The sequence below is a fragment of the Kitasatospora sp. NPDC101183 genome (assembly GCF_044767945.1).
Lineage (GTDB): Bacteria > Actinomycetota > Actinomycetes > Streptomycetales > Streptomycetaceae > Kitasatospora.
Genome location: NZ_JBIWOW010000030.1, coordinates 1 through 57222, shown reverse-complemented (window position 1 = coordinate 57222; position 57222 = coordinate 1). Strand labels below are relative to the sequence as shown.

49 protein-coding genes and 1 tRNA gene (1 of these 50 only partly in view) are annotated in these 57222 nt (G+C 73.1%); 27 read left to right on the top strand and 23 right to left on the bottom strand.

The features are described from left to right. Positions 1-405 carry the 3' portion of a phosphoglyceromutase gene (locus tag ACIRRS_RS32150; protein WP_402978348.1) on the top strand. It extends 354 nt beyond the left edge of the window, so the window shows 405 of its 759 coding nt (coding positions 355-759); its start codon lies off the left edge, out of view; it ends in the stop codon at positions 403-405. An 81-nt stretch (positions 406-486) separates the two neighbouring features. Here the strand turns inward: ACIRRS_RS32150 and ACIRRS_RS32145 are convergent, their stop codons facing one another. The 4 genes from ACIRRS_RS32145 to ACIRRS_RS32130 all read right to left on the bottom strand — a co-directional run bounded on the left by ACIRRS_RS32145 (position 487) and on the right by ACIRRS_RS32130 (position 6400). Then, positions 487-1725 carry a tyrosine-type recombinase/integrase gene (locus tag ACIRRS_RS32145; protein ID WP_402978345.1) on the bottom strand — a complete coding sequence of 413 codons (1239 nt, stop codon included), beginning with the start codon at positions 1723-1725 and terminating at the stop codon, positions 487-489. A gap of 312 nt (positions 1726-2037) precedes the next feature. Beyond that, the gene (locus ACIRRS_RS32140; protein ID WP_402978342.1) at positions 2038-2268 is read right to left on the bottom strand and encodes a helix-turn-helix domain-containing protein; all 231 of its coding nucleotides are present in this window, start codon (positions 2266-2268) and stop codon (positions 2038-2040) included. Positions 2269-3551: 1283 nt separating this feature from the next. Then, positions 3552-5183 carry an ATP-binding protein gene (locus tag ACIRRS_RS32135; protein ID WP_402978339.1) on the bottom strand — a complete coding sequence of 544 codons (1632 nt, stop codon included), beginning with the start codon at positions 5181-5183 and terminating at the stop codon, positions 3552-3554. A 788-nt stretch (positions 5184-5971) separates the two neighbouring features. Next, positions 5972-6400, bottom strand: a complete 429-nt coding sequence (locus tag ACIRRS_RS32130; RefSeq protein ID WP_402978336.1) for a hypothetical protein — start codon at positions 6398-6400, stop codon at positions 5972-5974. 225 nt (positions 6401-6625) lie between these two features. Here ACIRRS_RS32130 and ACIRRS_RS32125 point away from each other — a divergent pair, with 225 nt between their 5' ends. The 3 genes from ACIRRS_RS32125 (at position 6626) to ACIRRS_RS32115 (ending at position 10036) form a co-directional block, all read left to right on the top strand. Continuing rightward, a complete protein-coding gene (locus ACIRRS_RS32125) occupies positions 6626-7471 on the top strand; it encodes a sigma-70 family RNA polymerase sigma factor (RefSeq protein ID WP_402978333.1) in 846 nt (281 codons plus the stop codon). A 3-nt stretch (positions 7472-7474) separates the two neighbouring features. Further along, positions 7475-8281, top strand: coding sequence for a protein phosphatase 2C domain-containing protein (locus tag ACIRRS_RS32120; protein WP_402978330.1), 807 nt, complete (start codon positions 7475-7477; stop codon positions 8279-8281). 1158 nt (positions 8282-9439) lie between these two features. Beyond that, positions 9440-10036, top strand: coding sequence for a lytic polysaccharide monooxygenase (locus tag ACIRRS_RS32115; RefSeq protein ID WP_402978328.1), 597 nt, complete (start codon positions 9440-9442; stop codon positions 10034-10036). A gap of 153 nt (positions 10037-10189) precedes the next feature. On the opposite strand, the gene ACIRRS_RS32110 is transcribed toward ACIRRS_RS32115, so the two are convergent. Both ACIRRS_RS32110 and phoU read right to left on the bottom strand, forming a co-directional pair. Further along, positions 10190-10369 carry a hypothetical protein gene (locus tag ACIRRS_RS32110; RefSeq protein ID WP_402978325.1) on the bottom strand — a complete coding sequence of 60 codons (180 nt, stop codon included), beginning with the start codon at positions 10367-10369 and terminating at the stop codon, positions 10190-10192. Between the two features lie 206 nt (positions 10370-10575). After that, entirely contained in the window at positions 10576-11265 is a 690-nt protein-coding gene (phoU, locus tag ACIRRS_RS32105; RefSeq protein WP_402978322.1) for a phosphate signaling complex protein PhoU, read from the bottom strand. 306 nt (positions 11266-11571) lie between these two features. On the opposite strand from phoU, the gene ACIRRS_RS32100 reads away from it, so the two are divergent. Further along, positions 11572-12987, top strand: a complete 1416-nt coding sequence (locus ACIRRS_RS32100) for a sensor histidine kinase (protein ID WP_402978319.1) — start codon at positions 11572-11574, stop codon at positions 12985-12987. A 2-nt stretch (positions 12988-12989) separates the two neighbouring features. Then, complete coding sequence (locus tag ACIRRS_RS32095; protein ID WP_031069385.1) at positions 12990-13685, top strand: response regulator transcription factor; 696 nt, start codon at positions 12990-12992, stop codon at positions 13683-13685. A gap of 112 nt (positions 13686-13797) precedes the next feature. Here ACIRRS_RS32095 and ACIRRS_RS32090 read toward each other — a convergent pair whose 3' ends face one another. Then, positions 13798-14505, bottom strand: a complete 708-nt coding sequence (locus ACIRRS_RS32090; RefSeq protein WP_402978316.1) for a DUF461 domain-containing protein — start codon at positions 14503-14505, stop codon at positions 13798-13800. 464 nt (positions 14506-14969) lie between these two features. Between ACIRRS_RS32090 and ACIRRS_RS32085 the strand changes: the two genes are divergently transcribed. The 7 genes from ACIRRS_RS32085 (at position 14970) to ACIRRS_RS32055 (ending at position 21914) form a co-directional block, all read left to right on the top strand. Beyond that, positions 14970-15452: a CarD family transcriptional regulator gene (locus ACIRRS_RS32085; protein WP_014136563.1), complete on the top strand. Its 483-nt coding sequence runs from the start codon at positions 14970-14972 to the stop codon at positions 15450-15452. A 275-nt stretch (positions 15453-15727) separates the two neighbouring features. Next, positions 15728-16483: a 2-C-methyl-D-erythritol 4-phosphate cytidylyltransferase gene (gene ispD / locus ACIRRS_RS32080; protein ID WP_402978476.1), complete on the top strand. Its 756-nt coding sequence runs from the start codon at positions 15728-15730 to the stop codon at positions 16481-16483. Beyond that, a complete protein-coding gene (gene ispF / locus ACIRRS_RS32075; RefSeq protein ID WP_402978313.1) occupies positions 16473-16973 on the top strand; it encodes a 2-C-methyl-D-erythritol 2,4-cyclodiphosphate synthase in 501 nt (166 codons plus the stop codon). Before ispD ends, ispF begins: the two co-directional genes overlap by 11 nt. Before the next feature lie 137 nt (positions 16974-17110). Continuing rightward, entirely contained in the window at positions 17111-17509 is a 399-nt protein-coding gene (locus ACIRRS_RS32070) for a PPOX class F420-dependent oxidoreductase (RefSeq protein ID WP_402978310.1), read from the top strand. 90 nt (positions 17510-17599) lie between these two features. After that, on the top strand, positions 17600-18994 hold the full coding sequence (cysS, locus tag ACIRRS_RS32065) for a cysteine--tRNA ligase (protein WP_402978307.1): 1395 nt from the start codon (positions 17600-17602) through the stop codon (positions 18992-18994). Positions 18995-19130: 136 nt separating this feature from the next. Beyond that, positions 19131-20123, top strand: a complete 993-nt coding sequence (gene rlmB, locus ACIRRS_RS32060) for a 23S rRNA (guanosine(2251)-2'-O)-methyltransferase RlmB (protein WP_402978305.1) — start codon at positions 19131-19133, stop codon at positions 20121-20123. Positions 20124-20291: 168 nt separating this feature from the next. Continuing rightward, complete coding sequence (locus tag ACIRRS_RS32055; protein ID WP_402978302.1) at positions 20292-21914, top strand: DoxX family membrane protein; 1623 nt, start codon at positions 20292-20294, stop codon at positions 21912-21914. A 72-nt stretch (positions 21915-21986) separates the two neighbouring features. Here the strand turns inward: ACIRRS_RS32055 and ACIRRS_RS32050 are convergent, their stop codons facing one another. The 3 genes from ACIRRS_RS32050 to ACIRRS_RS32040 form a co-directional block, all read right to left on the bottom strand. Beyond that, entirely contained in the window at positions 21987-22769 is a 783-nt protein-coding gene (locus ACIRRS_RS32050; RefSeq protein ID WP_402978299.1) for an NDP-sugar synthase, read from the bottom strand. Between the two features lie 80 nt (positions 22770-22849). After that, the gene (locus ACIRRS_RS32045) at positions 22850-23317 is read right to left on the bottom strand and encodes a hypothetical protein (RefSeq protein WP_402978296.1); all 468 of its coding nucleotides are present in this window, start codon (positions 23315-23317) and stop codon (positions 22850-22852) included. Positions 23318-23482: 165 nt separating this feature from the next. Then, the gene (locus ACIRRS_RS32040) at positions 23483-24580 is read right to left on the bottom strand and encodes an ABC transporter ATP-binding protein (protein WP_402978293.1); all 1098 of its coding nucleotides are present in this window, start codon (positions 24578-24580) and stop codon (positions 23483-23485) included. Between the two features lie 273 nt (positions 24581-24853). On the opposite strand from ACIRRS_RS32040, the gene ACIRRS_RS32035 reads away from it, so the two are divergent. Then, positions 24854-24927 (top strand) — tRNA-Thr (locus tag ACIRRS_RS32035). Between the two features lie 161 nt (positions 24928-25088). On the opposite strand, the gene ACIRRS_RS32030 is transcribed toward ACIRRS_RS32035, so the two are convergent. After that, positions 25089-25859: a hypothetical protein gene (locus ACIRRS_RS32030; protein WP_402978290.1), complete on the bottom strand. Its 771-nt coding sequence runs from the start codon at positions 25857-25859 to the stop codon at positions 25089-25091. A 143-nt stretch (positions 25860-26002) separates the two neighbouring features. On the opposite strand from ACIRRS_RS32030, the gene ACIRRS_RS32025 reads away from it, so the two are divergent. From ACIRRS_RS32025 to ACIRRS_RS32015, 3 genes are all read left to right on the top strand, one after another. Continuing rightward, on the top strand, positions 26003-27997 hold the full coding sequence (locus ACIRRS_RS32025; protein ID WP_402978287.1) for an N-6 DNA methylase: 1995 nt from the start codon (positions 26003-26005) through the stop codon (positions 27995-27997). A gap of 116 nt (positions 27998-28113) precedes the next feature. Further along, positions 28114-28677 carry a hypothetical protein gene (locus tag ACIRRS_RS32020; protein ID WP_402978284.1) on the top strand — a complete coding sequence of 188 codons (564 nt, stop codon included), beginning with the start codon at positions 28114-28116 and terminating at the stop codon, positions 28675-28677. After that, positions 28674-30227 (top strand): protein kinase, encoded by a 1554-nt coding sequence (locus ACIRRS_RS32015; protein WP_402978281.1) that lies wholly within the window; start codon positions 28674-28676, stop codon positions 30225-30227. Before ACIRRS_RS32020 ends, ACIRRS_RS32015 begins: the two co-directional genes overlap by 4 nt. Positions 30228-30243: 16 nt before the next feature. Here the strand turns inward: ACIRRS_RS32015 and ACIRRS_RS32010 are convergent, their stop codons facing one another. From ACIRRS_RS32010 to ACIRRS_RS31985, 6 genes are all read right to left on the bottom strand, one after another. Then, positions 30244-31461 (bottom strand): sensor histidine kinase, encoded by a 1218-nt coding sequence (locus ACIRRS_RS32010; protein WP_402978278.1) that lies wholly within the window; start codon positions 31459-31461, stop codon positions 30244-30246. Continuing rightward, positions 31458-32189 carry a two-component system response regulator CseB gene (cseB, locus tag ACIRRS_RS32005; RefSeq protein ID WP_402978275.1) on the bottom strand — a complete coding sequence of 244 codons (732 nt, stop codon included), beginning with the start codon at positions 32187-32189 and terminating at the stop codon, positions 31458-31460. The genes ACIRRS_RS32010 and cseB overlap by 4 nt, the downstream gene beginning before the upstream one ends. Next, positions 32186-33010, bottom strand: a complete 825-nt coding sequence (locus ACIRRS_RS32000) for a hypothetical protein (protein ID WP_402978272.1) — start codon at positions 33008-33010, stop codon at positions 32186-32188. The genes cseB and ACIRRS_RS32000 overlap by 4 nt, the downstream gene beginning before the upstream one ends. Positions 33011-33141: 131 nt before the next feature. Next, positions 33142-33927, bottom strand: a complete 786-nt coding sequence (locus ACIRRS_RS31995) for a class F sortase (protein WP_402978269.1) — start codon at positions 33925-33927, stop codon at positions 33142-33144. Further along, positions 33914-34336 carry a sortase-dependent protein gene (locus tag ACIRRS_RS31990; protein WP_402978266.1) on the bottom strand — a complete coding sequence of 141 codons (423 nt, stop codon included), beginning with the start codon at positions 34334-34336 and terminating at the stop codon, positions 33914-33916. Before ACIRRS_RS31990 ends, ACIRRS_RS31995 begins: the two co-directional genes overlap by 14 nt. Before the next feature lie 190 nt (positions 34337-34526). Further along, positions 34527-35375, bottom strand: coding sequence for a hypothetical protein (locus tag ACIRRS_RS31985; protein WP_402978263.1), 849 nt, complete (start codon positions 35373-35375; stop codon positions 34527-34529). Between the two features lie 205 nt (positions 35376-35580). Here ACIRRS_RS31985 and ACIRRS_RS31980 point away from each other — a divergent pair, with 205 nt between their 5' ends. The 5 genes from ACIRRS_RS31980 (at position 35581) to ACIRRS_RS31960 (ending at position 40790) form a co-directional block, all read left to right on the top strand. Next, on the top strand, positions 35581-36846 hold the full coding sequence (locus ACIRRS_RS31980) for an MFS transporter (protein WP_402978260.1): 1266 nt from the start codon (positions 35581-35583) through the stop codon (positions 36844-36846). Between the two features lie 92 nt (positions 36847-36938). Beyond that, on the top strand, positions 36939-37172 hold the full coding sequence (locus tag ACIRRS_RS31975) for a hypothetical protein (protein ID WP_402978257.1): 234 nt from the start codon (positions 36939-36941) through the stop codon (positions 37170-37172). 76 nt (positions 37173-37248) lie between these two features. Further along, on the top strand, positions 37249-37794 hold the full coding sequence (locus ACIRRS_RS31970) for a methylated-DNA--[protein]-cysteine S-methyltransferase (protein ID WP_402978254.1): 546 nt from the start codon (positions 37249-37251) through the stop codon (positions 37792-37794). Between the two features lie 301 nt (positions 37795-38095). After that, positions 38096-39517 (top strand): family 2B encapsulin nanocompartment shell protein, encoded by a 1422-nt coding sequence (locus ACIRRS_RS31965; RefSeq protein ID WP_402978251.1) that lies wholly within the window; start codon positions 38096-38098, stop codon positions 39515-39517. A 205-nt stretch (positions 39518-39722) separates the two neighbouring features. Further along, positions 39723-40790 carry a family 2 encapsulin nanocompartment cargo protein polyprenyl transferase gene (locus tag ACIRRS_RS31960; protein WP_402978248.1) on the top strand — a complete coding sequence of 356 codons (1068 nt, stop codon included), beginning with the start codon at positions 39723-39725 and terminating at the stop codon, positions 40788-40790. 70 nt (positions 40791-40860) lie between these two features. Here the strand turns inward: ACIRRS_RS31960 and ACIRRS_RS31955 are convergent, their stop codons facing one another. Beyond that, a complete protein-coding gene (locus ACIRRS_RS31955; protein ID WP_402978245.1) occupies positions 40861-41901 on the bottom strand; it encodes an NAD-dependent epimerase/dehydratase family protein in 1041 nt (346 codons plus the stop codon). 178 nt (positions 41902-42079) lie between these two features. Between ACIRRS_RS31955 and ACIRRS_RS31950 the strand changes: the two genes are divergently transcribed. Further along, complete coding sequence (locus ACIRRS_RS31950; RefSeq protein WP_402978242.1) at positions 42080-43414, top strand: DUF1254 domain-containing protein; 1335 nt, start codon at positions 42080-42082, stop codon at positions 43412-43414. Positions 43415-43739: 325 nt separating this feature from the next. Here ACIRRS_RS31950 and ACIRRS_RS31945 read toward each other — a convergent pair whose 3' ends face one another. Then, the gene (locus ACIRRS_RS31945) at positions 43740-45569 is read right to left on the bottom strand and encodes a sigma-70 family RNA polymerase sigma factor (RefSeq protein WP_402978239.1); all 1830 of its coding nucleotides are present in this window, start codon (positions 45567-45569) and stop codon (positions 43740-43742) included. A gap of 150 nt (positions 45570-45719) precedes the next feature. On the opposite strand from ACIRRS_RS31945, the gene radA reads away from it, so the two are divergent. Further along, positions 45720-47231: a DNA repair protein RadA gene (radA, locus tag ACIRRS_RS31940; RefSeq protein ID WP_402978236.1), complete on the top strand. Its 1512-nt coding sequence runs from the start codon at positions 45720-45722 to the stop codon at positions 47229-47231. A gap of 201 nt (positions 47232-47432) precedes the next feature. Continuing rightward, positions 47433-48491, top strand: coding sequence for a DNA integrity scanning diadenylate cyclase DisA (gene disA / locus ACIRRS_RS31935; RefSeq protein ID WP_391551439.1), 1059 nt, complete (start codon positions 47433-47435; stop codon positions 48489-48491). Positions 48492-48563: 72 nt separating this feature from the next. Here the strand turns inward: disA and ACIRRS_RS31930 are convergent, their stop codons facing one another. Continuing rightward, on the bottom strand, positions 48564-49400 hold the full coding sequence (locus ACIRRS_RS31930) for a hypothetical protein (RefSeq protein ID WP_402978233.1): 837 nt from the start codon (positions 49398-49400) through the stop codon (positions 48564-48566). A gap of 214 nt (positions 49401-49614) precedes the next feature. Here ACIRRS_RS31930 and ACIRRS_RS31925 point away from each other — a divergent pair, with 214 nt between their 5' ends. Next, positions 49615-50544 (top strand): A/G-specific adenine glycosylase, encoded by a 930-nt coding sequence (locus ACIRRS_RS31925; protein ID WP_402978230.1) that lies wholly within the window; start codon positions 49615-49617, stop codon positions 50542-50544. Between the two features lie 138 nt (positions 50545-50682). On the opposite strand, the gene ACIRRS_RS31920 is transcribed toward ACIRRS_RS31925, so the two are convergent. Beyond that, the gene (locus ACIRRS_RS31920; protein ID WP_402978227.1) at positions 50683-52278 is read right to left on the bottom strand and encodes an MDR family MFS transporter; all 1596 of its coding nucleotides are present in this window, start codon (positions 52276-52278) and stop codon (positions 50683-50685) included. Between the two features lie 214 nt (positions 52279-52492). Between ACIRRS_RS31920 and ACIRRS_RS31915 the strand changes: the two genes are divergently transcribed. Continuing rightward, positions 52493-53146 carry a TetR/AcrR family transcriptional regulator gene (locus tag ACIRRS_RS31915; RefSeq protein ID WP_402978224.1) on the top strand — a complete coding sequence of 218 codons (654 nt, stop codon included), beginning with the start codon at positions 52493-52495 and terminating at the stop codon, positions 53144-53146. A 4-nt stretch (positions 53147-53150) separates the two neighbouring features. Here the strand turns inward: ACIRRS_RS31915 and ACIRRS_RS31910 are convergent, their stop codons facing one another. Beyond that, positions 53151-54113, bottom strand: coding sequence for a M23 family metallopeptidase (locus ACIRRS_RS31910; protein ID WP_402978222.1), 963 nt, complete (start codon positions 54111-54113; stop codon positions 53151-53153). A gap of 413 nt (positions 54114-54526) precedes the next feature. After that, complete coding sequence (locus ACIRRS_RS31905) at positions 54527-56890, bottom strand: immune inhibitor A domain-containing protein (RefSeq protein ID WP_402978219.1); 2364 nt, start codon at positions 56888-56890, stop codon at positions 54527-54529. Between the last annotated feature and the right edge of the window lie 332 nt (positions 56891-57222).

Sequence of the window (57222 nt, the reverse complement as noted above, 5' to 3'; positions counted from 1 at the left end):
CGCTCCTACGACACCCCGCCGCCGGTCCTGGCCGACGACTCCGAGTACTCCCAGGCCCACGACGCGCGCTACGCCGAGATCCCGAGCGAGCTGCGCCCGCGCACCGAGTGCCTCAAGGACGTCGTCGAGCGGATGCTCCCGTACTGGTACGACGCCATCGTCCCCGACCTCGCCGCCGGCAAGACCGTCCTGGTCACCGCCCACGGCAACAGCCTGCGCGCCCTGGTCAAGCACCTCGACGGCGTCTCCGACGAGGCCATCGCCGGCCTGAACATCCCCACCGGCATCCCCCTCGTCTACGAACTCGACGCCGACTTCAAGCCCCTCACCCCGGGCGGCCGCTACCTCGACCCGGAGGCCGCCGCCTCCGCCATCGAGGCGGTCAAGAACCAGGGCAAGAAGTAGACCACTTGCCGTTACGGCCCCTCACCTGCGCTTTAGGCGCTGGTGAGGGGCCGTCGTCATTCCCGGGCCGTCTGTGGGCCGTCAGTCGTCGTGATCTTGAACCCCGAAGACGCCCTCCATGGCCCTCCTCGCCCGGTGCCGACTGTCCGGCATCAGGTGGGCGTACACCCGCAGCGTCAGCCCCGGATCGGCGTGGCCCAGGTACTCGCTGACGGCCTTGATGCTCTCCCCGGCGTCCAGCAGCACCGACGCGAAGAAGTGCCGGAGCGCGTGCATGCCGTGCTCCCGGGCGGACGCGTAGCCCTCGCCCTTGCCCGGCTTCGGGATGACCCCGGCAGTGGCTAGGGCGGGCTTCCAGTGGTCCTCGTTGAGCATGCCGCGCCAGACGATGTGGTCCGACAGGCTGGTGAAGAGCAGTCCCTTGGTGACGGGCGGCCCGCCCACCCTCATCCACGGCAGCGTGATCTCCACCGGCGGGAACCGCTCCATGTGCGCCTTGAGCGCGTCGGCCACCGGCCGGGGGAGCGGCACGCTCCGCAGCGTCCCGCCCTTCGGCGGCGCGAACACCGGCTTGCTCCGGCTCAGCTTGAGCTGCTGGGTGACGTGCATCGTGCTGGCGTCGAAGTCCAGCGCGTCCACGGCCAGGCCCAGGATCTCCCCCTGCCGCAGCCCGCAGCCAGCGCCCACGTCCACCGTTGTCCGGTATCGCTCCGTCATGGCCGCCCGAACGGCGAACACCCGCTCCGGCTCCCACGGGACGACCCGCCGGGTACCGACGACCGGCGGGCGCACGGTCTGCGCGGCGCACGGGTTCCGGAGCAGGATGCCGTCGTCCACGGCCGCGCTCAGCACGGCCCGCACGTTGGAGAAGATGACCCGGGCGTACGACCCCGACATGCCGGACGTCTCCAGCTCGGCGACGAACTCCCGGATGTGGCTGGGCTGGAACGACGAGAGCGGCCGGGCCCCGATCCGGGGGAAGGCGTGCCGCCGGAGCTGCGACTGCATCGAGGCCTGCGTGTTGGGGTCGCTGGTCTGGCTCCTCAGCCAGTGCTCGGCGAACTCCTGGAAGGTCGTCTTCGCCGTCGTCGGGTCGAGGTACTGCCCGCGCGACATGTCGGCCTCGATCCGTGCCAGCCACTCCTCCGCCTGCCGCTTCTGGCGGTCGGGGAAGCTCTTGCTCTTCTTGGTCCCGTCCGGCGCGACGTACCGGGCCCGGTAGCGCTTGCCGGTGCCGTAGCGGTCGGTGCGGATCCGGCGGGGCTTGCCGTCCGGGCCGGTCTCGGTCTTGTACCAGCGGTCTTGGATGTGTCCGGCCATGGGGCCGCTCCTTGGGGTGGTGGGTGAGGTGTGGCTGTGCGGGGCCGGTAGGGCGGTAGGTAGGGCGCCGGTAGGCCGGGCGGTAGGCGCGCTCCGACCTGCGGTTCCTACCGGCCTACCGCCGCCCGAGAGGGGGTGGGGGAGGCCCGGTGGGGGAGGGGCCGGGGCCCGCCCGTGGTGCCGCCGAAGCGGAGGCCCGGCGGCAGGTTGGGGAAGCGGCAGGGAGGGAGGCGGTCGGGCGCCGCCGGAGGGTGGTTTCAGGGCCGCCGGCGGGGGCGCCGGGGGTGCCTCCCTGGCCGCCTCCCTGGTGGTTCAGGCGGCCTGCTGGGTCTGGTCGGTGACCCATTGGGCGACGGCGTCGGGGTGGTACCGGAGGTGTCGGCCGACGCGGAAGGCGGGCGGGCCGGTGCGCTTGCGGCGCCACTGGTAGACGGTTTCCAGGGGGACGCCGAAGAGGGCGGCGACGTCTTCGGGGGTGAGGAAGCGAGTGGGGAGGGCGACGACGGTGGGTCGCGGGTCGGCCGGGGTGCGGCGGTCGGTCACGGGCGTCTCCGGGCGGGTCGGGCCTGTCGCCTCACCTGTCGTGTCGCCTGTCTGTCACCTGTCGCCTGTCACCTGTCTGTCGCCTGTCGGCGCGCAGGTCAGGGGGTGGTTTCGGGCCTGTGGGGCCCGTTTCGGGGTGGGGACGACAGGTGACAGGCGACAGGTGACAGGTGGGCCGGACGGGCGGTGGTCGGGCCGGGCGGGGTGGTTGCGGTGGGTGAGGGCGTCAGGCGTGTCAGGGCGGGGTGTCAGGGGCGTCAGGACCGTCAGGACGGGCCTGCGCGTGTCGGTCCGGGGGTGTCAGGGGCGTCAGAAGCGGTGCCGGAGGGGGTGTCAGGACCGTCAGGGCGGGGTGTCAGGGGCGTCAGAGCGGGGTGTCAGGCGGGGGTTTCTCGCGTGCGCGTGCGCGTTGGTCTAGGGATCTGGCCGTCAGAGGCGTCAGACGGTTTCTGACACCTGCGGCCTGACGGCCTTCGTCCGGGGCTCTCGTGACGGAGGGTGATCTCCCACCCACCTCCCACCCACCCGGGAAAGCTCCCCCCGCCCGCTCAGGGGCCCGGGAGGGCGCTCTCGGGCTGGGTGGGGGGTGGGTGGGAGATTGCGGGCAGTCACGGGGCGCCGTGCGGCCCTAGCGGCCGGCGGAGGGGTGCGGGGCCCGGTTCGGGCGGGTCGCGGGGTTCGGCCGGCGGCGGGCGCTAGGCGCTAGTCGGCCGGTCGGAGCGGGTTGTGGGCGCTAGCGGGGGTGCTAGGTCTAGCGGCCGGTGCTGCTAGCGGCGCGGCGGCCCGGGGGCGGCCGGGGCTTGGTGGGGAGCGGGCGCGGGGCGTCGTGGCGGCCGGTGGACCGTTCGTGCGGGTCGGTCGGACATCGAGTGCGGTGGGTGTGCGGGGCATCGTGGGGCTCCGTTCTGCGGGTGCCAGAGGGTCAAGATCAGGTGCCAGCGGGGGTGACAGTCGGGGTGACAGGCGCCGACTGTCGGCTTTGCGGGCGCGCGTTACCTGGGGAAATCGGGCCCGGGTGACAGTCACCGACTGGCGCCTGTCACCTGACAGTCGGCTCCGGCCGGTCGGCGTGGGGTGTCCGGTTCGGAGAGTTGGTGCGGTGCAGCGTCCGCAGTGCCCGCAGCGTCCGCAGGTGCGGTATCCGTGCTGGTCGGTCGGGGTGCGGGGGTGTGGACGCTGGCGGGGGTGCAGCGTCCACTCAGGGGGTGCCAGCGTCCGCAGCACGGGTGGTTGCGGACGCTGGAGGGGGGTTTGCGGACGCTGCGCGGACGCTGGCGGGTCGGCTAGTGTCCGGGAAGTTCGGGCTGGTCAGGGGGCCTGCGCACGGGCGGCCAGGACGCTGCGGGCGCTGCGGACGCTGCGTTCATCGAACTCTCCGGATCGGCCAGGGAGACGGTGATGAGGCGGCGGCGGTGGCGGTCGGCGGAGCGCTGGGTGTCGTCGACCAGGACGCCGACCGTGCGCAGGACCGGGGCGAGGCGTTTGAGCTGTCCGCTGGCGCGGGTGGCGTCCTTGGGCCACTTCGGGTGGAAGGTCTCGCCGGTCAGGGACAGGCGGGCGAGGAGTTCCCCGGCGGTGCCGTTCCAGTGGCCGGTGTCGTCCACCAGGGTCAGAACGGCGGAGCCGAACGGGTCGCCTTCCAGGGCGTCGGCGTTGGTGTTGGCGGAGGCGGACAGGTAGGCGTCCAGGGTGGTCCACTCGCGGATCTGGTCGAGGGCGGCGAGCACGCGGGCGAAGTCGGCCATGCGGGGCAGGGTGTCGAGGCGGACCGTGGGCAGCAGGGCCAGGGCTTCGGCGAGGAGGTCGAGGAGGGCGGCCAGGATCGCGGGGCGGTGCTCGGCGAACGCGGCGTCCAGCTCCTGTTCGGTGCGGCGCTGGGAGGGGTCGATGAGCTGGAGGTCCAGGGTCATCAGCCGCTCGGCGAGGTCTCCGGCCAGGGCCCCGGCGTCGATGGTCGTCATGGCCAGCACCCGGCGGAAGGTGAGGACGACAACGTCGTCGTCGGTGTAGAGGGCGCGGTCCACGATGCCGTCACCGGTCACGGCCTTGCACAGGGTGTCGGAGAGCCACGGCGCGATGGTGGAGACGTTGTCCAGGCACAGCGCCCAGGAGTTGAACGCCTGGGTGGCCCACGCCTTGATGTCCCGGGGCTGGGAGCGCTTGGTGGCCGGGGACGGGTCGATCAGGTTGACCACGGTCTGCGCGGCCTTGGACTTGCCGGTGCCCTGCTCGCCCTTGAAGGTCAGGATCGGGTGGGGGATGTGCGGAATCCACGCGGCGACCAGCCAGCCGACCAACTGGCGGAAGGCGGTGTCGTCCATGTTCACCAGCGAGCGCAGCCGGTCCAGGCCGGTGGCGGCCTGGTCGCGGTCGGGGGTGGGCATGACGGCCATCGCGCCGGAGCGCCGGAAGTAGACCGGGGAGCGGTCGGCGAGCAGCCAGGAACCGGGGGTGACGATGACACACCGGCCGTCGGCGGTGCCCAGGTCCAGCACGATCCGCTCCGGGCCTCCGGCCACCCGCAGGTGGACCGGTACCGGGTCGGTGGCGGCGCACTGGCCCTCCAGCACGGTCATGGCGTCGGCCAGGGAGCCCTGGGAGGGTACGGAGCCGCCGTTGGCGTCGGTGTAGGCGCGGGCCAGGGCCGAGCGCAGACCGGCCTTGCCCCGCAGCGGCAGCACGATCCTCGGGCCGTCCACGGCGACGGCGTAGGGGCGGCCGTCCTCGGAGACGATGAAGTCGTAGCGGGCGCGGGCCAGGGCGACGAGCTGGGTGGCCTGGTTCGGCTTGCCGTCCTCCGCCTTCCCGGCGGCGGCGCGGGCGACCGGCCGGGCGGGCCTGGTGTCCGCCGGGCGGGTCTCGCTGCGGGGGTTGGTCGGCGGAGCGGTCGGAGTTGGTCGGGTCGTCTCGGGCACCGTCGGGTGTCCTTCCGTCGTGTCGTCAGTCGGGTGGAGAAGTCGGGCCGGTCGCCGACCGCGCGCCCTGCCGCCGCCCCTTAAGAGCGCTTCTCCTCGGGGGAGTTGGCGGTGTTCGGGCGGGCACGCTCGCCCTCGGTCCGCCGAGGAGAAGCGCTCTTAAGGAGGGGGTGTTCACCGGCGGCCGGTCGGGTGCTCACCGGTGCTCATCGGGCGGGCCTGAAGAGGCCACCGCCGCGCCTGAAACGGGTGCGGGGCGGGTGCCGCCGGGCTGGTGGACGGGCTGGAGAAGCGCTTTTCCGGCCGGGGTGTTCACCCGTCCTGAGCCGGGTGCTCACTGGTGTTCACGGGTTCTGACCAGGGGTTTCAGGGGCACGGCCGGGGGTTTCAGCCGCACCCGGGGCCGCTTCAGGAGCGGGTCCGGGCGCTTCAGCCCCGGCCGGTGAGCGGGTCGTGAGCGGCGGTGAACACTCCGGCGTTCACCGGTGAGCACCCACCCGGACCGGGCACCGTTTCAGGCGCGGGGGTGGCCTCTTCAAGTCCGCCCGCCCGGGCTTCAAGGGCACCCGGTGAGCGGCCCGTGAGCGGGCGGTGAGTGGAGGTGAACGCCGGTGAGCGTTCACCCGTTCCGGCCGCCGTTTCAGGTCCACCGGCGGCCGTTTCAGGCCCGGCGGTTCGGGCTTCAGGGGCGCCCGGTGAGCGGGTGGTGAGCGAGGGTGAGCACCCGTGAGTGTTCACCCGCACCGCAAGAGGAGCACCCCCTCGCCCCCGGTGCTCTTCTTGCTTGTTCAGGCAGCCGGGGCCAGCAGCGACAGGACCGGCGCGGCCGGGGTCGGCGGGTGCGGGGCGCTCATGCCGAACGTCCGGGTCACGGCCTGGGCCACCAGCTTGGTGTAGGCGTGGAGCGGCCGACGCGGGTGCGACAGCGCGGCACGGGCCAGCTCCGAGTACTCCTCGATCTGGGAGGTGTCGGAGGCGATGATCGTGAAGCGCAGGGCCTCCGCCAGTTCCTCGGACTTCAGCAGGTCCGAGGCGGTGAGCATCATCGAGGGGTGGAAGGCCAGCAGGCCCACCATGTCGTAGAACCGCAGCGACACCGACACCCGCACCGACAGCCGGGCCTCGTCCTGCCCCGGCTCCGTCTCGCCGAACAGCGAGACGTTCTCCTCCACCGCGTCGGTGGTCAGGGACGGCTGAGTGCTGAGCGAAGCGTGCATGATGGAACTCCCTTCACCGGGGCACGAAGCGGCGTACTGACTTGGCGGTTGGGGCGCCGCTTCGCTGCATGTTTGGGCAGGTCAGAGAAGCGCTAAGCCTGTTCCCTTGTTGCTTAGGGGGGCTTTCGCTCTCTCGCGATACCCAAGGTAGGCAGTGCCCGTCTGTGCGTCAAGTCCCTCTAGCGGTAGGCTTGCTTTGCCCCCCTAGGCAGTGAAGGGATCACGATGCACGAGGAGCTTGAGCGGGTGGCCGACGTGGCCGTCCCGATCGACCGGGCCAAAGCCGCGATTGCCCTGATGGCGGACTACCAGAACCGGGTGGTCGAGCTGTCCCGAGTCCGCCGGGAGGCGATCGAAGAAGCGTCGGCGGCGGGCATGTCGCAGACCGAGATTGCTGCTCTGCTCGGCGTAAGCCGTGGGCGCGTCGGTCAGCTCGCGTCGACCGGCCCCGCGCCGGAGCGGGCCTTCTTCGGGCTCGGCCCGATGACCGTGGCGGTCGGAGGCAAGTACGAGGCGGGGAAGTCTCTGGACGAGAACCCAAGCCAGGTCGTGACCAGGGAAGACCTGAACAACTACGAGCACCTGCGGAAGCTGTTCACGGGCCTGAAGCTCGACTCCGAGTACGAGGTCATCCCGCCCTCCGGCATTGTGAATCTGAACCGCGAACACCTGGTCGTCATCTGCGGCCCTCGCCTGTCCCCGATCGTGGCCCAGGTGCTCGAAGGTGACGACCATCTGCGGTTCCGCAAGGACACGGCCTGGCACCTGGTAGATCTCCAGACCGAGACGGAGTACCGGTCACCGCTCGACGTGGACGGCACGGCCGGGGACGTCGGCTACCTCGCTCGGCTTCCCCGTCTCGACGGCAAGGGCACGTTCCTCTACATCGCGGGCATCCACGCGATCGGCGCGAACGGCGTCGTGCACTACCTGGAGAACCACCTTGGCGAGCTGTACCGCGAGGTTCGGACGAAGCGTTTCTCCACGCTGATCTCCTGCCGTTACGACCCGGAGACTCTGGAAGTTCTGGAGAGCAGCAGGGTTACCCCGATCTACCGACACGAGGGCTGACAGATGCGCGTCTCCATCGCCACCGCTCCGGGCGGCACCAACCCCAACGAGGACTGGGTGGCGGCCACGCCCACGCTCGCCGTCGTCCTCGACGGTCTGAGCACGGCCGGGCTAGACACCGGCTGTCGTCACGGAGTCCCTTGGTACGTGGCCCAGTTGGGCGGCCACCTGGTGGCCGCGCTGGCAGAGCCCGGCCGGCCGCTCGCCGACGGGCTGGAGCAGGCCCTCGACCAGGTGGCCGCGCTCCACCCCGGTTGCGACCTCGCCAACCCTGGTACGCCGTCGGCAACAGTCTCGATCCTGCGGGCCGGAACCGACCGCTTCGACTACCTTGTCCTCGCCGACTCGCCGATTGTCTTCGAGCGGGCTGACGGCTATCAGGTGGTGACCGACCTCCGGGTGGACACCGTGGTGCCCGAACTCCGCGCCGAGACAGAACGGTTCGCCACCGGGACGCCCGAGCACACAAAGGCTGTTCGCCGGATGGTCGAGGCCCAGCGGCTCACCCGGAACACCGTGGACGGCTACTGGGTGGCTGCTTCCAGCGGCGAAGCGGCGCACTATGCGATCACAGGTGCGGTGCCCCTGGAGGGTGTCCAATCGGTGGCGGTCATGTCGGACGGAGTATCGCGACTTGTCACTGAGTACGAAGAGGCGTCATGGGCTGTTGTCTTCGCAATGCTTCGAAGTGCTGGGACGGAAGGACTGATCGGGGCAGTTCGCGCAGTCGAGGCCACTGATCCGGAAGGTCTCCGTTGGCCCCGATATAAAGCAGGTGACGATGCATCGGTGGCGTTCTATACGGTATAGCGCAGAGGTTCGATGAACCCAGCGTTGCGCGACGGTCGGGTCCCGGCGAAGTTACTGATACGAGACCGCTCGTAAGGCATGGGCCAGCCGTGCGTTCCGGCAGAATGAACAGCCATGGCGGATGGAGGACTTTGGGTTGCCCTGATAGGCGTCGGCGGCACGCTTGCGGCCGGAGCTACGACTGGAGCGCTCGGGAATCGGGCGCAACGTCGCGGGGAGGAAGCACGAGAGCGAGAACAGCACCGTCAATTGGAGGCAGCAAAGGAGGAACGAGAGCACGGCGTGCATGCCGAGCACCAGATTTGGTTGCGTGAGCGACGACAGGCAGCGTATGCGGACCTTTTGGATGCTGCGTCAGAATCGCGGACATTGATACGGGACCTGGTGGTGGCCGTAGTGGATGACGACTGCGAGTTCGAGGGTGTCCTTGGCGTGCTCGACGGAACTCGTCGGTCGATGCAGCTCCTTAGCCGTCGGTGCACAGAAGTTGAGCTCCTCGGTCCTGAAGCCGTAGCTGAGGCGGCTCGTGAGTTCCTTGACCGCGTTCAAAGCGCATGGTCGACCTTTGCTGACTACGCGGTGCTTCGTCGCGACAGGACTCTTACCTCAGAGGAGTTGCGGGTTGCCGGGGCCCGTTTCCTGGCATGCAGGGAGCAGGTTCAGCAAGCAGAGGCTGAATTGTTGGCGGCGGCTCGCTCCGCCCTTGCTTCGGCGGCGAAACCTACGGGGAGTGGCTAACGCCTTCTGTGTCTGGGCCGTCTGTGGGCCGTCCGGCGTCGGCGGAAGGCGGCCGATGATGACAAATGCCGACAGCTCGACCCCAGGTCAGAGGCCACTGACCAGACCCGAAAGATCGACAGGCCAGACCCAGGGCAAGAAGTAGTTCGTTCTTCCCTCACGGCCCCCGCTCCGCGTGCTGCGCGGACCGGGGGCCGTCGTCGTGTGCGGATCGTTCGCTCTCCGTCAAACCCCCTGGTCCGGACGGGAGTTGGGGTCCACGAAATGGTTCAGACCATTGACGGCGGAACGCGGTGCTCCTACCGTGGGAGCACCGGACTGGCACAGGCATGCCAAAGATCCAGAACTGCCCGTCGCGCACCCCCACGCGCGACCACCGCCGTCCGGCGCACTCTCCATCCACCCCCACGGAGGAGCACCATGCGCAAGCGTCACGTCGTCGGGGCGGTCGTCGCCGCCCTGGCGGTCCCGTTGGCCCTCGCCTTCCCGGCGCAGGCCCACGGGTACATCAACACCCCGCCCAGCCGGGCCGCGCTCTGCGACGAGCACGTCAACGGCGTCCCCTGGGACTGCGGCGACATCCAGTGGGAGCCGCAGAGCGTCGAGGGCCCCAAGGGCTTCCCGAGCCTCGGCCCCGCGGACGGCACCATCTGCGCCGGCGGCAACGCCCGCTTCGCCGAGCTGGACGACCCGCACAACGGCGCCTGGCCCACCACCCCGGTGACGGCGGGCCAGCAGGTGACCTTCACCTGGAAGTTCACCGCCCGGCACGCGACCTCGGACTTCGCGTACTACATGACCAAGCCGGGCTACGACGCGAGCCAGCCGATCACCCGGTCCAACCTGGACCTGACGCCGTTCCTGGACGTCCCGTACGACGGCACCCAGGTCCCCAGCACGCTCAGCCACACCGGAACTCTCCCCAGCGACCGCACCGGCCACCAGGTGGTCGTCGCGGTCTGGACGATCGCGGACACCGGCAACGCCTTCTACTCCTGCTCCGACGTCCAGTTCTGACAGTCCCTGACAGTCCCTGACAGTCTTGACAGATCCGACCGTTCTGACAGCTCTGACAGCTCTGACAGCTCTGACGGCGCCGGACGACCCCGGCCCGTACGCACCGGTGCCCGGCCGTCTCGCACGACGGCCGGGCACCCGGCGAAGGACTCCTCAGTGGCCGCCGCAGCAACCGCCGTCGGCGCCGCCGCACTGGCAGGGCGCGCCGGACTGGCAGCCGCATCCGCAGCCCGGGCCGCAGCCGCAGCCGGCGGCGAGGACGGGGAGCAGGGCGGGCGGGAGAGGCTCGACGGGGTCGTGGGCCGGTGCAGGACGGGTCGGGTGGGCCTTCATCGAACTGTTCCCTCCTCGTGGCGGGCACACGTCGGTGCCTGCGATTCGAGTGAAACCGCCGATCGGAGGGATCGTCAACAGGCGCGCAGGCGCGGAATGCACGGAACGCCGTGCATCCGCACCACCCTCGCCACGGGTTTACTCACCCCTCAAGGTGAACGGTCCCCGCCACCCCGGCCCGGCCCCCGGCCCGGCCCAGGCCGGGCTCACTCGGAGGGCGCGGCCTGCTCGGCCTCGGTGGCCGCCACGAACTCGGCCACGTGCTCGCCGGTCACCAGGTAGACGACCCGCTTGGCCACCGAGACGGCGTGGTCCGCGAAGCGCTCGTAGTACCGGCCGACCAGCGTGATGTCCACGGCGGTCTCGATGCCGTGGTGCCAGCGCTCGTCGATCAGGTGGGAGAGCAGCTCCCGGTGCAGGGTGTCGATGGCGTCGTCGTCCTGCTCCATCTCCAGCGCCTTGTCGACGTCCTTGGTCGCGATGACCAGGCCCGCCTTGGCGACCAGGCGCTGGGCGAGCTGGCCCATCTCCAGGACGGTCGAGTGCAGGTCGCCGGGGACGGCCGAGTCGGGGTAGCGCATCCGGGCGATCTTGGCGACGTGGCGGGCGAGGTCGCCGCAGCGCTCGAGGTCGGCGCTCATCCGCAGCGAGGTGACGACGATGCGCAGGTCGGTGGCGACCGGCTGCTGGCGGGCCAGCAGGTCGATGGCCCGGTTCTCGAGCTCGTGGTGCAGCTCGTTGACCTTCTCGTCGGCGGCGATCACGCTCTCCGCCAGCGCCAGGTCCGCGTCGAGGAGTGCGGTGGTCGCCCGGCCCAGGGCCGAGCCGACGAGCCGGGCCATCTCGACCAGGCTGTCGCCGATCACATCGAGTTCCTCGTGGTACGCGTCGCGCATGATCTCTCCTCAGTAGCTGTGTCGGTGGCGGTGCCGACCGGTCAGCCCGTCCGATCGTCGTCCGATCGTTCGAGTGGCCGCTGCTGGTGTGCGCGAATGGTACGCGCACCCCCGAGACGGTGCCCGGGATTCGGCGCACCGTTCGACCCACACGGGCTGCATGGCCAACTCTCAGCCGTCCGGGCGAAGCGGCACGGCCAGTACGGTGAATCGGCAGCTACGTGAAGGTGAATTCTCGGCAACGCGCGGCCGATGCCTTGATCCAGCCCTTGGGGACCGCACGCGCCGTGCGCTTACGCTGGCCACATGGACGTGAACGTGGCCGCCGCCGCTGCCTGCGCCATAGCCGGGCTCGGCGTCGGCCTCACCGCCTCCATCGCCTTCCGCTGGAGCGAACGCGAGCAGGCCCGGGGCAGGTACAACGGCACCGGCGGCAGGCAGAACAGCCGGCACCAGCCCCTGGGCGCCGGCCACCCCGAGGCCCCCCTGCCGCCGGGGGTCGACACCGTGCTCTCCGTGCTGCGCTCCTGCGCGATCGTGCTGGGAGAGGGCGACGAGGTGGTGAAGGCCAGCTCCGCGGCGTACGCGATGGGCCTGGTGCGCGGCGGCGCGGTCGCCGTGGACCAGATGCTCGCGCTGGCCCGCGCCACCCGCCGGGACGGCGAGATCCGCCAGGTCGAGCTGGAGGTGCCCCGCCCGGGCGCGGCCCGCGCGGCCGAGCCGCTGGCCGTCTCCGTCCGGGTCGCCCCGCTGGGCTCCCGCCTGGTGCTGGTCCTGGTCGAGGACCAGACGGAGCGCCGCCGGGTGGAGGCCGTCCGCCGGGACTTCGTCGCCAACGTCAGCCATGAGCTCAAGACCCCGGTCGGCGCCCTGTCGCTGCTCTCCGAGGCGGTGGCCGACGCGTCCGACGACCCGGAGGCCGTGCAGCGCTTCGCCGGACGGATGCAGATCGAGGCGACCCGCCTGGCCAGCCTGGTCCAGGAGATCATCGACCTCTCCCGGGTCCAGGACGACCGCCTGATGGTCGACCCGGAGCCGGTCGCGGTGGACGAGCTGATCGCCGAGGCGATCGACCGCTGCCGCCAGCAGGCCGCCGCCAAGCAGATCCTGATCGCGGCCGGCGGCATCGCCGGCCTCTACCTCCACGGCAACCGCGGCCAGCTCGCCGCGGCCCTCGGCAACCTGGTCGAGAACGCCGTCAACTACAGCCCGCCGCGCACCCGGGTGGCCATCGCCACCCGGCGGATCTCCAGCGCCGCGGCGCTCGGCGAGGCCGACGGCGAGCTGATCGAGATCTCGGTGACCGACCAGGGCATCGGCATCTCGGAGAAGGACCGCGAGCGGGTCTTCGAACGCTTCTACCGGGTCGACCCGGCCCGCTCCCGCCAGACCGGCGGCACCGGCCTCGGCCTGTCCATCGTCAAGCACGTCGCGGCCTCGCACGGCGGCACGGTCTCGGTGTGGAGCGTCGAGGGCCAGGGCTCGACCTTCACCGTGCGGCTGCCCGCCGGCCAGGCCCCCGCCCAGGACGAGGACCTGGACGAGGACCTGGACGAGGACGGGCCCGCCACCCAGAACCCCGCCGGACCGGCCTTCCGGGCCGCCCCGGCGACCCGGACCCTCAACACGGGCCGTTCCGACGGCACGGCCCGTTCGCTCCCCGCCGGGGAGCGGGAAGCACCCCTGTCAGACACAACCCCCCAGCTTGCCCCGGAGGCCTGATCGTGACCCGAGTACTGGTGGTCGAGGACGAGGAGTCGTTCAGCGACGCCCTCTCGTACATGCTCCGCAAGGAGGGCTTCGAGGTGGCGGTGGCCGCCACCGGCCCCGACGCCCTGGAGCAGTTCGAACGCAACGGCGCCGACCTCGTCCTGCTCGACCTGATGCTGCCGGGCCTGCCCGGCACCGAGGTCTGCCGCCAGCTCCGGGTGCGCTCCAACGTCCCGGTGATCATGGTGACCGCCAAGGACAGCGAGATCGACAAGGTCGTCGGGCTGGAGATAGGTGCCGACGACTACGTCACCAAGCCCTACTCGACCCGTGAGCTCGTCGCCCGCATCCGCGCGGTGCTGCGCCGCCGCGGCGAGGACGGTGGCGCGGGCGACAACGGCGGCGGCCCGGGCGCCCTGGAGGCGGGCCCGGTCCGCATGGACGTCGACCGCCACGTGGTGACGGTGGACGGCGCCAAGGTCGACCTGCCGCTCAAGGAGTTCGACCTGCTGGAGATGCTGCTGCGCAACGCGGGCCGGGTGCTGACCCGCATGCAGCTGATCGACCGGGTCTGGGGCGCGGACTACGTCGGCGACACCAAGACCCTGGACGTCCACGTGAAGCGCCTGCGGGCCAAGATCGAGCCCGACCCGGGCGCGCCGCGCTACCTGGTGACGGTCCGCGGCCTCGGCTACAAGTTCGAGCCGTAGATCCGCCCGTACGAGTGAACGCGAAGGCCCCCTCCGAACAAACGGTCGGAGGGGGCCTTCGCATGGCCCGTGACGCCCCCGGCGGGCCGGGAACGGCCCGCCGGGGAGGGTGTCAGTGGGCGGTCGGCGAGGTGCCGGCGGCCGGGGTGGTCGCCCCGGTGGTCGGCGCGGCCGGGGTGGTCGGGGCGCCGGCGGCCGGGGAGCCCGAGGCGGCGGGGGAGCCCGAGGCGGCCGGGGAGGCGGCCTTGGTGGGCACCGCGGCGGGGGAGGCGCTCGGACCGAAGCCCTCGTAGAGGTTCTTGTCCTTGAGGTCCGAGTCCGGGGCCACGCTCGGCTCGGCGGTGACGGTCTGCACCTGGGAGGACGGGTTGTCCTTGTCCTCCTTGATGCCGAAGGCGGCCTTGGCGAAGCCGCCGACCTTGACGTTGGCCGAGGGGACGGTCGCGGTCGGGTTGCCCTTGCCGCCGATGGCCACCGAGCCGCCGGCCGGGATGACGATGGAGGTGGCGGGGGCGCCCGAGGCGTCGGTGAAGGTGGCGTTGCCGCCGCCGAGCACGACGGACTTGAGCTCCGCCGGGGTGCTGCCGGTGTTCGCGATGTTCACGACCACGCTGGCGGGGCCGGTGAAGTCACCGGAGGACTTCACCGGGGTCACGACCACGATGTTGTTCAGGCGGAGGTTCGTCCCGATCGTCGCGGCGGCATTGTCCGGCTTGACCTGCAGGGTGTCCGGCGTGTTGCCGGCGGCGCAGGACGAGAGCGAGGCGATGGCGATGGCGGCGATGGCGGCGATGCTGCCGCGTCGAAGGCTGCGGCTCACGGCGGCGGCTTCTCCTTTTGGTGGCTTGTCGGTAGGTCAGGTCTCAGATTATCGACCTCACTTATGCGGCCTTCACGGGGAGGTCCCCGTGTCGCACTTCCGAGTCCCTCGGGGGGCCGTCCGGCCGCATCCCGGGGCCGTGCGGGACCGCCCGGGACGGCCGGAGCGTCACCGGTCGGCATCACGGACGGGACACATGTCGACCAAGATCGAATAACGATGCGGGCGCGGCCCGGAACGCGACGAAAACTCAAGATCCAATCATGGTGTCCGGGGTGTTGCGCAAGGGTTTCGTCAGAGGTCTGAACCGCCTCCCACCTGCGGGAAGCCACTCTCGAACACCGGTCGCAGCATGCCAGGGGGGCGCTTGTCAAGCCCCGAGACCGGTCCTGACCTGCGAAAACGCCCTTCGGGTGGGGCGCGAAGCGTGTTATTCTGGAAAGCCACGGAAGGGGTCCTGTCACATGACGTTCAAGGTTGGCGACACGGTGGTCTACCCCCATCACGGGGCCGCGTTGATCGAGGCCATCGAAACTCGCCAGATCAAAGGTGTGGACAAGACCTACCTGGTGCTCAAGGTGCAGCAGGGAGACCTGACGCTCCGGGTGCCCGCCGAGAACGCGGAGTTCGTCGGCGTTCGCGACGTGGTCGGCCAGGAGGGTCTGGACCGGGTCTTCGAGGTGCTGCGCGCACCGTACACCGAAGAGCCGACCAACTGGTCCCGTCGCTACAAGGCGAACCTGGAGAAGCTCGCTTCGGGTGATGTCATCAAGGTCGCCGAGGTCGTGCGCGACCTCTGGCGTCGCGAGCGCGAGCGCGGCCTCTCGGCCGGCGAGAAGCGCATGCTCGCGAAGGCACGCCAGATCCTCGTCAGCGAGCTCGCGCTGGCGGAGAACACCAACGAGGACAAGGCGGAGACGCTGCTCGACGAGGTCCTCGCCTCGTAGTGCTCGCGTAGCCGTAGTGCAGTCGGGCAGCAGCCCACCGCTCACAGCGCCCGGTGTCGGCGCGCCACTCCACGGACGACGTGTCCGGGAGTGGTGCAGTGGCACTTCGGGCGCTGAGGCGTGTCCGGACGACGCCTCCGGCCCGGGCCGGTGCTGCCTTGCAAGACCGTTTCTGCGGGGTTGTGCGGCGGGCGGTTGGACCGTGGTTCTTCGGAAGGGGCCCGGAGCCCGCCGGGCACGCCACTGCCATACCCACTTCGCCGAAGGAGTGAAACCTGAACGCCTCAGCAGCAGTCGCAGCAGCAGTGGTGCCGGCCGCCGGACGCGGTGAGCGGCTGGGGCCCGGCGCCCCGAAGGCCCTGCGGGAACTGGGCGGCGTGCCGCTCCTGGTGCACGCCGTACGGGCGCTCGCGCGCAGCCGGGCCGTCGGCCTGGTCGTGGTCGCCGCGCCCGCGGACGGGGTGGCCGAGGTCGTCGCCCTGCTGGACAGCCACGGGCTGGACGGCAAGGACGTCCGGGTGGTGGCCGGCGGCTCGACCCGCCAGGAGTCCGTCCGGCTGGGCCTGGCGGCGATCCCGGAGGACGTCCGGATCGTCCTGGTGCACGACGCGGCCCGCCCGCTGGTGCCCGTCGAGGTGGTGGACGCCGTCGCGGCCGCCGTCCGGGGCGGGGCCGTCGCGGTGGTGCCGGCGGTGCCGCTGGCCGACACCGTCAAGCGGGTCGAGCCGAACCCGGGGGCCCCCGAGCCGGTCGTCGACACGCCCGACCGGTCCACCCTGCGCGCGGTGCAGACCCCGCAGGGCTTCGACCGGGCCGTGCTCGTCGAGGTCCACGCCAAGGCGCTGGCCGAGGAGGAGGCGGGCGCCGCCGACGCGCCGCCCGTCACGGACGACGCCGGCCTGGTGGAGCGCTACGGCGGCCGGGTCGTCGTGGTGCCCGGCCACGAGGAGGCGTTCAAGGTCACCCGTCCCCTGGACCTCGTGCTCGCCGAGGCCGTACTCGCCCGCAGGAGGGCCGCCGATGCCTACTGACCCCGCGCTCCCCGTGATCCCCCGGGTGGGGATCGGCACCGACGTGCACGCCTTCGAGGCCGGCCGCCCGCTCCGGGTGGCCGGACTGGAGTGGCCGGACGCCGAGGTCGGGCTCTCCGGGCACTCGGACGCCGACGTGGCCGCGCACGCCTCCTGCGACGCGCTGTTCTCGGCCGCCGGGATCGGCGACCTCGGCGCCCACTTCGGCACCGACCGGCCCGAGTGGGCCGGCGCCTCCGGGGTGAAGCTGCTCGGCGAGGCGGCCCGGCTGGTCCGCGAGGCGGGCTTCGAGATCGGCAACGTCTCCGTGCAGGTGATCGGCGTGCGCCCCAAGGTCGGCAAGCGCCGCGCCGAGGCGCAGGCCGCGCTGTCGGAGGCCGTCGGCGCGCCGGTGTCCGTCTCCGGCACCACCACGGACGGGCTGGGGCTGACCGGCCGCGCCGAGGGGCTGGCCGCGATCGCCACCGCCCTGGTGTACGAACGGCGTTGAGTCGGCCGCCGGTGAAGGCGCCGGAAACGTCGGGAAGTCGACGGCCGTCCGAGGGTCCGCGTCGGTAGTGTTCGGCGCGGGCCCTCGCGGGCTTCGCCCGTGGGCCCGTACCGCCTCCGACGTGAAGGGGTTATCCGATGAGTGACGTCCAACTCTCCGACCGGGCCAAGGCGTTGATCGACGGCGAGAGCTTCGCCGTGGTCTCCACGATCCAGCCGGACGGCAGCCCGCAGTCCTCGGTGGTCTGGGTCAGGCGGGACGGCGAGGACATCCTGTTCTCCACGGTGGAGGGCCGCCGCAAGCACCTCAACCTGGTCCGCGACCCGCGCGTCTCGCTGCTCGTCAACCCGCCGGACAGCCCGTACGAGTACCTGGAGGTGCGCGGCGCGGTGACGATGACCACCGAGGGCGGGCGGGAGTTGATCGACGAGCTGGCCGCCAAGTACCGGGGCGTGGACTCCTACACCTGGGACGCGCCCGACGCGGTGCGGGTGGTCGTGCGGCTCACCCCGCGCAGGATCGCCGGCGGCGTCTGACGGCCCTCCCGCGCCGTTCCCGGGCGGTGGCGCCCGCCATTCCCCGGGAATGTCGCGGGGCACCCCCCGCCGCCCACTACGCTTGACGCTGTGAGCATTCGTCTGTACGACACCAGCACCCGCCAGGTACGCGACTTCGTCCCGCTTGTACCGGGTTGTGTCTCGATCTACCTGTGCGGCGCTACCGTCCAGTCGGCGCCTCACATCGGGCACATCCGCTCCGGCCTGAACTTCGACATCATGCAGCGGTGGTTCGCCTACCGCGGCTACCAGGTCACCTTCGCCCGCAACGTCACCGACATCGACGACAAGGTGATCGCCAAGGAGCGCGAGCAGGGCGTCCCGTGGTGGCAGATCGCCTACGAGAACGAGCGCGCCTTCAACGACGGCTACAGCGCGCTCGGTTGCCTGCCGCCAACCGTCGAGCCCAGGGCCACCGGGCACGTCCCCGAGATGATCGAGATGATGCAGGGGCTCATCGAGCGGGGTCACGCCTACGCGGCGGACGGCAACGTCTACTTCGACGTGAAGTCCTACCCCGGCTACCTCGCGCTCTCCAACCAGAAGCTGGACGACCTGCGCCAGCCCGAGGGCGAGGGCGAGACCGGCAAGCGCGACGCCCGCGACTTCGCGATGTGGAAGTCCGCCAAGCCGGGCGAGCCGAGCTGGGAGACGCCGTGGGGCCGCGGCCGGCCCGGCTGGCACCTGGAGTGCTCGGCGATGGCCCACAAGTACCTGGGCCCGGCCTTCGACATCCACGGCGGCGGGCTCGACCTGATCTTCCCGCACCACGAGAACGAGATCGCCCAGTCCAAGGCCTACGGCGACGACTTCGCCAACTTCTGGGTGCACAACGCCTGGGTCACCATGGCCGGCGAGAAGATGAGCAAGTCGCTGGGCAACTCGGTGCTGGTCTCCGAGATGGTCCGCGCCTGGCGTCCGATCGTGCTCCGCTACTACCTGGGCGCCCCGCACTACCGCTCGATGATCGAGTACAGCGAGGAGGCCCTGCGCGAGGCCGAGGCCGGGTTCGGCCGCATCGAGGGCTTCATCCAGCGGGCCGTCGAGCGCTGCGGTTCGGTCGACGCGGCGCCCGAGGTGCCGCCGGCCTTCGCCGAGGCGATGGACGACGACCTGGGCGTGCCGCAGGCGCTGGCCGTCGTGCACACCGCCGTCCGCCAGGGCAACAGCGCCCTGAACGCGGACGACAAGGAGAGCGTGGTGGCGCGACTGGCCGAGGTCCGTGCGATGCTCGGAGTGCTGGGCCTCGACCCGCTCGACCCGCACTGGGCCGGGACGGAGCGCGGCGAGGACCTCCACGGAGTGGTCGACTCGCTGGTCCGCCTGGTCCTGGACCAGCGGCAGGCGGCGCGCCAGCGCAAGGACTTCGCCACCGCGGACGCCATCCGCGACCAGCTCGGCCTGGCCGGGCTGGTGATCGAGGACACCCCGTCCGGCCCGCGCTGGACGATCAACAGCCAGTAACCCCATCTGACGATCGGGGTGATGGGTGGGCCGTACCGCACCGGTGCGGCCCTCCCGCATGACGTAGCGCATGTCGCGGGCCGCCTCCGCAGAGAGCGGGGAGGCCGGGCATGCCGGACAGACAGGAAGTACAGCCATGGCCGGCAACAGCCAGCGCAGGAACCGCCGCAACCCCGGATCGAAGAAGGGCGCGTCTGTCGGTACCGGCGGCCACAGCCGGAGGGCGCTGGAGGGCAAGGGCCCGACGCCGCACGGCTCGGAGCGCAAGGGCCACCCCAAGCAGCGCGCCGCCAACGCCGCGGTCAAGCGCGAGCGCGACGCCAAGGCCCGCGCGGGCATGCGCCGGGCCGGCGGCGCCGGTCGTGGCGGCCGCGGCGGCGCGGGCAGCGCCGAGCTGGTCTTCGGCCGCAACTCCGTGGCCGAGGCCCTGCAGGGCGGCGTCCCGGCCACCGCGCTGTACGTCCAGCAGTTCATCGACACCGACGACCGCGTCCGCGACGCCTTCCAGGCCGCCAACGACCGCGGCATCCCGCTGATGGAGGCCCCGCGCCCCCAGCTGGACCAGATGACCGGCGGGATGAACCACCAGGGCCTGGTGCTCCAGGTGCCGCCGTACGAGTACGCGCACCCGGACGACCTCCTGGTGGAGGCCGCCGACGCCGGCCAGGACGCGCTGATCGTTGCGCTCGACGGCGTCACCGACTCGCGCAACCTGGGCGCCGTGGTCCGCTCCGCCGCCGCCTTCGGCGCGCACGGCGTGGTCATCCCCGAGCGCCGCGCGGCCGGCATGACCGCCGGTGCCTGGAAGACCTCCTCGGGCGCCGCCGCCCGGCTGCCCGTCGCCCGGGCCACCAACATGACCCGCACGCTGGAGGCGTACCAGAAGGCCGGTCTGATGGTCGTCGGCCTGGCGGCGGACGGCGAGGCCGAGCTGAGCGACCTGGAGCTGCTGACGGGCCCGGTCGTGGTCGTCGCGGGCAGCGAGGGCAAGGGCCTGTCCCGGCTGGTCTCGGAGACCTGCGACATGCGGGTGCGGATCCCGATGTCCGGTCTGACGGAGTCGCTGAACGCCGGTGTCGCGGCGGGCATCGTGCTGTACGAGGCCGCGCGACTGCGCTCCAAGCGCTGAGCACAACCGCCGGTGACGGCGCAGGCGATCTTCTGAATTGCCCGCGTTCCGGAGGAAAAACGATCGGGCCCGACCGGGCCCGATCGTTTTTTTCATGATCACTTCAAGTGTGCGCCGCAGATCCACCCGGGAGAGTGTCCAAAGCGGCCGTCACCCGGTTAGACGGGCGTGGACACCAGAACACCTCGGCGCCCCCTGTTCGGCGGCGGCAGCACCGGGATAGACGCGGGCCCCGGCCTCAACACCGTCAAGGTGGACTCCGACCCCGGGCGCATCAGCAGCACCCAGGCGAGCTTCCGGCTCCGGCTCGGCGCGCCCGTGGCCCCGATCATCGACGCCCCGGCCGCACTGCTCTCCACCGGCGCGGCCTTCGGCGACCCGTACGCGAGCCAGGGCCTGATCCGGCGTCCGCTGGTCACCCCGCAGGTCGTCGTGCCCGCCTCCGCCGTCCCGGCGCTCGCCGGGGCCGCGGCCGGCGGCGCCCCGCGCCGCAAGGGCCGGGTCACCGCCGTCACCTGGACCGGCCAGGCCGACCCCGGGGACCTCGCGGCGACGCGGCTGCTGGAGGCCGTCCGGTTCGCGGGCGCGGACGCGGACACCGAGGTGATCCCGTCCCTGGCCGGCGCCCGGACCGTCCCCCGCCAGCCCCGCGAGGGCGCCGGCACCGCCACCGACGCGGGCGTCGGCCCGATCGGCCAGCCCCACGGTTGGACACCGAGCGGCGACCTGCCCGAGGTCTCCGCCGCCGAGGCCGAGGGCAGGCAGCCCTGGTACCCCGGCCGCCGCGTCGACCTCGGCCTGGTGCTGCTGCCGCTGCGCGCCGTGCTCGGCTCGCTCTCCGTCTACGCCGGGTTCAGCAAGCTCTGCGACCCGGTGTACTTCGACGGCGGCGAGCGCGGCTCGATGGTGCGCTGGCTCTCCTCGCTGCACCCGTGGAAGGTCGCCGAACCGCTGCTGGCCTTCGCCATGGCGCACCCGGTGGGCTCCGGCCTGGTGGTCTCCTTCACCGAGATCGTCGTCGGCGTGCTCACCCTGCTCGGCCTGTGGCAGCGGCTCGCGGCGGGCGCGGCGATGGTGCTCTCCGCAGCGCTGCTGTTCACCGTCAGCTGGCGCTCCGTGCCGGTCTACGACACCCCCGACCTGATCTTCCTGGCGGCCTGGAGCCCGCTGCTGATCGCCGGAGCGCCGTTCGCCTCGCTGGACGGGCGGCTCAGCCTGGAGGCCTGGCGGCGCATCGGCGCCGGCGCGCCGGGAGCGCTGCGGCGCCGGGTGCTGCGCCGGGGCGCGATGGTCACCACCGTCGTCGTCGGCCTGACCCTGCTGCTCGGCTCGATGCTCGGCGCCGCCGTCCGCACGGGCGCCCGCACGCACCAGGCGCCGCCCCGCCCGGCCACCGACTACGGCAACCCGGTCTGGCCGAACGGCACCCCCTCCGGCGCGCCCGGCGGCCAGGCCCCGTCCACCTCGCCCTCGCCCGCCGCCCCGCACCCGACCACCCCGGCGCCCTCGCCGACCGCCCCCTCCGCCAAGTCGAGCGCCACGCCCGGAGGCAAGCACTCCGGCAAGGCGGGGGAGGCCGGCGGCGGCCAGAGCCCGGCCGCCTCGGCCCCCGGCGGCGGCTCCGCGCCCGCGCAGCGGGGCACCCCGGCCCCGGGCGGCGGCTCGGGGACGGCGCCCAAGCAGAGCCCGTCCAACGGGCCCGGCCTGCTCGGCGGGGTGCTCGGCAGCGGTCCGCTGGCGGAGCTGTCGGGCGGGGCCCGCTCCTCCCGTCCGGAGGCCGTCGCGACCTGACCTCCCCGGGACGACGACCGGCCGGGTGCTCCGTGGGGGAGCACCCGGCCGGTTCGCTCGGTGGGAAGGGGCCTAGCGGGGCGCGCGGCCCGCGCCGGAGGCGAGCTCCTTGGCCGCCTCCGTGAGGTCCTTGGCGGTGTCGATGGCGCGCCAGTAGACGCCCTGCGGCAGCTGGTAGCCCGCCAGCCGCTTGCCGCGGGCGAGTTGGGGGAAGGTGGTGCGCTCGTGGTCGCCCACGTCCGGCAGCAGCTCGGCGAACTCGGGGCTGAACACGTAGAGGCCGGCGTTGATCAGGAACGGCGAGGGCGGCGCCTCGATGAAGTCCAGCACGTTGCCGAACTGGTCGGTCTCCACGGCGCCCCAGGGGATCCGCGGCCGGGCCAGGGCGAGGGTGGCGACGGCGTCCCGCTCGTGGTGGAAGGAGGCCATGTCGCGGAGGCTGAAGCGGGTCCAGATGTCACCGTTGGTGGCGTACCAGGGCTCGTCCGGGCGGGGCAGGGCCTTGGCCGCGTACTTGAGCCCGCCGCCGCGGCCGAGGGGCTCCGCCTCGATCACCGTGCGCACCCGCAGCGGCAGGTCCGCCTTGTCGAGCCACTCCTCCAGCACCTCGGCGAGGTGGCCGCAGGACACCACCACGTCGGTGACGCCCTCCTCGGCCAGCCAGGCCAGCTGGTGGCCGAGGATCGGCTTGCCCGTCCCCGGGATCTCGACCAGCGGCTTGGGGCGGTCGTCGGTGTACGGGCGCAGCCGGGAGCCCTGGCCACCGGCCAGGATCACCGCCTGGGTGACCGGGGTGGTGGTCGACCGGGGCTCGTGGGGCTCGTGGGCGGCGGCGGGGCCGGAGTCAGGGCTCATGCCTGAACAATAGGGTGCGCCCGCCGCCGGGGGCGGCTCAACCGCGCGCCCGGCGGCCCGAGTTGCTCGTGCCGGGAGCGTCAGCCGACGACGCCGGCCGCGAAGGCCCCGTCGCAGACCGGGCGGGCGAAGGAGCGGGCCCGCTGGACGTCGCCCTGGTACTTGCGCACCGCGGCCTTGCCCAACTCCGTGGCCAGCGAGGTGCAGTACGGCGTCAGCGAGGGCTGCTCGCGCATGGAGCGCTCCAGCAGGTCCAGCGCGGCGGAGGGGTTCTTGGCGCGCAGCTCGTCCAGCAGCGCCACCCGCAGCGACTCCTGCGGGGCGAGGCCGTCCTGCGACCGTGTCGAGCCGGTCGAGTTCGTCGAGGAGACGGGGGCGGAACGCCCGATCCCGGCGCCGTCGCCGCTGGACGCCGCGACGACCTGCTGGTCGAGACCGGTCGGCGGGGCCCACGGGACCCTGGTCACGGCGAGGGTGCCGGTGGTCACCAGGACGACCGGCAGGGTCAGGGCGACGGTCTGGCCGATACGGCGCACAAGCTGCTTCACCCTCAGGAGAGTAGCGGTGGGTAGGGCCGTGATCGCCCTCCGTCACACCAACGAGTGACACGTGTCCGGGTTTATCCCCGCACCGGGTTGACGTGGGGGTGTACGGACGGAGCCCGCCCGACCGGGAACCGGTCGGACGGGCTCCGCGTGGTGGCTCTGTCGGCCTCAGTTGCAGGCGCTCAGGCGCACGCCGCTGCTGGTGGCGAAGACGTGGACCTCCTGCGCGATCGGCACGACGTGGACGGTCTCGCCGCGGGTCGGGATCTGGCGGCCGGGCACGCGCACGACCAGGTCCTTGTCCTCGCCGCCGATCTGGGTGGTGCCGTAGACGAAGCCGTCGGAGCCGAGCTCCTCGACCACGTTCACCGTCACCGCGACGCCCTCGATGCCGCCGGCCGGGACGATCTGGAAGTGCTCGGGGCGGACGCCGACGGTCACCGTCTTGTCCGTGCCGGCGCCGGCGAGGTTCTCGCGGGAGATGTTGACCACCGAGCCGCCGAACTTCACGCCGCCGTCCACCAGCGGAACCTCGACCAGGTTCATCGCGGGGGAGCCGATGAAGCCGGCCACGAACAGGTTGGCGGGCTTGTCGTACATGTTGCGCGGGGTGTCGACCTGCTGCAGCAGGCCGTCCTTGAGCACCGCGACCCGGTCGCCCATGGTGAGCGCCTCGGTCTGGTCGTGCGTCACGTACACCGTGGTGATGCCCAGGCGGCGCTGCAGGCCGGCGATCTGCGTACGGGTCGAGACGCGGAGCTTGGCGTCCAGGTTCGACAGCGGCTCGTCCATGAGGAACACCTGCGGCTGGCGCACGATCGCGCGGCCCATCGCCACGCGCTGGCGCTGACCGCCGGAGAGCGCCTTCGGCTTGCGGTCCAGGAAGTCGGTGAGGTCGAGCATCTTCGCGGCCTCTTCGACCTTGGTGCGGATCTCGGCCTTGTTCACGCCGGCGATCTTGAGCGCGAAGCCCATGTTCTCGCCGACGGTCATGTGCGGGTAGAGCGCGTAGTTCTGGAACACCATCGCGATGTCCCGGTCCTTCGGCGGCAGGTGCGTGACGTCGCGGTCGCCGATGCGGATCGCACCCGCGTTGACGTCCTCGAGGCCGGCCAGCATGCGCAGGCTGGTCGACTTGCCGCAGCCGGACGGGCCGACGAGGACGAGGAACTCGCCGTCGGCGATGTCCAGGTCCAACTGGTCCACGGAGGGCTTGTCGGCGCCGGGGTAGACGCGGGTCGCCTTGTCGTACGTGACGGAAGCCATGGTCGATCTCTCCTTCACCGGCAGGAACGTGCCGGACGATCCGAGTAAAGGTGCAGGTCGTCGGCCCGTCACTGGTCTGAACCACTCCAGGGCCGACTCCCGGCGACGCTACCTGCACCCCCGCCCCCTGTCAGCCCCCTCCCCACAACGGTTCCATCACACCCCTCACCCCCCGATCGCCCCCGATCACCCCTGATATCCCCACACCCCGCCACCCCGGCCCGGTAGACTCACCCCCGGTGCCGCCGTGATCCGTTCGCGGACGGCCACCGTGCCTCCTTAGCTCAGCTGGCCAGAGCACCGCTCTTGTAAAGCGGGGGTCGTCGGTTCGAACCCGACAGGGGGCTCGCGTAGGAAGCGATGCGACCGGCGCCCGAAGGGCCGGCTTCTCCGGAGTGATCCGGAGGAGCCGGCCCTTCGTCGTTGCCCGGGTGCGCCCCGGGGGCGGCGGTGGGCCCGGCGCTCCCCTCGCGGCGCCGGGGCCACCGCTGGTGCGGGGCGCGGTGGTTCAGTGGGCGGCGGAGGCCACGTTCTTGACCAGGGTCTTGGTCAGGGCCACGCCGGCGGTCCCGGTGTTGCGCTGGTCGCTGTCGTAGGTCGTCACCACGATGTTGCCGACCCGGGCGGCGACCAGGGTGCTGCCCCCGGTCCAGTCCGGCGAGGTGATGGTGGCCTGGATCGCCTCGTCCCCGACGCCGGGCAGGTTCTGGGTGGCGACGGTCGCGGTGAAGTGCTGGCCGTTCTGGGTGACGGTGTACGTGTGGCAGGCGGTGAAGGCCTTCTTCAGGTCGGCCATGACGGTCTGCGCGTCGTTGCCGCGGAAGGCGTCCAGCTCCTGGGCGAACATGTCCTGCGACTCGTCCACGTAGTTGTTCTGGGCGAACGACGCGGCGCTGATCCCCGAGGCGCCGATCCACCCGGTGCCGTTGAACACGTCGCACACCTTGGGTGCGGGGACGGCGGTGGGCGACATCGGCGGGTTGAAGCCGTCGGCGGTGCTCTTGGAGCCGCCGGCGTCGAGCTTGAGGGTCTGCGGTATCGCGGCGGCCGGCAGCAGCATGGCGTTCAGCTTGGTCCCGTTGGGGAGGCCGGCGGTGCTCGACGCGGGCTTGGAGGCCGACGCGGCGGGCGATCCGGCGGCGGACGCGGGCGCCGACGCGGAGGTGGCGGCCGGGGCGGCCGAGGAGGAGTTCGCGTTGTCCGGGCCGCAGGCGGCGAGGCCGAGAACCGCGGTGGCGCTGCAGGCGATCAGGGTGGCCCGGCGGAGTGTCTGAGGCATGGAGAGGCGTACGCCTTTCAGGGGATCTGGGTGAGCGGCGGGTCAATATGACCATGGCGTGTGAACCGCGTCAACACGCTATCCATCTGTGAGGCGGGTTGTAGGATCGTCACCTGTCGTAGCGTCACGGGGAGGGGCCCGCAGTGCCGGAGCACAGGACAGACGTCACCGCCGCCGGGATCGCGCGGCTGGCCGGTGTCGGTCGCGCCGCCGTCAGCAACTGGCGGCGCAGGCACGTGACCTTCCCCAGGCCCGTCGGCGGCACCGACACCAGCCCCGTCTTCGACCTGGCCGAGGTCGAGCGGTGGCTGCGCGACCAGGGCAAGCTCGCCCAGGTCCCGCTGCGGGAACGCGTCTGGCAGCAGGTCGAACGGGACCCGGACGGGGCGGCGGGAGCCCTGCGGGTGCTCGGCGCCGTGCTCCTCCTGCGCGAACGGACCGGCCGCAGGCAGGGGCCGGTCACCGAGGACGGGCTGGCCGAGGCGCTCCGCGCCCGCCTGGGCGAGGACCACCCCGTACCCGTGCCGGGCGGGCCCGAGCTGGCGGCCCGCCAGGACCTGCTGCGCGGCGGCGTGGAACTCGCGGACGAACTCGGCGCGCGCCGGGCGTACGAGTTCCTGATGGGCCGCCACATGGAGGCGGGCTCGCGCCAGTACACCCTGACCCCCGCGCCGCTCTCGGAGCTGATGGCCGAACTCGCCGGCCCGGCCGAGCAGGTGCTGGACCCGGCCTGCGGCTTCGGCGGCCTGCTCGGCGCGGCCGGCCCCACCGCCACCGCGATCGGCCAGGAGGCCGATCCGGACCTCGCCGCGCTCACCGCGCTGCGCCTCGCCCTGCACACCGACGGGGACGTGCGCATCCGGGTGGGCGACAGCCTGCGCGCCGACGCCCACACCGGGCTGCGCGCCGACGCAGTGCTGTGCCACCCGCCGTTCAACGAGCGCGCCTGGGGCCACGAGGAACTCGCCTACGACGCCCGCTGGGAGTACGGGCTGCCGCCCCGCACCGAGTCCGAACTGGCCTGGGTGCAGCACGCCCTCGCCCGCCTGCGCGAGAACGGCTGCGCCGTGCTGCTGATGCCGCCCGCCGCCGCCTCCCGCCGGTCGGGCCGCCGGATCCGGGCGGACCTGCTGCGGCGCGGCGCGCTCCGGGCGGTCGTCGCCCTGCCCGCCGGCGCGGCCCCGCCGTACGGGATCCCCCTGCACCTGTGGGTGCTGCGCCGCCCCTCGGCGCAGCAGCAGAAGCAGCCGCAGCGGCTGCTGCTGGTGAACGCGGCCGAGCCCTCGGACGGCGGGGAGAAGCTGCCCTGGCAGGAGCTGCGGACCACGGTGCTGGAGGACTGGTACGCCTTCGACCGCGACGGCGCGGCGCCGGAGCGGCCCGGCGTCAGCCGTACCGTCCCGCTGGTCGACCTGCTGGACGACGACGTGGACGTGACCCCGGCCCGTCACCTGCCCGTCCGGGCGGCGGGCGGAGGGGAGGCCGGGCTGGGCGAGGTCCGCGACCGCCTGACCGACACCCTGCGGCGCACCGTGGAACTGGCGCCCGTGGTCGGCCCCCAGGGCGCGCCCGCGCACTGGCCGATGACCAGCCTCGGCGAACTGGCCCGGGCCGGCGCCCTGGTGATGCGCACGGGCGGCGCCGGAGCGGGCACCGGCGGCCCGCCGGTCCTCACCGAGCACGACATCGTGTCGGGCGGCGCCCCCTCCGGCGCGCTGCCCGGGGGCGAGGAGGAGGAGCCGGTGCTCCTCCGGGCCGGGGACGTCGTGATCCCCGTGCTCGGCCGGGGCACCGCGACCCGCGTGATCGACGAGGCCACCGCCGGTGCGGCGCTGGGACGCAACGTCCACCTGCTGCGGCCCGACCCCGCCACCCTGGACCCGTGGTTCCTCGCGGGCTTCCTGCGCGGCAGCGCCAACACCCGGCAGGCCAGCAGCTTCACCACCGCCGCGACCCGGCTCGACGTGCGCCGGCTCCAGGTGCCCCGGCTGCCGCTGGCCGGACAGCGGCGGTACGGCGAGCGGTTCCGCGCGGTGGCCGCCTTCGAGGAGGCGACCCGCCTGGCCGCCAGGCTGGGCGACGTGCTGGTCCAGGGCCTGTACGACGGGCTCACGGACGGGAGCATCAGCCCGTCCTGACGCGCGGACGGCCCCCGGCGGAGGGGTCGGTAGGCTGACCCCGGCCGTCACCGGCCAACCACCGATCCACCCTCCGATCGACCGTCGATCATCCTCCGCCGAGCAGGAGCTGGCCCATGTACGGCCCCGTCGCCACAGCGCCGCCGCCCCGACGCGGCGCGCGGGTGTGGAGGGTGCTCCTCCGGGTGCTCCTCACCGCCGTTCCGGTGCTGAGCATCGGCATGCTGAGCTGGGTGTCGATGCTGTACCTGGCGCTCGTGCACCGCCGCGTCCGCGACTGGCTGGTGTTCGTCGCGGTGGCGGCGGCGTCCATCGGCGGGCTGGTGCTGGTCGGGCCGTCCGGGAAGGACGGCTGGCAGGTCACCACCGGGGTGGTGCTGCTGCTCGCGGCCATGGTCTTCGCACCGGCGTACTTCCTGGCCGTCGACCTGCGGCTGCGGCCCTCGGGCGGGCCGGCTCCCGCCCCCGGCCATCCGTACGCCGGGCACCCGTACCCCGGCCACCCGCCGTATGCCGGCCACCCGCCGTACCCTGGCCACCCGTACGCCGGCCCGCCGCCTCAGGACCGCGTCGGTCAGGACCGCGTCGGGCAGGACCGCGTCGGTCAGGACCGCATCGGGCAGGTCAAGGACGGCCTCGACGAGCTGAGCGCCTACCTCGAACGGCAGGAGCGCCCGTGAAGGGCCGGCTCGTCGCCGGGCGGTACGAGCTGGCGACGCTCATAGGCCAGGGCGGCATGGGCCAGGTGTGGGCGGCCCACGACAACGTCCTGGACCGGCGGGTGGCCGTCAAGCTGCTCCGGACCGACCGGCTGCCCGAGGGGGAGGAGCGGGACGCCGTCCGGCGGCGCTTCGTCCGGGAGTGCCGGGTCACCGCCCAGGTCGACCACCCCGGGCTCGTCACCGTGCACGACGCCGCAGGCGACGGCGATGACCTCTATCTGGCCATGCAGTACGTCCACGGCGCCGACCTGGCCGACCACCTGGCCGAGCACGACCCCTACCCCTGGCCCTGGGCGGTCGCCGTGGCGGCGCAGCTCTGCCCCGTCCTGACCGCCGTGCACGAGGTGCGGGCCGTCCACCGCGACCTCAAGCCGCGCAACGTCATGGTCCGCCCCGACGGCACCGTCGTCCTCCTCGACCTCGGCGTCGCCGCCGTCCTGGACTCCGACACCACGCGGCTCACCCTCACCGGCGCCCCCATCGGCAGCCCCGCCTACATGGCGCCCGAGCAGGCCATGGGAGCGGAGGTCGGCCCGAGCACCGACCTCTACTCGCTCGGCGTGATCCTGCACGAACTGCTCGGCGGCACCGTCCCGTTCACCGGCTCCTCGGCGCTGGGCATGCTGCACCGGCACCTCCACGAGGCGCCCCTGCCGCTGCGCCGGCTCCGGCCGGAGGTGCCGGAACCGCTGGAGGCCCTGGTCCTGCGGCTGCTCGCCAAGGACCCGCAGGACCGCCCGGTCGACGCGGCGGAGGTCCACCGCGCGCTGGCGCCCCTGCTGCCCGGGCCCGCCACGAACCGGGCGGACGGCCCCGGGGTCCCGATGGACCCGACCCGGCCGTTCCGGCAGCCGTACGCGCCCTGGCAGGGCGGGCGGCACCGGCCGCCGCAGGTGCCGCCCGTGCCCGCCGCGGGCCCTCCGGCAGCCGTCGGGGGGACGGTCGACATCGCCGCCGCCGTCAAGGAGGCGAAGGGGCTGCTGGAGGAGGGCCGGATCACCCGGGCCGTGAACGTGCTCGGCGGCGCGCTGTCCGGCGCCGAGCAGGCCCGGGGCGGGAACTCGCCCGTCGTCCACATGCTGCGCAAGCACTACGCCGCGACGCTGATGGAGGACGGCCAGTTCCGGGCCGCACTACCGGAGTTCCGGCGGCTGATCGAGCAGCGCTCCGCCGAGGCCGGCCCGTCCGACCCGCAGGCCCTGCGCTTCCGCGTCGAGGCCGCCCAGTGCCTGGAACACCTCGGCGACCACCTCGCGGCGCTCGCCGAGTACCGCTCCCTGCTCCCCCTGCTGGACGGGCTCGCCGAGGACGACCCGGCGTTCGCGCTCGAGGTCCGCGGCCGCGCGGCGCACCTGCTCCTCGCGACCGGCGACCGCGCCGGCGCCCGTACGGCCCGGCTGCGGCTGCTCCTCGACACCGAACGCCTCTACGGCCCCCACCACCCGCTCACCGCCGAGGCCCGGCGCACCCTCGACGAGTGGGACGGCGGGAGCGGGCGCCGCCGTTAGGGCCTGTCCCGTACGTCTACACCCCGTCCCGTACGTCCGGCGGCAGCGTGAGGGTCGCCACGGCGCCGCCGGCGGGGTGGTTGGCGAAGGTGAGGGTGGCGCCGATGACGCGGGTGTGGCCGGTGGCGATGGTGAGGCCCAGGCCGTGGCCGCGGCCGCGTTCGGGGGCGTTGGTGCGGAAGCGCTGCGGGCCGTGCTCGAGGAGGTCCTCGGGGTAGCCGGGCCCGTGGTCGCGGACGGTGATGCGGGGGCCGTCGACCCGGAGCAGGACGGGCGCGGCGCCGTGGCGGTGGGCGTTGAGGATCAGGTTGCCGAGGATCCGGTCGAGGCGGCGCAGGTCGGTGCGGACCTCCCGGCCGTCGGCGACCTCGACGGTGACGTCCAGCCCGGTGAGGGCGACGGTGCGGCGCACGGCGCGTTCCAGCGGGACGGCGGACAGGTCGGGGGCTTCCACGTCGGCGTCGAGACGGGAGACCTCCAGGAGGTCCTCGACCAGGGCGCGCAGGGCCTGGACCCGGTTGCGGACGAGCTCGGTGGGCCGGCCCGGCGGCAGGAGTTCGGCGGCGGTGACGAGTCCGGTGAGCGGGGTGCGCAGCTCGTGGGCGACGTCGGCGGTGAAGCGCTGCTCGTCCTCCAGACGCCGGTGCAGGGTGCGGGACATCAGGTCGACGGCGGCGGCGAGGTCGGCCACCTCGTCCCGGCCGTCGACGAGTTCGCCGATCCTGGTGTCCGTCCCGCCGGCGGCGATGCCCCGGGCGGCGGTGGCGGCGGTGCGCAGCCGGCGGCTGATCCGGTCGGCGACGAGGACGCCGGCGAGCACGGTGGTGAAGACCGCGGCGACGACCGTGAGCAGGATGATCCGGTCGAGGTCGGCGATGGCCCGGCGGTCCTGGGTGAAGTCGACCCGGACGGAGAGCACGCCGTCGCGCACGGGCCCGGCCGCCCACATCCACTCGCCCGGCCCGGCCGCCGCGAGCAGGCTGCCCCGGTGGCCGCCGGCGGCGAGGGCGTGCAGCCGCCCGGGCAGGGCCGGGTCGTTGACGAGGCCCGGGCCGGCCGGGTCCTCGCCGCGGCTGTAGGCGGCGGTGGCAGAGTCGAGGGCGGTGAGCGAGGCGGTGCGCGCCTGGTCGACGTGCTGACGGATCATCGCCCGGTGCACGAGCAGGCCCACGGCCACCGCGACCAGCACGGAGATGGCGGCGACGGCGGTGGCGATCTGGCGGCGCAGGGTCATGCCGGGCGCCGAAGCTTGTAGCCGAACCCGCGCACCGTCTCGATCCGGTCGGAGCCGATCTTGGCGCGCAGCCGCTGCACGTGGACGTCCACGACGCGGGTGTCGGCGCCCCACTCGTAGTCCCAGACGCGTTCGAGCAGCGTGGTGCGCTCCAGCACGATGCCGGGCGAGGCGGTGAGCTCCAGCAGCAGCCGCAGCTCGGTGGGGGTGAGGGGGACGAGGTGGCCGTGGACGCGGACCTCCATGCTGTCGGTGTCCACCTCCAGGCCGTCGAAGCTGCGCACGGTGGAGGCGGCGGCCGGGGCCTCCACGGGCGCGGCCTCGGCCGGGGCGGGGGCCGGCTCGGCCGGGACCACCCGGACGCGCCGCAGCACCGTCCGGATGCGGGCGACGAGGACGGCGCTCTCGAAGGGCTTGACCACGTAGTCGTCCGCCCCGGCCTCCAGCCCGGAGACCACGTCCACCGGGTCGGTGCGCGCCGACATCATCAGGATCGGCAGCTGGCTCTCCTCGCGGATGCGGCGGCAGAGCCCGACCCCGTCGAGCAGCGGCAGCATGACGTCCAGCAGGAGCAGGTCGGGGCGGACGGCGCGGAACGCCTCCAGGCCCTCCAGGCCGTCGGCGGCCGTGGTGACGGGGAAGCCGTAGCGCTCCAGCGCCATGCGGGTGGCCTCGCGGATCACCTCGTCGTCCTCGACCAGCAGGATGTGGGGGGTGGTGGCGGTCATCGTCCGGCCTCCGGGGTCGAGGTGGGGGCGGGCGCGGGGACGGCGGTGGCTCCGGCGGACGGGCGGCCGGGGCGTGCGGTCGTGACGTCGGGCCTGCCGGGGGTGGGCACGGCCGTGGGGACGCCGGCGCCGGCCGACGGCTCGTCGCGCGGGAGCAGGCCGACCCCGTCCACCCGCTGCTCCACGGCGACGAGGCGGACGCCGTCCCAGTGGTAGCGGCTGGTGGTCTGGGAGGTGAGGCTGGTCGTCTCGCGGATCACCAGGTCGGAGTCGACGGTGGCGGCGCTGAAGCCGTTCTGGACGGGCACCCGCAGGACGGGCAGGACGTGCTCGCCGCGCTCGCCGTCGAGGGCGTAGACGTGCAGCACGACCGACCCGATGACGGTGACGGCGGTGATCAGCTCGGGCCGGCCGTCCCCGGTGAGGTCGCGGAACTCCGGGGGGCGGACCTCGCAGCCGTCGCAGCTGCCGAGCGCCAGCCGCTCCTCGCGGCTCAGGCCCGGGTCCTTGCCGAGGAGGGTGCGCACGTCCACGGCGGTGAGGTCGTGCCCGGGGACGGTGATGTCGGGGACGGGCTGCGGCGGCGCCTGGGAGGTGGAGGCGCTGGGGGCGGTGGGCGGCGGGGCGGTCGCCAGCTGGGGCCAGAGCGGTTTGGCGACGGCCGGCGGGGTGACGGCCCTGCCCGGGCCGTCGTCCCGCAGGCCGCCGGGGGTCTCGCGGCCGACGGCCACGGCGGCGAGGGCCACGAGACCGGCGAGGGCGGCCGCGGCGGTCACGAGGGCGGCGCCCGGCCTGCGGCGGGGGCGGGGTCGTGCTGCCACGGTCACTGCTCGTCCCTCCTGGTCTGCGGCGATGCCGTCCCGTCCCGGCTCCCGGTGGTAGGTCGTGCGGGAGCCGGCCGGCGGTTCCGGGCCATGGTCGCAGGCGCGGGTCGGGCCGGGGCGGGCGCGGGTCAGGCCGGGTCCGCCAGGACGATGATGTTGTCGGTCCAGTGGCCGTTCCTGCCGATCCGCCCGCCGCAGGTGATCAGCCGCAGCGCGGGCCCGGGGGTGTCGCCGTAGACCTGGTCGGTGGGGAAGGCGTCCTTGGGCGCCTGCGTCAGGGTGCGGACCTTGAAGTCCACCGTGCCGCCGTCGGCGCGCCGGACGCGGATCAGGTCGCCCGTCCTCAGCTTCGGCAGGCTCTTGAAGACCGCCGGGCCGTGCACGGTGTCGTAGTGCCCGATCAGGACGGACGGGCCGGTCTCGCCGGGGGTGGGGCCGTTGCGGTACCAGCCGACCTCGTCGCCGTGGTCGGCGGCCGGCACCTCGACCGTCCCGTCGGCGTTCAGGCCGAGGCCGGTCACGGGCGCGTCCACGCCGATGGAGGGGATCAGCAGCCGGGTCGGCGGCGAGGACGCGACGGGCTTCGGCGCTGTGCTGCGGACCGGGGCGGCGGCGGGTGCGTCCGTGCCGTTGTGGCCGGAGGTCTCGATGCGCACCACCGGGTGCTCCCGCTCCTGGCCGGACAGCGCCAGCGAGGTGCCGAGCACCAGGCAGAGCAGGCCCGCCGTGCCGAAGACCGTCCGGCGCAGGACGCTCGGGCCGGGCCGGGCGCCCCGGCGGCGCCCGCGGCCGCTGCGCCGTCTCCTGGTCCCTGCCGCCGGGGCGGCCCCGGCGCCGCTTCCCCCACCGGCCGGGTACGGGGGAAGGGCGCCGGGGTGCCCGGCGGGCTCGGGACCGGTGTCAGCCGCGCGCACCGGAGCGGCGGCGCAGGACGGCGAAGCCCAGCGCACCGGCGCCGATGGCGGCGACGGCGCCGCCGCCGGCCAGCATCAGGCCGGAGCCGTCGGAGGAGCCGGAGCCGTCACCGGCCTGGGCGCCGCCCTTCGGCACCTCGCGGACCTGCGGCTTGCCCGCCGGCGTGGGGACGGCGGTGGCCGTGGCCCCGGCCGAGGGGGAGGCCGGGGCGGCGCTGGGGCGCGCGGTGGGGACGGTGCCCACGGAGGCGCCGGCGGACGGGGTGGCGGTCGGCGTGGCCTGCGGGGTGCCGTCGGCCCAGGCCTGCCCGCCGGTGAGGGTGGTCAGCAGCGCGCCGCCGGTCAGGGCGCAGACCGCCAGGACGCGGCGGGCGGGGAAGCGGTCGGTACGGCTCCTGCTGGTGCTCATGCGGTGGTTCTCCTCGTGGGTGCGTACGGGTTTCGTGACGCGATCGCGGACGCCCACCGGCCCGTACGTCGTACCGGCCGTGGCGTCGACAGCGACGGTAGGAGCGCCGTGTCGCGGCCACCGGCCGGTCGTGTCACGGCCACCCGGCGACTGTGTAACGGCCCTTCGTCACCGTTCCGCCGCCGATCCGTCAGCGCCCCGGCCGCAGTTGCCGCAGCTGCCGCAGCGTCCAGCCCTCGCCCAGGGGGCCGGTGTGCGTGGCGAAGAGCTCGGCGGCGCGCCGGTACGAGAGGCGGGCGCGGCCGGTGTGGGGGCAGCGGTCGGTGGTGGGGGTGGCGGCGGGCGCGCGGCGGTCGGTGAGGAAGAGCGGGCCGGTGGGGCGGCCCGCGGTGAGCAGGAGCAGGAGGCGGGCGGTGCCCGACTGCCAGTGCAGGAGCGGCTGTTGGGAGCCGGAGCCGGAGCTGGAGCTGGAGCCGCTGCGGGCGCGGGCGCGGGTGCGGCGCAGCGTCGGGTCGAGGTCGTCGGTGTCGAGGGCGAGGACGGTCTCGATGGCGGCACCCGACTCGTGCAGCAGGTGCCACAGGGCCTGTTCGCGCAGCGGGGCGCGGAGCGCGAACAGCGCGTGCAGCTGCTCCGGCGTCAACTGGCCCGCTTCGATGCCTGGTTGGGCGACGGGAAGCGGTCGCAGCCCGGCCGCCGGATCACCGTCGATCCACCCCCGGCCGCGCCACCACGCCGACGCGGCGCGCAGGGTGGAGAGTTCGCGGTTGAGGGTGCGCGGATCGGTGTCGGCGGCGCGGTGGTCGAGCGCGGCGCGCAGCCGCGCGGGGGCGTCGGGGTGGTCGAGCAGCGCGAGCGGCAGGACGGGCGGCCGGGCGCGCCGCCGCGCCGGGCCGGTGGGCGCGGTGCGGTCGGCGAGCGCCCAGGCCCAGGTGTCCAGGGCGATCCGGTAGATCCGCCGGGAGCCTTCGGAGAGCCCGGAGGCGGCCAGGTAGCGCTCGACGGCGAGGCCGTACTCGACCGGTTCGACGTCCTCCACGACGGATCTTCCTTTCCGCAGTAAATACACACCTCGAAGCATTTCCACGCTATCCGAATCCCGCAGTAAACCGCAGGTGAAACGGCTTCTCGGCGGCTGTTTACTGCGGTGGATTTCCAGCTCGCCAAAATTGATGCGGAAACACTCAACTTTTCCCCCGGAACCCCTTGAATCCCCCTCCCGCCCGAACGCACACTGACTGCCCATGGCACTGGAAACAGAACGGATCCCGGCCCGCCCCCGGCGGCTGGGAGACCGGCTCGCCGTGCTGCGCGAGCGCGAGTTCAGGTTGTTCTTCACCGGGTACACGACCTCCCTCCTCGGCTCCTCGATGGCCCCCGTCGCGGTGGCCTTCGCGGTGCTCGACGGCGGTGGCGGCGGCACCGACCTCGGGTGGGTGATGGCGGCGCGCATCCTCCCCGTGGTGCTCGTGCTGCTGGCCGGCGGGGTGATCGCGGACCGGCTGGGCGGCCGCCGGGTGATGCTGGTCTCGGAGGCCTCGCGCGGCCTCGTACAGGCGCTGTTCGCGGGCCTGCTGGCCGCCGGGCGGGCGCCGGTGTGGGCGATGGTGGTCCTGGTGGCGCTCTGGGGCGTGGGCGAGGCGCTGTTCATGCCCGCGTTCGGCGCGATCGTCCCGGGCCTGGTGCACCGCAAGGACCTGCTCGGGGACGCCAACACCCTGCTGGGGATGGCCCGTTCGGTCTCCACGGTGGCCGGTCCGGCGGCGGCCGGGCTGATCACGGCGGCGCACGGCCCGGCGGCGGTGCTGCTGATCGACGCGGTGACGTACGGCGTCGGCGCCCTCGCCCTGGCTCGCCTGCGCCTGCCCGAGCAGCGGCCCCAGGAGGGCGGGGGCACCTCCGTCATCAACGAACTGCGCGACGGATGGGCCGAGTTCGCCGCCCGCCCCTGGTACTGGATCACCACCGCGCAGATGGGCCTGTTCAACCTGCTCGTCTGGGCGCCGTTCCTGATCCTCGGCCCGCTCACCTCCCGGCGCGAGTTGGGTGGCGCCACCGCCTGGGGCCTGGTGATGGGCGTGTACGGCGCCGGCGCGGTGCTGGGCGGGCTGCTGATGCTCGGCCGCCGCCCGTCCCGCCCGCTCGCGGTGGCGACACTGGCCGCACTCGGCTGGGCGCTGCCCTCAGCGGCCTTCGGGGCCGGGCTGGCGCTGCCGTGGGTGCTCGGCGGCGCGGTGGTGGCGGGCCTCGGCTCGGCGGTCTGCGGGACGCTGTTCAACACGACGACCCAGGAATGGGTCCCACCGGAACTGCTCGGCCGGATGACGGCCTTCGGCTCGCTCGGCGCCTTCGTCCTCGGCCCGATCGGCCTCGCCGCCGCCGGCCCGCTGGCGTCCCGGCTCGGCACGGCGCACGTGCTGACGGCCGGGGCCCTGTGGCAAGTCGCGGCGACGGCCGTGGTGTTGGCCCTCCCGGCGGTACGCGACCGCCGCTGGAACGACCGGCCCTGAGACCCCCTGAAGGCCCCCACCCGGCCCGGACGGGCGCCCCCGCCCGACCCGCCGTACGGTGGAGGGGCGGGGGCCCACGGAGGAGGTCCGCCATGCCCGGTTCGCTCACCATCAGCCACCACGAGTCCGCAGCCACCCTGGACCGCGCCGACGCCGCCCGTCTCGCCACCGTCCTCGCCGACCTGGCCTACCTGCTCGAGACCCCGGGCGAGCACCGGATCTCCGACGACCAGCTGGCCACCCTCTGCGAGGACCGCACCCCGGACCGCGCCGAGCTCTCCCACTGGGCCCGCACCCTCTCGTCCCACCTCAAGGAGCGCCCCTGATCCGGTCGCCCGCGCCGACGTACCATGGCCCCCGGGCCGTGCGGAGCAGGCGGCCGAACCGGCGGGGGGTCCGAGCGTGCCGCAGTCCTGGTCGATGTCCTGGCTGACGGTGGACACGCCGCTGCCCAGCGGCCCGCTGCACGTGGCGGTGACCCCGCTCGGGGTGGCGGCCGTCGGGTACCACGGGCGGGACGGCGAGACGCCGCGCTGCACGGACGAGGCCAAGGCCGCCGCCGTCACCGACCGGGTCACCGCCTATCTGGCGGGCCGCAGCAGTGAGTTGGGCCTGCCGATCGACTGGAGCCTCACCTCCGGCCCGCACCGCGCCGTGCTGCAGACGCTCTGGCGCGAGGTGCCGTACGGCCGGACCGTCACCTACGGCGAACTCGCCACCCTCAGCGGGGTGTTCGAGGACATCACCGAGCCCGGGCTGGCGGCCCGCACGGTCGGGCAGATGATGGCCGGCAACCCCGTCGCCCTGCTGGTGCCCTGCCACCGGGTGGTGGCGGCCGACGGGCTCGGCGGCTTCGGCGGCGGCCGGGTCGGCATCGAGGTGAAGCGCTGGCTGCTCACCCTGGAAGGGGTGCTGGAGCCCACCCTCGACTGGAACGGGCCGCTGTAGCAAGGCCGTTGCCGTATCGCACCGTATCGCACCGCATCGGGACCCCATGTCATCCCGGCCCCGAATCTGTCAAGGGGTGGTGCGGGTGAGGCGGGAGATGAGGGAGGATGGGTGCGCCTGGCCGACGTGTTCGAGCGGAGAATCGAACTGATATCGACCAAGTGATCTAGTCGTACTATTTGTTTGGTTATTCCGAACCACTCGAACGAGTGATTGCGGGAGGCCCCCGAACGGGCCCACCATGAAGCTGCAACATGAATGTCCTGGCGACGCTTCATCGGGTATGCGAAGGGCTCCCCTTATGTCGACCGAAACCAATGCCGGTATTCCAGCGCCTGACGCGCAGTCGGAGATCCGGCAGCAGCAGAGTCTGAGCACGGCGGGCGCGCGGAATCTCGCCACGACCACCAAGTCCGCGCCCCAGATGCAGGGCATCAGCCCGCGCTGGCTGCTCAGGAAGCTGCCGTGGGTGCAGGTGTCCGGCGGCACCTACCGGGTCAACCGCCGCCTCCGGCACTCCGTGGGCCGCGGCCGGGTGAGCTTCGTCAAGACCGGTTCCGAGGTGCGCATCATCCCGCAGACGCTGGCCGAGGTGCCCGTCCTGCGCGGCTTCGACGACGACGCGGTGCTGGAGGAGCTGGCGGGCCGCTTCGCCCAGCGCCAGTTCGCCCCGGGCGACGTCCTGGTCACGGCCGGCACGCCGATCAGCGAGGTCTTCCTCATCGCGCACGGCAAGCTCGACCGCCTCGGCACGGGCAAGTACGGGGAGGAGACGGTCGTCGGCACCCTCGCCGACGGCGACCACCTCGGCGACGAGGCGCTCCAGCAGGAGGACGGCACCTGGCCGTACACCGTCCGCGCCGCGACGTCCGGCACGGTGATGGTCCTGTCCTGGCCGTCCTTCCAGGAGCTGCACGACCGCTCCGAGGCGCTGCAGCTGCAGGTCATCGAGTACCTCAACGGCTTCGAGCAGGCGCAGAACAAGCACGGCGAGGCCGCGATCGACCTCTCCTCCGGCCACCAGGGCGAGTACGAGCTGCCCGGCGCCTTCGTGGACTACGAGCTCAAGCCGCGCGAGTACGAGCTCAGCGTCGCGCAGACCATCCTCAAGGTCCACAGCCGCGTCGCCGACCTCTACAACCAGCCGATGAACCAGACCGAGCACCAGCTCCGCCTGACCATCGAGGCGCTGCGCGAGCGCCAGGAGCACGAGCTCATCAACAACCCCGAGTTCGGCCTGCTGGAGAACGCCGAGTACGACCAGCGCATCCAGACGCACTCCGGCCCGCCCACCCCGGACGACATGGACGAGCTGCTCAGCCGCCGCCGCAGCACCAAGATGTTCCTCGCCCACCCCAAGGCCATCGCCGCCTTCGGCCGCGAGTGCAACAGTCGCGGCCTCTACCCGGGCACGGTCGAGGTGGACGGCAAGCACATCTCCTCGTGGCGCGGGGTGCCGATCTTCCCGTGCAACAAGATCCCGGTCATCGGCGGCCACACCACGTCGATCATCGCGATGCGGGTCGGCGAGGACAACCAGGGCGTCATCGGCCTGCAGCAGGCCGGAATTCCGGACGAATACCAGCCGAGCCTCTCGGTGCGTTTCATGGGGATCGACGAGAAGGCCATCATCTCCTACCTGGTGAGCCTCTACTACTCCGCCGCGATCCTCGTTCCGGACGCGGTCGGCGTGCTGGAGAACGTGGACATCGCGCAGCGCTGACGGGCGTCGCCGGAAAACGGTGGCCGAAAAGCGGGAAGGAACGGAGCCGGGGGAACTCCCGGTGAACCGGAAACCGCCGGAAACCGCCGAGCAGGAAAACCGTGAGCCGGCCGGCCGAGCACGTTCCGGCCGGCTCACGGCCGCCCACCCGCGGCGCCTGGCCCCAGGCGCCGCCCGACAGCCGTCCACAGGGGGAGAGAAACCCATGACGAGTCCCACGCTGGAGCGAGCGCACGAGGAGCGGCCCGAGCACCGGGAGGGGGCCGAGGCCGCGGACGTCATCGAGCGGGCCCGCAAGCTCGTCGACCCCGTCCTGCGCGAGGCCGTCGACTCGCTGCCCGGCGCGATGCGCAAGGTCGCCGGCTACCACTTCGGCTGGTGGGAGGCGGACGGCGCGCCCTCAACCTCCTCCTCCGGCAAGGCGATCCGGCCCGCCATGGTCCTCGCGGCCGCCCAGGCGCTGGGCGGCTCCCCGGCGGAGGCCACCGCGGCAGCGGCGGCGGTGGAGCTGGTGCACAACTTCACCCTGCTCCACGACGACGTCATCGACCGGGACGACACCCGACGCCACCGCCCCACCGCCTGGCGGGTGTTCGGCACCACCGAGGCCATCCTCGCCGGGGACGCCATGCACTCCCTGGCCCTGCGCCTGCTCGCCGAGGACGCGCACCCGGCCGCCCGCGACTCCATCCGCCGCCTCACCGACTGCGTGGTCGAGCTCTGCGAGGGCCAGCAGATCGACTGCGCCTTCGAGCAGCGCAACGACGTCTCCCTCACCGAGTGCCTGGCGATGGCCGAGGCCAAGACCGGCGCGCTGCTCGGCGCCGCCTGCGCGATGGGCGCCCTGTACGGCGGCGCCTCCGCCGAGGCGGCCCAGGCGATGGACGGCTTCGGCCGGGAGATCGGCCTCGCGTTCCAGCTGATCGACGACCTGATCGGCATCTGGGGGGACCCGGCCGTGACGGGCAAGCCGGTCGGCGCGGACCTCGTCGCCCGCAAGAAGTCGCTGCCGGTGGTCGCGGCGCTCGGCTCCGACACCCCCGAGGGGCGGCGGCTCGGCGAGCTGTACGTCCTCGAACGCGCGCTCAGCGCCGAGGAGTTGGCCCAGTGCGCGGAGGCCGTCGAGGGCGCCGGCGGGCGCGGCTGGGCGCAGGGCGAGTCCTGCGAGCGGATGGCCGCGGCGATGGCGCAGTTGGCCGTCGCCGTCCCGGAGCCGTCCGCGGCGGACGAACTGCTGGCCCTCGCCGAGCTGGTGACGCGCCGCAGCCACTGAGCCGCGACGGCGGGAGGCCACCCCCGGCCTCCCGCCGACCTCGGCAGCGCTCGGCAGCGCTCGGCCGTCCTCAGCCGTGCGCGGCCAACAGCCGCTGCTCCTTGGCGGGTTCGATCCCCTGCCGGAACGGCGCCTCCGGCCGCCCCTTGCGCCCCTCGGCGTCCGTGTCCTCGACGGGCTCGCGCGTGCGCAGCCACTCCCAGGTGTCCCGGGCCGTCTCGGCGAACGGGCGGCAGCGCAGGCCGGCCGCCTCGGCACGGCGGCTGTCGGCCCGCCAGATGCCCTGCCAGTCCGGCAGGTCCGGCGCCCAGAAGGGGAGTTCGATCCAGGGCGTGACCTGGTCCGGCCCTTCGGCGAGCAGCGGCCCGTCCTCGACCCGGACCAGCTCGGTGCCTGCCGGGCCCGCGAGCTCCCGGCAGGTCTCCAGCCACTGCCCGAAGGTGAGCCGCCCGGGCGGGGCCGTGGTGACGAACCGGCCCGCCGTTCCGTCCGTCAGCCGGTCGAGCCCGAAGGCGGCGAAGTCCCGGACGTCGATCACCTGCATCGTCCGGCCCGGGTCGCCGGGGGCGAGCACCCGCCCGCCGCGCGCCATCCGCTCCAGCCACCAGGGCAGCCGCCCGCCGAACTCGTACGGCCCGATGAGCAGCCCGCTGCTGAGGACCAGCGTGCGGTCGGCGCCGAACCCCTCCTGCACCGCCCGCTCGCAGCCGGCCTTCAGCTCGCGGCCGAACGGCTGCCCGGGCGGGGTGTCGGCGGGGCAGGGGAGGAGCGCGGAGTCCTCGTCGACCACCTGCGGGCCCCAGTCGGCGTAGGCGTGCAGCGAGGAGACGACGGTGTAGTGGCCGGCCCGCCCGCGCAGCAGCCGGGCGGAGAGCGCGGCCTGGGCGGGCTGCTGGGCGGAGGTGTCGACCACGGCGTCCCAGGTGCGGCCCTCGACCAGCCGGGCGAGGTCCTCGGCGCTGTCGCGGTCTCCCCGGACGGCCTCGGCGCCGGGCAGGTCGGCGCCGCTGCGGCCCCGGTTGAAGGTGGTGACCAGGTGGCCGCGGGCGAGGGCCTCGGCGGCGTAGGCCCGTCCGAGGAAGGAGGAGCCACCGAGCAGCAGGATCTTCATACCGCCCAGCTTCTCCGCTCCGCGCCGCCCGTACGCCCGGCTTAGCCTTCGGCAGAGCCTGCCCGGGGTGCCGCCGCCCGGGGTGCCGCTGCGCGCACCCCCACCTAGCATCCGACGTGTACGGAAATCAGCCGATACGCCCGTGCCGGGGCGATCCGCCCGGACCGGAGGACCCCCGATGACCCAGCCCGAGCTGGAAGCCCTGGCCGCCGACGCGTACGTCTACGGCTACCCGCTCGTCGCCGGCCTGACCATGGTCGAGCGCTTCTCCAAGGGCGGCCTGGGCACCCTCCCGCCGGCGCCGTACAACCGCTTCGGCCACGCCACCCGCCTGGCCGGCCCAGGCGACCGCTTCGTCTCCGTCAACAACGACACCGTCTACTCGATCGCCCAGCTCGACCTCTCCGAGGGCCCCCAGGTGCTGCACGTCCCGGACACCGCCGGCGCCTACTACGTGCTGCAGTTCATCGACGCCTGGACGGACAACGTCGCCTACCTCGGCCGCCGCGCCACCGGCACCGACGCGCAGACCTGGCTGATCGTCCCGCCCGCCTGGCACGGCACCGCGCCCGACCCGGGCCGGGTGATCGAGATGCCGACCACGATCGGCACGCTCGTCGGCCGCTTCGCCTGCGACGGCCCGGAGGACCTGCCCCGCGTCCGGGCGCTCCAGGCCGACCTGACGCTGAACCCGCTGGAACCCGGCGGCCTGGTCGCCGGCCTGCCCGAGCCCGACCCCGAGGTGCCCGAACGCCTCGCCTTCTTCGAACGCCTGCGGGTCTGGATGCGCGCCTTCCCGCCCGCCACTCCGGACATCGAGTACGAACGCCGCTTCGCCCCGCTCGGCCTGCTCGACGAGGGCCCCTCCCCGTACCGCGCCGCCGCCGACGAATGGACCCTCGCCCTCGCCAAGGGCCTCGCCGCCGGCCGCGAACGCGTCGAGGACGCCACCCGCCCGGGCGAGGACCAGCCGCCCGGCGAATGGCGCACGGCCCTGCACCTCTTCGACTACAACGTCGACCACCTCGGCCCCGGCACCCTCGACGACCCCGAGTGGCGCATCCCCGACCGCCGCGCCGCCTACCTCACCCGCGCCGCCGCCGCCCGCGCCGGCCTCTGGGGCAACCACGCCTACGAGGCCACGTACGCGATGACGTACGACGACTCCGACGGCCGCCCGCTCAGCGGCGAGCACAGCTACACCCTCCGCTTCGACCAGCCGCCGCCGGCCGGGGCCTTCTGGTCCGTCACCATGTACTCGCTCCCCGACTACCACCTGGTCGAGAACCCCATCGACCGCTACGCGATCGGCGACCGCACCCCCGGCCTCCACCACGCCCCGGACGGCTCCCTCACCCTCACCCTCCAGCACGACCAACCCGAGGACCCCAGCGCCGCCGCCAACTGGCTCCCCACCCCACCCGCCGAGTTCCGCCCCATCCTCCGCCTCTACCAACCCGGCCCCCGCGTCCTCGACGGCACCTACCACCTCCCCCCGATCCACCGCACCTGACGGCACCCGCCGGGGCCTTCGGTCGGGCGGCGCTCGCGCTGCGTCGGCCCCGCCCCGGGCCGCCCGTCAACGTCCGCCTCAGGCCCCCGCCGGACCACCGCTGTCCGGGCCGATCCCCACCTCCCGGCCGGGAGGCGCCCGTGCCGTGCTGACCGCCGCCCGGGGACCGCCCGCACGACGGCGTTCCCGCCACCGCGAGGTGCCCGAGCCGCATCGGCCTCGCACCCGCCGGCACAACGCCGGTTCCCCGTCCCTCCATCCGCGAGGCGCGCGCTCCACACCTCCGTGCCTTGTTCATTCCGTCCCGCCCGCCTTCCCCGCAGCCCTACGGCGTCGTCGTCCCCGAGGGCGACGCCGAGGGGGACGGCGGGTGCGCGGTGGCCGAGGCCGTGCCGCTCGGCGTCGCCGAGGGCGAGTGCGTCGGGGACGCCGTGGCCGTCCCGCTCGGCCGCGCCGTCGCCGTGGCCGTAGGGGAGGGGCTCGAAGGCGAAGCCGTCGCCGTGGGCGAGGCCGGCGACGAGGCGCCCCCGTCCCCGCCGCGGTTGTGCGGGCCGCCCTCCAGGGTGACCACCGCCTGCGAGGGCGGCAGGGCGATCCGGGCGGTCCAGTGCCCGGCCGGGGCCAGGTCCTCGTCCACGGTGACGATCACCGTGATCCGCTGCCCGGGCGCCAGCGTCCCCGAGTCGCGGCTGAGCCGCAGCCAGCCGGCCTCCGTCACGGCCCGCCAACGGATCTCCGTGGCACCGGAGTTGGTGAGCGTGAGGACGGTACGGCTGCCGTACTCCCCGGCCTCGACGGTGAGCAGCCCGCCCGTCGCGTCCCCCGCCCCCGGGGCGGGCGGCTCGGCCCGGGCCGGGGCGGCGACCAGTGTGGGGTTGCCGATCGGCGTCGCGCCGCGACCGGGGACGGGGACCAGCGGGCCCTGCAGGCCGAGTCGCGGAAAACCGGGCAGCAACGTTTCTGCACCACCTCCGACCACCCCGGTCAGCTCCAGCCCCGGCATCTCCGCCGCGGCCACCCCCACCGAGGCCCCCGCCGCCCCCGTCACCGCCGAGCCCGCCGGGCGCCGCCCCTCCTCGTCCACCCGCACCGCCGACACCGAGGCCGCCGACCCCGCCCCGCCGCCGCTCCGGTGCCCGGCCCACAGCGCGACCACCGGCGCCGCCAGCACCGCCGCGAGCACCCCGGTGGTCACCATCCGCCGCCGCACCGCCCGCCCCCGCCCGGTGTCCGGAGCCCGGTGCCGGGGGAACCCGCCGTGGTCGAACCGCAGCCCCGGCTCCACCGGCAGGACCCCCGCCGCAGAGGCCGCAGAAGCAGCCGAAGCCGCCACCGGAGCCCCCAGCAGCGGCAGCCCCGACACCCCCTCCGCCCCCGCCTCGTCCGCCGCCACCCGCTCGGCCGTCCCCCGGCAGGTCGGGCAGTCCACCACGTGCTGCACCAGCTCCCGCCGCAGCGCCGGCCCGAGCACCCAGTCCCGCCAGGACTCCGCCCCGGCCCCGCCGAGCCTGTCCAGCTCCGGGCAGCTGCCCACGCCGAGCACCAGCAGCGCCGCCCGCGTCCGCGCGACCTCCGCCTCCGCCCCGCCCAGCAGCGCCCTGGTCCGCTCGAACGGCAGCCCCAGCACCGCCGCGACCTCCAGCGGCGTCAGCCGGTGCCGCACCGACAGCTCCAGCGCCTCCCGCTGCTCCGGATCGGTGCCGGCCGCCTCCGGCCAGGCGAGCGAGGCCAACTCCCGCCGCCGCCGGGCCGCCTCGACCTCCGAAACCTCCGAGGCCTCCGAACGAACCCCCGTCCCACCCGGAGAGCCCGGAGACCCCGGACAGCCCGCCAACCGCCGCAAGCAGCAGTACCGCGCCACCGCGAACAGCCAGGCCCGCACCAGCCCCGCCTCCGCCAGCCGCCCCGCGTGCCGCCGCGCCAGCTCCCGCACCTCGCCCAGCGCCTCCGCCGCCGCGTCGTGCTCGCACAGCACCGACAGGCAGTACGTGAACAGCCCGTCCTCCTGCCGCTCGTACGCGGCCCGCACCGCCTCGTCCCGCACCGCCTCGTCCCGCACCCCGCCGACGGCCCGCCCGGAGCGGGCGAACCCCGAACGAGCGAACCCGGCAGCCCCGGCGACGACCCCCGGCGTCCCTTCGATACGCGTTGTCACCCGTCCGAAGGTAGGCACCCCTGGCCCCTCACCCCCGCCATTCGCCGCGTATGTACTTCTTTCGGGTAACAACATCGCCCATCTGTGTGGATGCCCGGCGCGTCCTGTGGCGCACCACCGCTGTCGTACCCAGGCGCTACCGTGGGCCGCATGCCACCGCGTTCCAAGACCACCGCCAAGCCCCGCCCGGCGTACCGCTGCACCGAGTGCGGCAACCAGCTGCCCAAGTGGGTCGGCCGCTGCCCGGAGTGCAACGCCTGGGGCACGGTCGAGGAGTACGGCGCGGTCCCGATCCGCACCACCGCCGCGGGCCCCGTCAGCGCGCCCGCCCGCCCGATCGCCCAGGTGGACGGCCAGGTCGCGACGGCCCGCTCGACGGGCGTCCCGGAGCTGGACCGCGTGCTCGGCGGCGGCCTCGTCCCCGGCGCGGTGGTGCTGCTGGCCGGCGAGCCCGGCGTCGGCAAGTCCACCCTCCTGCTGGACGTCGCCGCCAAGGCGGCCACCGACCGGCACCGCACGCTCTACGTCACGGGCGAGGAGTCCGCGAGCCAGGTCCGGCTGCGCGCCGACCGGATCAACGCCCTCTCCGAGCACCTCTACCTCGCCGCCGAGCAGGACCTCGGCGCCGTCCTCGGCCACGTCGAGGCCGTCAACCCCGGTCTGCTGATCCTGGACTCGGTGCAGACCATCGCCTCCGCCGAGCTGGACGGCGCCCCCGGCGGCCCGGCCCAGGTCCGCGAGGTGGCGGGCGCGCTGATCCGCGCCTCCAAGGAGCGCGGCATGGCCACCCTGCTGGTCGGCCACGTCACCAAGGACGGCCAGATCGCCGGCCCCCGCCTGCTGGAGCACCTGGTGGACGTGGTGCTGAGCTTCGAGGGGGACCGCCACGCCCGGCTGCGCCTGATCCGCGGGGTCAAGAACCGCTACGGCGCGACGGACGAGGTCGGCTGCTTCGAGCTGCACGACGAGGGCATCGTGGGCCTGGCCGACCCATCCGGCCTCTTCCTGACCAGGCGTGACAAGCCCGTCCCGGGCACCTGCCTCACCGTCACCCTGGAGGGCAAGCGCCCGCTGGTCGCCGAGGTGCAGGCACTGATGGTGGATTCGCAGATCCCCTCCCCGCGCCGTACGACCTCGGGGCTGGAGTCGCCCCGGATCGCGATGATCCTGGCCGTGGTCGAGCGCCACGGCGGCGTCAAGCTCGGCAAGCAGGACATCTACACCGCGACGGTCGGCGGGGTGAAGCTGACGGAGCCGTCCGCGGACCTCGCGGTGGCGCTCGCCGTGGCCTCCTCCTCCACCGACACCCCGCTGCCCAACAACCTGGTGGCGATCGGTGAGGTCGGCCTCGCGGGCGAGGTGCGGCGGGTGACGGGTGTGCAGCGCCGCCTCGCCGAGGCGCACCGGCTGGGCTTCACCCACGCCCTCGTCCCGCCGGACCCGGGCAAGGTGCCCCCGGGCATGAAGGTCGTCGAGGTGGCGGACATCGGCGAGGCGCTGCGGGCGATCCCGGGCCGCCGCCGCGCGTCCGCCAAGCCGCGCGGTGAGGCGCGGGGTGAGGCCGCGTCGGCCCCGCCGGCGCCCCGCGAACCCCGGGTCGCGGCCTACGCCGAGGAGCTGATGGACGGCTGGGAGCCGCTCGACTCCGACGAACTGCACTGACCCAAGCCCTGCCGAAGCCGCACGCAGTTAGACTTTCCCCAGTCTCATTGGCCAGAAGGCAGTACCGAGCGGTACTGAGCGACAGAGCAACAGACCGCGGACCGGCGCACGGCGCGAGGCGCGCGGCACGGGGTCGACCGGAGGAATCACGTGGCACCCAGCGACCGGGGGGCGGACAAGGCCTCCCGCGAGGAGGCCCTGCTGCGGGCCTCCCTCACCGCCATCGCGCCCGGCACCGCCCTGCGTGACGGCCTGGAACGGGTCCTGCGGGCCAACACGGGCGGCCTGATCGTGCTGGGCTTCGACAAGACCGTCGAGTCGATCTGCACCGGCGGCTTCGTCCTGGACGTCGAGTTCACCGCCACCCGCCTGCGCGAGCTGTGCAAGCTGGACGGCGCGGTGGTGCTCGACAAGGACATCACCAAGATCGTCCGGGCAGGCGTCCACCTGATGCCGGACTCCACCATCCCCACCGACGAGACCGGCACCCGCCACCGCACCGCCGAGCGGGTCAACCGTCAGACCGGGTACCCGGTGGTCGCCGTCTCGCACTCGATGCGGCTGATCGCCATGTACGTCAACGGCACCCGCCGCGTCCTGGAGGACTCCACCACCGTCCTCTCCCGCGCCAACCAGGCGCTGGCCACCCTGGAGCGCTACAAGCTGCGCCTGGACGAGGTGGCCGGCACGCTCTCCGCCCTGGAGATCGAGGACCTGGTGACGGTCCGGGACGTCACCGCCGTCGCCCAGCGGCTGGAGATGGTCCGGCTGATCGCCACCGAGATCGCCGGCTACGTGCTGGAGCTCGGCATCGACGGCCGCCTCCTCTCGCTCCAGCTGGACGAGCTGATCGCGGGCGTGGAGCCGGAGCGCGAGCTGGTCGCCCGGGACTACTTCCCGGAGCGGGCCGCCAAGAAGGGCCGGACGGTCAACGAGGTGCTGGCCGACCTGGAGGCGCTCACCCACGCCGAGCTGCTGGACCTCCAGACCGTCGCCAAGGCGCTCGGCTACTCGGGCTCGCCCGAGTCCCTGGACTCCGCCGTCTCGCCGCGCGGCTACCGGCTGCTGGCGAAGATCCCGCGCCTGCCCAACACGGTGATAGAGCGCCTGGTCGAGCACTTCGGCGGCCTGCAGAAGCTGCTCGCCGCGAGCATCGACGACCTGCAGACGGTCGAGGGCGTCGGCGAGACCCGGGCCCGCTCCGTCCGCGAGGGCCTCTCCCGCCTCGCCGAATCGTCCATCCTGGAACGCTACGTCTGAGACGGCGCCGACGAAGGGAGCCCCCGACCGGTTCGGTCGGGGGCTCCCTTCGTCGGCGTGGGTGACCGGCCCTCAGGGGTCCAGGCGGATCGAGGCCCGCGCCGCGACCTTGTCGTTCGTCGGCAGGACGAGCTCGGCGAGCACCTGGTAGGTGCCGTTCGCCGCCGGAGCCGGGTCGGGGGAGGCGCAGCCGAGCTTGCTGCGCAGCCGGTCCCAGGTGAAGGTCTCGCCCTGGCTGCCGTTGGCCGCGATCTGCACCCACTGCTCGCTCTTGTCGGCGGGGCAGTCGCCGGAGCTCCAGATCCGCTCGTTGCTGGTCGAGCTGACGGTGATCGCGGAGGCCGTCCGGCCGAAGTTGACCCGGCAGGTGGCGCCCGAGGAGTTCTTGACCGTCAGGACGAGCTGCGGCTTGTCCTTGGGCTGGTACGGGGTCTGGGTGGGCGTCAGCTCCAGTGCGAGCTGCGAGGCGGTGCAGACCGGGAGCTTCATCACCTCGCCCGTGTTCACCGGCGGGGTGCCGCCCGTGCCGCCGGCACCGCCCGCGCCGCCGCCCGAGGAGGAGCCGGTCGAGCCGCTCCCGCCGGAGGAGGCCGGGGCGCCGCCCGTCGCACCGCCGTTGAGGCTCACCTCGCCGCCGGAGCCGGAGGCGCCGCCGCTGCCGCCCGCGCCGCCGGTCGAGCCGCCGCCGGGAGGGGCCGCGGGGCCGGAGGAGGGGGCGCCGGGCGTGATGGCCTGGGCGGGGGTCTGGGACTGGGACGGCACGGCCTGGGCGGCCTTGCTCTGTGAGCCGCCGTCACCGCCCCCGCCCTGGTCGGTCATCAGCCAGGCGATCAGGGCGACGACCGCCACGACGGCGGCGAGCACGACGAGGCGCCGGCGCCAGTAGATCGAGGCCGGCAGTGGTCCCACGGGTTGACGCAGAGAGGGCACACCCGAACTCTACGAGACTGTGTGAGTCTCCTGACTCACCAACACCGCACAGTCGCCCCTTCCTTCACATGATCCGCCATTTGCGCCGTTCGAGGGAGCCCCGGGGCGGTGAATTCCGGTGAATTCCCGGGATCATCCGGAATTCATTACTCCTCTTCGGCGACCCCGGGCGGCATGGGAGGATCGAAGGGCCATGACTGCCATCACCACCGCCTCCGCCGCCCCCGTCGCCGCGCACGGGCTCACGATGCCCCTGCCCCTGCTGCACAGCACCGTCCTCGACTGGTACGAGACCAGCAAGCGCGACCTGCCCTGGCGGGCGCCCGAGGCCACGCCCTGGGGCGTCATGGTGAGCGAGTTCATGCTCCAGCAGACCCCGGTCAAGCGGGTGCTGCCCGCCTGGCACGCCTGGATGACCCGCTGGCCCACCCCCGCCGACCTCGCCGCCGACTCCTCCGGCGAGGCCGTACGGATGTGGGGCCGCCTCGGCTACCCCCGCCGCGCCCTGCGGCTGCACGCCGCCGCCGTGGCGATCACCGAGGAGCACGACGGCGAGGTCCCCGACGACCACGCCACCCTGCTCTCCCTGCCCGGGGTGGGGGAGTACACCGCCGCCGCCGTGGCCTCCTTCGCCTTCCGCCAGCGGCACGTCGTGCTGGACACCAACGTCCGCAGGGTCTTCGCCCGCGCCGTGACGGGCGTCGAGTACCCGGCCCAGGCCACCACCGCCGCCGAGCGCCGCACCGCGACCGCCCTGCTGCCCGAGGACGCCGGGACGGCCGCCACCTGGGCGGTCGGCGTGATGGAGCTGGGCGCCCTGGTCTGCACCGCCCGCGGCCCGGAGTGCGGCGACTGCCCGCTGTTCGAGAACTGCGCCTGGCAGCGCGCCGGCCGCCCGCCGTACGAGGGCCCGGCCCGCCGGGGCCAGACGTACGAGGGGACGGACCGCCAGGTGCGCGGCAAGCTCCTCGCCGTCCTGCGCGAGGCGCACGGGAGCGTCCCGCAGGCCCGGCTGGACGTGGTCTGGCCGGACGCCGTCCAGCGCGCCCGCGCCCTGGACGGCCTGGTCGCGGACGGTCTGGTCGAGCCCGTCGAGCAGGGCGTCTACCGCCTGCCCGTCTGAGGACGGTACCGCCCGAGGACCGCACTGCCTGAGGACCGCACCACCCGAGAAGCACCGCCCGAGGAAGCGACGCCCGTACACGACGGCGCCCCCGGGAGAAGCCTCCCGGGGGCGCCGTCCGTCCTCACGACGCGGCCGTCAGACGGCCGCGGCCTCCAGCGAGGCCTCGGCCGGCTTCTCGCCCGGCGCGGCGCCGCGCAGCGGCACCTCGCGGATGAACACCGCGGCGGCCAGCGCGATGATGGCCACCGCCGCGCCCCACAGGAAGACGGTGTGCATGCCGTTGGACACCGCGTGGTGGTAGGCGTCCTGGATCTCGGGCTTCATGGTGCGCAGCACGGCCGGGCTCACCTGGCTCGGGTCCTTCACGCCGCCCCCGGCCCCGGCAGCCTCGCCCAGGCGCTCCTTCATGGTGTCGGCGACCCGGTTGTTGAACAGCGCGCCGAACAGCGCCACACCGAAGGAACCGCCGATGGTGCGGAACAGGGTGGCGGTGGAGCTGGCCACGCCCATGTCCTTGAGCTCCACGCTGTTCTGCGCGAGCAGCATGGTGATCTGCATCAGGAAGCCCATGCCCGCGCCGAGCACGAGCATCCAGCAGGCCGAGGTGAGGCGGCTGGTCTCGGTGCCCATGGTGGAGAGCAGGAACATGCCCGCGGCCATCACCACGGTGCCGATGATCGGGAAGATCCGGTACTTGCCGGTCTTGGTGACGGTCTGGCCGACCACCAGCGAGACGACCAGCATGCCGAGCATCATCGGCATCAGCAGCAGCCCGGAGTTGGTCGCCGAGGCGCCCTGGACGATCTGCTGGTAGAGCGGCAGGAAGACGGTCGAGCCGAACATCACGAAGCCGACGATGAAGCCGATGATCGAGACCATCGTGAAGTTCAGGTTGCGGAACAGGCTCAGCGGCAGCATCGGCTCCTCGACCCGCTGCTCCACGTAGCAGAAGGCGATCAGGGCGGCGACGGCCAGCACGGCCAGGCCGATGATGTGCTTGGAGCCCCAGGCGTACTGCTGGCCGCCCCAGGTGGTGATCAGGGTGAGCGAGACGATGCCGGTGGTGAGCAGCAGGGCGCCCAGGTAGTCGATCCGGGCGGTGCTGCGGACCTTGGGCAGCTTCAGCGTGACGGTGACGACGGCGAGCGCTATGACGCCGAGCGGCAGGTTGATGTAGAAGGTCCAGTGCCAGCTCAGGTGGTCGGTGATGAAGCCGCCGACGAGCGGGCCGCCGATGGTGGCCAGGGCCATCACCGCGGCGAACAGGCCCTGGTACTTGCCGCGCTCACGCGGCGGCACCAGCGCGCCCATGATCGACATGACGCCGACCATCAGACCGCCGGCGCCCAGGCCCTGGAGGGCGCGGAAGCCGATCAGCTCGTTCATGGTCTGCGACAGGCCGGACAGCGCCGAGCCCACCAGGAAGATCACGATCGAGATGAGGAAGGTGCCCTTGCGGCCGTAGAGGTCGCCGAGCTTGCCCCAGATCGGGGTGGAGGCGGCGGTGGCCAGGGTGTAGGCGGTGACGACCCAGGACAGGTGCTCGGCGCCGCCGAGGTCGCCGACGATGGTCGGCATGGCGGTGCCGACGATCAGGTTGTCGAGCATGGCCAGGAGCATGGTGACGACCAGGCCGATCATCACGAGGCGGATCTCGCGCGGGGAGCGCGGCATCTCCTCCTCGGGTTTCTTGTCCTCCGGGGCCGTGCCGGCGGTCTTGGACTGTGACATGGGGTGGGTCTCCCGGAGGTGTCTCGGGCGGCGTCAGCGGCTGTGGATCACTTACTTGTCGCCCGGCTAGTTTATCGATCGTCGGTACGGTAGGTTGTTTCCTAGCCGGTCGTCAAGTTAGTTTCCCGTCCGGCCCCCCGGGCAGGGAGAATGGACCCGGGGCGGACGCCACCGGCGGACCGCAGCAGTCACCGACGCAGTCATGAGGCAGGCCATGGGCACTCCGCACAGCCCCCGAAGCGATACCCGGGCGCGCATCATCGAGGTCGCCCTGGAGCTGTTCTCGGATCAGGGCTACGAGCAGACCTCGCTGCGGGAGATCGCCGACCGGCTGGGCGTCACCAAGGCCGCGCTCTACTACCACTTCAAGACCAAGGACGACATCGTCCTCGGCATCGTCGAGCGGATGTCCGCGCCGATCGACGAGACCATCGCGTGGGGCCGCGAGCAGACCTGGAGCCCCGGGGTGCGCGACGAGCTGATCAACCGCTTCGCCGACGGCATGGCCGAACGGGCGCCGCTGCTGCGCTTCTTCCACGAGAACCAGCCCGCGATGCGGGACTCCCCGGCCGGCCAGGCGTTCCGGGAGCGGATCGTCACCATGATGCAGCTGGTGCACGGGCCGGACGCCGACTTCCACGACCGGCTGCGGGCCGCGATCTCGCTGTTCACCATCCACACCTCGCTGTTCCTGCTCCAGCAGGACGGCAAGGGCGGAAAGGGCGGCAGGGGCGGCGGGGCGCCGGTCGAGAACGTCTGGGGCGAGGCGCCGCGGTCCGTGGACTCGCTGGAGGAGGCCGTCGCCGTCGCCCGGACGGTGTCGATCGAGATCGGCAGCCGGATCGGCACCCGGGCCCCGACCGCCTGAAGGCTCAGAACGCGGTGACCCCGTGGTCGGCCAGGTACGCGATCGGGTTGACCACGGCGCCGTAGCGGTTGCTGGTGCGGATCTCGAAGTGCAGGTGCGGCCCGGTCGAGTTGCCGGTGCTGCCGGAGGCCCCGATCCGCTCGCCCGCCGACACCCGCTGCCCGGCCGACACGGCGACGGAGGACAGGTGCGCGTACTGCGCGTAGTGCCCGTCCGCCAGCCGCAGCACGACCTCCTTGCCGTACGCGCCGTCCCAGCCGGCCGAGACCACCGTCGCCTCGCCGACCGCCAGCAACGGCGTGCCCGGGGAGACGGCGAAGTCCACCCCGGTGTGGTAGCCCGCCGCGTACGCGGAGTTGGCCTTCCCGTACGGGTTGCTGGTCGGCGCGCCCGGCGCCGGGGCCGACCAGGCGGGCGCCGCCGGGGCCTCGGGCTCGGGCTGCGGCTCGGGGTGCTCCGCCGGCGCGGCCCCGGGACCGGCCGGTTCCACCGGCACCAGGTTGGCGGCCACCGCCACGAACTCCTGCGCCGAGTCCCCCTCGTCCGGCAGCTTGTACGCGCTCGGCACGGCGACCTGGACGAGCCCGGCGCTGGGCACCGCCGCCTGCGCCGCCGTGAAGGCCGAACTGCCCGGCGTGGTCGGCCGCACCGTCTGCGCGGAGGCGCTGCCCGGCGAGGCCACCAGGAGCGCCCCGGCCAGCAGCACCGCCGCCGCCCCCGCCGCGGCCACCGCCTGCTCCCGCTCGGCCCGGTGGCGCCCGTGCTGCGGCCCGTCCTGCCCCGCGCCCTGAGAAGTGCCCTGCGCAGTGCCCTGAGGGGTGCCCTGCCGGGGCGCGGCCAGGGCCCGCAGCGGGGCGGCGTGGGTGCGGACGGCGTGGCCGAGCCGGGGCTGCCAGGCCGCCGCGGCGACCGCCGTACGGGCGGCGAGGCGGCGCAGGACCGGCACCACGGGCGGGACAGTGGACATCGTCAGCCGTACCTCACGGGTCGAGAAGGGCCGCAAAAGGGCAGCACGAAGGGCCCGTTCGGGACGCGTGCTGAGCGAGCGGGGGACCACTCAGGTGTAACGGTCACCGAGCGGAGTCCCAAACGGCGTGACGTACTACGGCGTGTAGTCAGCGAGGCGCCGGAGATTCAAGCTGACGGAGCAACGATCATGAAATCCGATCGTCTGTACTGCCCTCGGGGCCTCGGACCACCCCGCCCGCGCCCTACTACCGGCGCTCGTATCCGGCCCTTCCGCTGTGACCAGCACCACCCGCCGACGGGGTTTCGGGACGCGAAAAGACGTCCGGCCCGCCCCCGCGGAAGCGGGGACGGGCCGGACGGAAGGAGATCAGCGGCACCCGGTCACCGGGTGGTCACCGGAGTGCGGCTCGATCAGTAGTTGTCGACCGGACGGACGCGGATCCAGGTCTCCAGGTAGTTCGAGGACTCGTTCTCGACCTCGATGCTCGTGCCGGTCTTCGGCACGTCGACACCCGCGTACGGGTTGTCCTTGGTCCACCAGGACTTGAGGTCGTTGAACTCGTCGACGCCCTTGGCCTTCGGGATGACCGTCTCGACACCGTTCTTGTGCAGCGTCAGCGGGCCGACGCGGCGCGAGCCGAAGGTCGAGTCGAAGCCCTGCATGCGCGGGCGCATCAGGGTGCCGTCCGACCACTTGAGCGGCGTCGGGTGCGAGTCGATCGGCAGGACCTGGCCGTGGCCGGGGTGGACGCTGACGTTGTTGTCGGTCTGGGACTCGTCCCAGTACCAGATCAGCAGACCGGGCTGGTAGGCGTAGTGCTCGACCCAGTTGGGCTTGGCGGCACCGAAGCCGAAGTTGTACGGGCCGGTCTTCAGGGTCTGGTCGAAGGACACGTACTGCCGGTTCTCCGCGATGTAGTACTGCGCGTAGTCCTTGCTGTACGAGCCGGTGAAGCGCTTGAAGCCGTCCGCGACCCAGCCGTTGTCGCCGTTCTCGACGTCATCGCTGAAGACGGTGGCACCGTCGGCGACGACCGAGATGTTGTCGACCGCGAGGCCGCGGTAGTGCAGGCCGCCGTCGGTGGTGTTGTGGTAGCGGAACTTGATCTGCTTGCCCGCGTAGGCGTCCAGGTTGAACGACAGGTCGCCCCAGGCGGCGGTCAGGCCGCTGATGGCCGGGCGGCCGTTCTCCTTGGGCAGGGCGGTGCCGTTCCAGGTGCCGTCCACGACGGTCCAGGTCTTGCCGCCGTCCGCGGAGACCTCGCCGAAGGCGTAGTCGAAGTCCTGCTCCAGCTCGTACCAGGCCTTGGCGTTGATGCTGGCCTTGGTCCTGCCGGTCAGGTCGATGTCACGGGTCAGCGTGACGTTGAGGTTGTCGGCGCTGCCGCTCCACCACTCGTTGTTGCCGCTGAACGGCTTGTTGATGTCGGTGGTGATGCTCTTCTTCGGCAGGTCGACGACCAGGGCCTGCGGGAGGTTGGTGTTGTACTCCGCCGGGCCGATGTGGTGCGTCGACTCCGTGCCGGCCTTGGCGTGGTCCGCCTTGAGCCAGCCGAGCTGGAGCTTGCTCCAGGCGTCGAGGTCGTTCGGCATGTCGCCGATCGTGTCCTTGCCCTCGCCGAGCCAGGAACCGGAGGACATCAGCGACCAGAAGCCGACCGAGTTGTCGATGCCCTTGCCGCCGCCCACGGTGTCGTAGAGGTCCGGCAGACCGAGGTCGTGGCCGTACTCGTGGGCGAAGACGCCGAGGCCGCCGTTCTCCGGCTGCATCGTGTAGTCGCCGATCCAGAAGCCGGAGTCACCGACCTGGACGCCGCCGAGCTTGTTGTTGTCCGGACCGGCAGTGCCCTGGAGGTTGCCGTAGACGTAGCTGCGGTGCGCCCACAGGGCCTTGCTGCCCTGCTTGCCGCCGCCGGCCGACTTGTCCTCGCCGGCGTGCACGATCTGGAAGTGGTCGATGTACCCGTCGGGCTGGTTGAAGTTCCCGTCGTGGTGCGAGCCGTAGCGGTCCCACTGGTCGTAGGACGCCAGGGTGGCCTTGATCTGCTCCTTGGTCTGACCCTTCGCCACCTGGTCCTTGTACCAGATGTCGACGGCGTCGCGGATCAGGTCCTGGGCGCTGGCGCAGACGTTGGAGCCGCAGTAGTCCGAGCCGTACCGCGCCTCGTTCCACGGAACCCGCACCCAGTCCGAGACCACGCCGTCGACCGAGTAGCGGCCCGAGGACTGCTTCTCGTAGAAGGTCTTCAGCGAGGCCTTGTCCTTGGAGAAGTACAGGTCCTGGTAGTGCTGCTGGTTGTAGTCGGCCTGCCAGGCGGTCGAGTTGTTGGTCGCGCGGTCCGGCTGCGCGATCTCGTTGTGCTTCGGGCCGGCCTCGCCGCCGTACTTGACCTTGCCGTCGGCGGTCTTGGTGGTGTTGTCCACCTGGTCGCCGAAGTCGACGAGGATCGTGAAGATCTTGTCCGTGCGCTCGCGCTTGAGCTCGACGTACTTGTCCTTGCCGAGCTTCACGCTGGTCGAGCCGTTGTGCTCCTCGACCTGGGCGGTCCCGTTGAGCAGCTGCTCGGTGGCGGCCTTCTGCTCGGCCTCCACCTTCGCGGTCAGCGGGCCCGGGATGTTGTGCTCCGTGTTGGCGGACTGGACGGCGTCAGCCGGGTCCCTGGGCGCCGGAGCCGAGCCGGCGGCGACGGCGCTGCTCGGGAAGAGCCCCGAGCCGAGCGTGACTATGACCGCCGCGGCCGTGGCAAGCGCAGCGGATCTCCTGGTGTTCTTCAACGTTGTGACGTCCTCCCCGACCGGGGCCAGCTCTTGGCCAAAGCCCGGCAAACCAAAATGAAAGACAGGTGGACGTCATTTGATCTAAGCGTGCACGGAAAAGATAGACCTTGACCGTGACATGGCCACGGCGCTATCCTCCCGAACTTCCCATCATCTGACCAAGTGTCAACCGTATAGACGTAAAAGAAGACTGAGAAAAGGGACGCACCCGCACCAGCCGTGGCGGGGGGGGGGGGGGCGGCGCCCCCCCCGGGGCGCCCCCCCCGGGGGGCCGGGGCGCCCCCCCCCCCCCCGCCCCGCCCCGCGGGGCGGGCGGGGGGGGTGGCTGG

Coding starts and splice junctions, on each gene's coding strand:
- ACIRRS_RS32145 (WP_402978345.1), bottom strand. CDS start 1,725: ATGGCCGGACACATCCAAGACCGCTGGTACAAGACCGAGACCGGCCCG.
- ACIRRS_RS32130 (WP_402978336.1), bottom strand. CDS start 6,400: ATGCACGCTTCGCTCAGCACTCAGCCGTCCCTGACCACCGACGCGGTG.
- ACIRRS_RS32125 (WP_402978333.1), top strand. CDS start 6,626: ATGCACGAGGAGCTTGAGCGGGTGGCCGACGTGGCCGTCCCGATCGAC.
- ACIRRS_RS32120 (WP_402978330.1), top strand. CDS start 7,475: ATGCGCGTCTCCATCGCCACCGCTCCGGGCGGCACCAACCCCAACGAG.
- ACIRRS_RS32115 (WP_402978328.1), top strand. CDS start 9,440: ATGCGCAAGCGTCACGTCGTCGGGGCGGTCGTCGCCGCCCTGGCGGTC.
- ACIRRS_RS32110 (WP_402978325.1), bottom strand. CDS start 10,369: ATGAAGGCCCACCCGACCCGTCCTGCACCGGCCCACGACCCCGTCGAG.
- phoU (WP_402978322.1), bottom strand. CDS start 11,265: ATGCGCGACGCGTACCACGAGGAACTCGATGTGATCGGCGACAGCCTG.
- ACIRRS_RS32100 (WP_402978319.1), top strand. CDS start 11,572: ATGGACGTGAACGTGGCCGCCGCCGCTGCCTGCGCCATAGCCGGGCTC.
- ACIRRS_RS32085 (WP_014136563.1), top strand. CDS start 14,970: ATGACGTTCAAGGTTGGCGACACGGTGGTCTACCCCCATCACGGGGCC.
- ispF (WP_402978313.1), top strand. CDS start 16,473: ATGCCTACTGACCCCGCGCTCCCCGTGATCCCCCGGGTGGGGATCGGC.
- ACIRRS_RS32070 (WP_402978310.1), top strand. CDS start 17,111: ATGAGTGACGTCCAACTCTCCGACCGGGCCAAGGCGTTGATCGACGGC.
- rlmB (WP_402978305.1), top strand. CDS start 19,131: ATGGCCGGCAACAGCCAGCGCAGGAACCGCCGCAACCCCGGATCGAAG.
- ACIRRS_RS32050 (WP_402978299.1), bottom strand. CDS start 22,769: ATGAGCCCTGACTCCGGCCCCGCCGCCGCCCACGAGCCCCACGAGCCC.
- ACIRRS_RS32040 (WP_402978293.1), bottom strand. CDS start 24,580: ATGGCTTCCGTCACGTACGACAAGGCGACCCGCGTCTACCCCGGCGCC.
- ACIRRS_RS32030 (WP_402978290.1), bottom strand. CDS start 25,859: ATGCCTCAGACACTCCGCCGGGCCACCCTGATCGCCTGCAGCGCCACC.
- ACIRRS_RS32020 (WP_402978284.1), top strand. CDS start 28,114: ATGTACGGCCCCGTCGCCACAGCGCCGCCGCCCCGACGCGGCGCGCGG.
- ACIRRS_RS32010 (WP_402978278.1), bottom strand. CDS start 31,461: ATGACCCTGCGCCGCCAGATCGCCACCGCCGTCGCCGCCATCTCCGTG.
- cseB (WP_402978275.1), bottom strand. CDS start 32,189: ATGACCGCCACCACCCCCCACATCCTGCTGGTCGAGGACGACGAGGTG.
- ACIRRS_RS31990 (WP_402978266.1), bottom strand. CDS start 34,336: ATGAGCACCAGCAGGAGCCGTACCGACCGCTTCCCCGCCCGCCGCGTC.
- ACIRRS_RS31980 (WP_402978260.1), top strand. CDS start 35,581: ATGGCACTGGAAACAGAACGGATCCCGGCCCGCCCCCGGCGGCTGGGA.
- ACIRRS_RS31975 (WP_402978257.1), top strand. CDS start 36,939: ATGCCCGGTTCGCTCACCATCAGCCACCACGAGTCCGCAGCCACCCTG.
- ACIRRS_RS31965 (WP_402978251.1), top strand. CDS start 38,096: ATGTCGACCGAAACCAATGCCGGTATTCCAGCGCCTGACGCGCAGTCG.
- ACIRRS_RS31960 (WP_402978248.1), top strand. CDS start 39,723: ATGACGAGTCCCACGCTGGAGCGAGCGCACGAGGAGCGGCCCGAGCAC.
- ACIRRS_RS31955 (WP_402978245.1), bottom strand. CDS start 41,901: ATGAAGATCCTGCTGCTCGGTGGCTCCTCCTTCCTCGGACGGGCCTAC.
- ACIRRS_RS31950 (WP_402978242.1), top strand. CDS start 42,080: ATGACCCAGCCCGAGCTGGAAGCCCTGGCCGCCGACGCGTACGTCTAC.
- radA (WP_402978236.1), top strand. CDS start 45,720: ATGCCACCGCGTTCCAAGACCACCGCCAAGCCCCGCCCGGCGTACCGC.
- ACIRRS_RS31925 (WP_402978230.1), top strand. CDS start 49,615: ATGACTGCCATCACCACCGCCTCCGCCGCCCCCGTCGCCGCGCACGGG.
- ACIRRS_RS31920 (WP_402978227.1), bottom strand. CDS start 52,278: ATGTCACAGTCCAAGACCGCCGGCACGGCCCCGGAGGACAAGAAACCC.
- ACIRRS_RS31915 (WP_402978224.1), top strand. CDS start 52,493: ATGGGCACTCCGCACAGCCCCCGAAGCGATACCCGGGCGCGCATCATC.
- ACIRRS_RS31910 (WP_402978222.1), bottom strand. CDS start 54,113: ATGTCCACTGTCCCGCCCGTGGTGCCGGTCCTGCGCCGCCTCGCCGCC.